This window comes from Egibacter rhizosphaerae (assembly GCF_004322855.1).
Lineage (GTDB): Bacteria > Actinomycetota > Nitriliruptoria > Euzebyales > Egibacteraceae > Egibacter > Egibacter rhizosphaerae.
This window is the reverse complement of sequence record NZ_CP036402.1, coordinates 1,939,622-1,995,258: the sequence shown is the minus strand read 5'-3', so window position 1 is coordinate 1,995,258 and position 55,637 is coordinate 1,939,622. Positions and strand designations below refer to the sequence as shown.

Genomic DNA, 55,637 nt, shown 5'->3' with positions numbered 1-55,637 from the left:
GCGCTGGACAACGACGGTCGGCGGGCCTGCTTCTCGAACCACGGCTGGTGGGTGGACGCCTGCGCGCCCGGCGTGGACCGGCACAGCACGTTCCTGGAGTGGGACGGGCCCATGGCCCCCTATCCCGATCACCCCCCGGAGCCCTGCAAGGGCGAGATGGTCGTGGAGCCCCCGAAAGGCGACGTCGAGTTCACGGGAGGGGCGCGGTGGGACGGCACGTCGTTCGCGGCCCCCCAGGTCGCCGCGGTGCTCGCGGGGCTGATCAGCGAGGGCCGCAGCGGTCCTGAGGCGGTCGCGGACCTCCTCCACGACCCGTCGGCCCAGCGTCTGAAGGGTCTGGGCACGGTGGTGATCCCGGCTCGCGTCTGACCACTCGACGCAGAGCGTGTGTCACCGAACCGTGCTGGCGCCCCACTCCTCGGGATCCAGGTCGCGTACGCGTTGTGCGAAGCTCCACGAGTGCCCCTCGGGGTCCAGGCAGTTGTAGCGCCGGTTCTTCGGGAGTCCTGCTCGCACTTCGCGCGCCGCCCGCCCGTCGCCGGCGCACGTTGACGGAGGCGGCCTCCTTGGACCGGGGCGTACTAGCCTTCCGTCATGTCCACGCCCGCGTCGACATCGACGAGTGACCTCGCCGACGCCCTGGCTGCTCGGTTGCAGCGCGAACCCGACGTGCTCGTCGCCTACCTCTTCGGCTCGTGGGCGCGCGGTGAGGGGGGAGCCGTCTCGGACGTCGATGTGGCGGTGCTCCTCGGCGCCTCCCCGACCCTGGCGCGGTACGCCGCGCTCACCGCCGCCGTCGGCGAGGTCACCGGAAGCGAGCGCGCCGACGTCGTGGTCCTCGACGACGCGCCGATTCCCCTGGCCTATCGAGTGCTCCGCGACGGACGGCTGTTGTTCAGCCGCGACGAAGGCGCGCGCGTGAGGCACTGGGTGCGAACGGTGGACCGCTACCTCGACATGGCGCCGCTGCGGGCCGTGCTGCAGGAGGGGACGCGGCGACGGCTGAAGGAGGGTCGATTTGGTCGACCCTGAGGTCGTCACCCGCCGTCTGCGCGAGCTCGACCGCCGCCTGGCGCAGCTCGAACGGCTTCGCGAGCACGGCCGCGACACCTACGTGGCGGACGAGGCGGTGCAGGCGCAGGGCGAACGCCACCTGCAGGTGGCGATCCAGTGCGCGATCGATGTCGCGCTGCACGTGGCCGCGGAGCGTTCTGCTGCGACGCCGGAGGATTACGCGGACGCGTTCAGGGTCCTGGGCGAGGCGGGGGTGATCGACCGGGTGCTCGCGGGGCGCCTGGCCGAGGCCGCCGGGTTGCGCAACGTCCTCGTTCATGCGTACCTCACCGTGGATCCGGAGCGGGTCTGGGAGCACCTGGGCGGGTTGCAGGATCTGCGGGAGCTCGCCTCCGCGATCCTGGTCCTGCTCGAGGACGGCCCTCCGCGAGGGTGAGGTCGCGCCCGCGGGGTCAGTAGTGGTACGGGAACGCGGCCCAGTCGGGGTCCCGTCGCTCGAGGAAGGCGTCGCGACCCTCGGTGGCCTCGTCCGTGCCGTACAGCAGTCGGGTGGCCTCGCCGGCGAACAGCTGCTGGCCCACGAGCCCGTCGTCGAGCGCGTTCATCGCGAACTTGAACAGGCGCTGCGCGGTCGGTGACTTGCGGCACACCTTGTGCGCCCACTCGAGCGCGACCCGCTCCAGGTCGGCGTGCGGCACGACCGCGTTGACCATCCCCATCGCGTGCGCCTGCTCGGCCGAGTACTCGTCCCCGAGCAGGAACACCTCCCGTGCGCGCTTCTGGCCGATCATTCGGGCGAGGTAGGCCGACCCGAAGCCGCCGTCCACGCTGGCCACGTCGAGGTCGGTCTGCTTGAAGCGGGCGTGCTCGGCCGAGGCGAGCGTGAGGTCGCAGACCACGTGCAGGCTGTGGCCTCCCCCGGCGGCCCACCCGGGGACGACGGCGATGACGGTCTTCGGCATGAATCGGATCAGGCGCTGCACCTCGAGGATGTGCAGCCGGCCGGTGCGCGCCGCGTCGATGCCCTCGGCGGTCTCGCCGTCCGCGTAGCGGTAGCCGTCGGCGCCGCGGATGCGCTGATCGCCGCCGGAGCAGAACGCCCAGCCGCCGTCGCGGGGCGAGGGACCGTTGCCGGTCAGCAGCACGCAGCCCACGTCGGGTGACTGTCGGGCGTGGTCCAGGACCCGGTACAGCTCGTCGACGGTCCCGGGCCGGAAGGCGTTGCGGACCTCCGGGCGGGCGAACGCGACGCGGACCGCGCCGACGTCCCGGGCGCGGTGATAGGTGAGGTCGACGAGATCGAACCCGTCGACCTCCTCCCAGGCGGAGGCGTCGAAGAGCTCGGACACGCTCGGGTCGGGCACGGCGGGCCTTCCGATCGGCTGGCTCGGTGGCGGCCGCGGAGCGTCGGGCGGTCGACGCTGTCGCAGGCCGGCGCAAGCGTGCCATCGATCGGCGGGGCCTCGCGATCCGGGGTTCGCCGCCGGCCGGTTCCCCCGTGGTTGCCGGCGCGCCGTTACGTCTCGGCGGGTTCCGTGGCCCCGATGACGTGGGTGATCGGGATGTCCAGGTTGCGGCGGAGCTTGCTGACGAGGTCGAGACCCAGCCACTTGGAGACACTGGCCGGCAACGTCGACAGCAGGATCTCGTCGTAGATCGGACCGTCCCGCTCGATCGTGTCCAGGACCGCGTCGAACGGGCGGATGTCGCCGATCTCGCTCGTGGCCTCGGCGCCCATCTCGTGCAGTCGAGCGAGCATGTGCTCGACCCGCTGGGCCGCCTCGCCCTCGTTCTGCACTTCGGTGTACGCGCCGCTGCGGGGCTCGTGCGCCGCCGGCGCCAGGACGTGGAACCGGCACGGACCCGCGGTCATGCGCTCACGGACCTCGCGCCACAGCTCGGCGCGGCCCAGGGTGAGGTTCGCGACGATCAGGTATTGCCGCATGGTGCACCACCCCCTTCCGGAAGCGAGCGTACGGGTGAGCCGGTCCGCACGGAAGGGCACGTTTCGCCATTGTCGGTCAAGCGCGGGGCGCGTGCGTGGCCGCGAGGCGCTCGCGTGCGGCGGTCGGCAGGCGCCAGGCAGCGGCGACCGCGTCCTCCAGCGCTTCCCAGCCGCCGGGATCGTCGGGGTCGCCGGCGATGGCGCGAGCGATGGGATCGAGCCGCGCCGGCAGGTCCGGGTCGGGAAGGGGGATGCGGGCCAGCACCACGTTGTCGAAGTGCATCGTGCGGATGGCACGGTTGTACGCGGCGACGTGGACGAACCAGCTCGCGAGGTGGCTGAGCAGTAGGCCAGCGAGACCCCACGGCGGCAGGGTCCCGGTGCGGGGGAGCAGCAGGTTGACGGTGTCCAGGCATGGCCACGGCTCGGTCAGCACGGTGCCGATGAGGCACGCGTGGTCCGAGGGGCGGGTGCGGTGCGCCACGATGTTCTGGAACGCCGCCTGCGGGGGGTCGGCGCGCCGTACCCGGTCGGGCGGGCACGCCGCGAGGTCGAGCCGGCGGGTGGGGGCTGTCGGCCGCAAGGGGGCGAGGTCGCGGCCGGCGACGAGCGGTTCCGTGCCCGCGGCCGGCTGTGGTGGCAGGTGTCGCCCCCCTTGCGGGTGCGGTCCGTGGGGAGCGGTTGCGTCGCCGGTCGAAGACGGTGCGCCCGGCTCGAGGGCCCACGCCTGGGAGCCGGCGCCGCGGACGGTGCGCACGAGCTCGCCGAGCGGCAGGTCGGCGCGCCGGGCGAGGTGGGCGAGGAGCCGTTCGTCGTCGGCGTCGACCCCGGTGGGCAGGGTGCCGATCCGTCGCACGATGGCAGCGGGCACCGCGCGGCGCGGACGCCCGAGGCGCCCCAGTGAGACGGTCTCGCCCGGTCGACCGTCCGGGCGGGTCACGAGCACGACCTGTTCGAGCCGCACGTTGGTCCAGGCCCGCGTGACGTCCAGGACGTCGACGACCGACGGCTCCAGCCAGTCCCGCAACGGTGCCCACGTGTGCGCGTAGGTCAGCGACTTCGGCAGCACGAAGCCGACCCGCCCTCCGGACCGCGTGAGTTCGTGGGCGCGCACGAGGAACGCGGCTGCGGTGTTGCCGGCGCGCCGGGCGGGTGGGTAGCGTCGGGCGAGCCAGCGGCGCGAGGCGGGAGCGAGCGCCCCACCGTGCGGCGGGTTGCCGATGACGGCGTCGGCGGGGGCGGCGGTGATCTCGTCGCCCAGGGCATCCCCCACGGTGACGAGGTCGGCGACGTCGGCGGGACCGGGACGGTCCTCGCGGTCGAGCCACAGGGCCGCGCGAGCGAGCGCCGCGGCGGTCGGGTCGCGCTCGATGCCGTGCAGGCTGGCGGCCCCGCCGTGCTCGCGGAGCCGTCGTGCGGCCGCGAGGAGGAAGCGCCCCGACCCGCATGCGGGATCGAGCACGCGCACCGGCGCGCCGGCTGGCGACCCGCCGACGCTCGTTCCGGGGGTGGACAGGAACGGCTCCAGGGTGCGCTCGAGGACCGCGTCGACGAGCCCGGCGGGCGTGTACCAGGCTCCGGCGGCACGCCGAGCCCCGTCCCGGGCGCTCGTCGACGGCGCGGCGCGGTCGGGGCCCTCGAGCAGCAGGGTGTGCAGCTCGCCCAGCGGGCCGGCGATCAGCGTGGCGGGGTCGGTGTCGAGGGCCGTGCCGAGCAGCCCGGCGTCGATGTCGCGGGCCACGCGCTCCAGGGTCGACCCGTGCAGTCCGACGGGACCGGATGGGAACCCGAGCGCGGCCGCGCAATCCTGTCCCGCTTGGCGCTCGACGACCGCGCCGAGCACCGCGCCGACGACGCGGTCGCTGGGGGCGTCGCAGGTGCGTGCGATGTGCTCGACCCCGTCGAGAGCGGCGTCGAGGGGCGCCTGCGGCGGGGAGGTGGCTGACACTGCCGCGCAGCGTAGCGGGACGCCCGCGCCCCGCGGGCGAGGCGCTCGAGGGTTAGGCGACGCGGCGGATCGTGGTCGGCGGCTGGCTGCGGATCGAGTCGTACTGGACGTCCTGGCCCGTCCGCGGGGCGTGCATCATCTCGCCGTCGCCGGTGTAGATGCCGATGTGGTTCGCGCTGCCGCCCGTGCCCTCCCAGTACAAGAGGTCGCCGGGCTGAGCCTGCGACAGGTCGGGGACCTCCTGGCCGGCCCGGGACTGGTCCTTCGACACACGGGGCAGGTCGACACCGATGTCGGCGAAGGCCTGTTGCGTGAAGCCACTGCAGTCCAAGCCGACGTTCGGGTTCGTGCCGCCCCACTTGTACGGCACCCCGAGGTACTGCTCGGCGGCCGCGATGACGGGGTGTCCGCCCCCGCCGCGGGCCCCGGCGCCGCTGGTACCGGTCAACGCATGAGCGGCGTCGATCTGCGGCGCGCCTGCGGCGACCTCAGCGGGTGGGACCGGCGGCAGGCCCAGCATCTGCCCCAGGGTCGCCCCGGCGACGCTGTTCTGGATCGGGAGGTCGCTGGTGCCGGTCCTGGCGGCGGCCTGCGTCAGGGCGTCGGCGAACCCGTCACGGCCGTCACCGTCGGCGCGCTGGACGTCGGCAGCCGGGGATGGCGCCTGCGGCGAAAGGGCCTGCACCGTGGGCATGGAGTCTCCTGCTTGGTCTCACGTCGGCCCGCCCCGGTCGGTCGGAGGCGGCCCCGGTCAGGCCCGCCCCGTCGGCAGCGCCGGATCCGGATGAAGGAGTCGCGCAGGATTCCGTGCTGTCCGCGAGTCGTCCGTGGCGGAGGTCGCCTGTGTCGACGGAGGGGACGGACGAGCGCGGGGTTCTTAGGACACGGGGCGGTCGCCGTAGAGGTAGCGCGGGCCAGGGCCGAGGCGGCTCGCCGCGTCGCCGGGGTTGCGCAGCCCGCACCGGGCGAGGGAGAGGCACCCGCAACCGATGCAGCCGTCGAGTTCGTCGCGCAGGCCCTGGAGCAGCCGGATCCGCTCGTCGAGGAGTGCGCGCCAGTCAGCCGAGAGCCGTGCCCAGTCCTCCTGTGTCGGTCCGCGGTCGTCGGGCAGTGTCGCGAGCGCTCGACCGATCTCCTCGAGGGTGAGGCCCACCTGCTGCGCCGCTTGGATGAACGCGATGCGCCGCAACACGATGCGCTCGAAGCGGCGCTGCCCGCCCGACGTTCGGCTCGCCGAGATCAGCCCGCGCGACTCGTAGAACCGTACGGCCGACACGGTGATGCCGGCTCGCTCGGCCACGGTTCCGATCGACAGCGTCCCTTCGGCCATCGCGCGTTTAGCCCCTCGCGTGCGTCCCTCGGCGACCTCGAACTTGACCTAAAGCAAAGTTTAGGTCCTACGGTCTCGCGACGCGAGACGACAACTGGCGTCTCCACGGAGACGGAACCGGTTGGACGAGGAGGTCACCGTGCATTGGCCGCAGATGGGGGTCGAGGCGTTCGCCCACGCCGAGCATCGTCGGCTCTTGCTGGAGGCGCGCACGTTCCGGGAGGTCAGCCAGGCCGGAGCGGCAGCCAGAGCCGCCTCACCACGTCACGTTCGGGCGCGCCTCCCGGCGGTGCGGCGCACCGTCGGGAGGTGGCTCGTTGGGCTGGGCTGGCGCCTGGCAGGATCCGCATCGAGTACGCACCCTCCCGCGGCACCGACGCGCTCGGTGGAAGCGGCGGCTAGCGGTTGCGGGCGCGGGGCATCTTCATGCCGCCGGGCAGGGGCCCCTTCGGGATCGGGATGTCGCTCGACGGCAGCGACGTCAGCCGCTTGTTCACCGCCGCGACCTCGCGCTTCTTGAGCGCGCGCTTCTTCTTCATGAGGTGCTGACGGAGCTTTTCGATCGGCACCCGGCCGTCGCCCTCCCCGACGAGCACGGTGTGGATGGGCGTGTCGCCCACCACCCGCTTGGCCTTGCGCTCCTCCTGCTTGAGCAGGGTCCTGGTGCGCGCCGGCGCGCCTTCTCCCACCAGGACGACTCCACACCGGCCGACCACGCGATGCACGAGGTCCTGCTTCCGGCTGAACGCCACTCCGGCCGTGACGAGCCACTGGCCGCGCATCGACTCGAGGACGCTCGCGGCCGCGCCGGGTCGCCCGCGCATCGCGGCGAACTGCGCCTTGGAGGCGCGCTGCCCGAAGATGACCACAGCGAGCAGCAGCGCCAGCGGGACGGAGATCGCGGTGAGGAGCGGGAACCAGCCGACGAGCAGGTCGACCGCCACCAGCACGGCGAGCGTCGCGAGCGGGATGCCCAGCAAGAGGGGCAGGAGCTTGCGGTCCGCGTGCTTGGTCGCGACGAACGCCGCGCGGACCGTGCGCATGCGCGCGCGGATCGTGTCGGTGACAGCCATGCCCGAATGCTAGCGATCGCGGGTTGGTCCGTGGCGGTTACTCGCCCCCCTCCCGCGAAGGGCGTGGACGCAGCACCCCGAGGGCCCCGAGCCCGAGCGCGAGGAGTCCCAGCGCGGACAGTGGGACCCCGAGGGTCCGGGCCGGATCGTAGAGGCCTCCCGCGACGAGGAGGCCGATACCGGCGGTCGAGGCCGCCAGCCCGACGGCGGTGCGCACCCGTCCCCGCCGCGGAATCGGCTTGCCGGAGCGCTCAAAGCGTGCGAAGACCGCCACGAGGCCGGCCAGCGCCGCGGCGAGCAGGGCCCACCAGAGAGGGCGCATCGCCCACCAGGTGGCGTCGATCTCCGAACCCGCCGGCCACAGGCCGGTCGGGTAGGTGAGGGCGATGACGAGGACGAGTGCGGTCATGTGCCAGAGGTAGACCGTCATCGCCAACGACCCCCCGATGACGACGCGCGCCCACACCGCCGGGCGTTGCAGCCATCGTTCGGCGGGGCGGCGCAGCGCGAGGACGAGGCCCACCTGCGCCACCCCGAGCGCCGTGAGCGCCACGGTGGGTGGGGAGTTGTTCGAGCGCTCGTCCTCGATGCCGGTGCCGACCAGCGAGAGCGGGTAGTCCGCCAGTTGCGTGAGCGCTACGAGAGCCGCGAGCCCGGCACCGAGCAGGGTGAGCGCTGCCGGCACGCGCGTGGGCAGGCGCTCGGCGTACCAGAGGTACCCCAGCTGGTGGATCCCGGCCCAGACGAACACGAAGTTGGCCCAGCCGAGCAGGGGCACGCCGAAGAGATGGACGATGTCGACGAGGGCCGCCGCGACCGCGAAGGCGACCACCGCCCATGCTCCGAGCCGTTCGTGCAGCGCCCACGTCGTGGGGACGATCGCGCAGACCAGCAGGTAGGCCGCGAGGAACCACGCGGGGATGAACGCCACCTGCGTCCCGAGTTGCAGCAGGTCGCCGGGAACGCCGAGGGTCCCCAGGATCGCTGCCAGGGGTACCCAGAGGACGAGGAGCGGAAGGACCGGCCGTAGGAGCCGCCGGGCCCGCACCCGGATCCACTGCGCCCAGGGCTGGCCCCGCTGGCGGGCGGACCGCCACGCCGCCGCGTTCGCGTAGCCGCCCACGAAGAAGAACAGCGGCATCACCTGGAAGATCCAGGTCAGCCACTGCGTCCAGGGCTCCATGGCGAGCAGCGAGCCCGCCTCCCACCCGTCGTCGATGAGCACCACCGCGACGAGCCAGTGGCCCAGCACGACGATGCAGATCGCGAGCACACGGAGGAAGTCGGCGTAGCGGTTGCGGTCGAGCGGGGTCAGCTCGGCGATCCGTGCGGCCGTCAGGCGCTCCGCTGGATCCTGCGTCGTCCCCGCCTCGTCGGGGTACGAGGGCTCGGTCACGGAGCGGCAGCGTCGTGAGGGGCGGCCGGGCGGTCAAGCAGCACGTGCGCCGCGGGTGGTCGGCCGCGGCCGGGCGAGTGGGTGCGCTCGGCCCGGTTCACGTGGATGCCGGCGTGGCCCCGCGCTGGGCGAGCTGCAGCGAGATCAAGTGTCGCCGCAACCTGTCCTCGGCCGGCCGCGGGATCCCTCGGAAGGCCAGGCCGTAGCCGCGGAGTGGGGCGTCGCCGGTCTCGCGGTCCTCCCGCACGACCTCCGCCGACAGCTCGATCTCCCCCTCCTCGGTCGAGACCACGAGCGTCACGTGATCCCCGCACACCAACGTGGCGCCGTCGGGACGGCGGATCCGGGCGCCGGTCTCGCTCAGGTCGGCCAGCTGCGCGGGGAGGGGGTCGCCCTCGGCCCGGTCGGCGGGGAGCAGCCTGGCCCACACGGTGACGGGCACCCGCACCGCGTCGCGGCGCTGCACGATCTCGGGGCCGCGGGGCAGGGCGAGTGCCCAGGTGGGCACCGGTTCCTCCTCCGCCGCGATGAGTTCCGCGTCGGCACAGCAGAGCCCGCGTTCGTTCGCCCACGTGATCTCGACGACGTCGCCGGGGCCGGCTCGGGCGGCGCCGCTGCCCGCTCGTCGCGGCGCGGACACCACGAGCGCCATGGTGCCGTCGGCCAGCCGAGCCGTGTCCTCCACCCGCGAGCGAGCGGGGCCGTCCCACTCGTCGCGCGCGAGCTCGACGCGTTCGTTGATCTCCGGGTAGATCTGGTTTGCCGTCATCGTCGTCCCGCCAGGTTCTTCGGGCATGCGGGGAACGCACGCGGGCGGTCACGATGGGTGATCACCATCTCGCCCCTCGTTGCGTCGGCGAGTGTCGGCCCAGGTGTAGCAAGGGTCGAGGGCCGATCGGACACTTCGGCGGCGTGAGGTTCTTGACGGACTCACGCATACTTGGCGTAGGGCTGTCAAGCCGGGGCCGAAGCCGCCGGTCCACGGCGAGCGGGGGACGCGATGACGGCCGTAAGGAGCGCCATCATGGCTGTGGAACTAGTGCACTGGCCGGCCGAGGCCGAGCATCTCGACAAGTTGCGGGCCGAGGGCACCCCACGACTGCTGCTCGTCGAGGACGACGCCATCCCCCCCGAGGTGACCGACTGCCTCGAGGACTGGGTTCGGATCCCGGCCATGGAGCGGGACATCCTGGCCCGTACCGCGACGCTGACCTCCCGAGCGGTGCGCGGGGAGGTCTCGTTGCGTCCGGAGCTCGACAGCGCGGGAATCCTGCGGTACCGCGGGGACTGGGTCAGTCTCGGCCCGGTCGACACGGCGATCGCCCGGGCACTGATCGAGCGGTTCGGGGAGCTGGTCGAACGCGACGATCTGGTCGCGCGCGCCTGGCCCGGGGCCTCGGATGCACGGAACAACCTTGACGTCCAGATCATGCGTCTGCGCCGGCGCCTCGCCCCGCTCGGGCTGCGGATCCGGACGGTGCGAAGCCACGGGTACGTGCTCGGCACGGCGAGCCAGCCCACCTTCCGCGATCGAGCCGGCAGGGCGGACAGCGTTCAGTGATGCGCGGTGCCCCCTGGGGTGGCACCGGCCTGCTCGGCGCCCGCGACGGTGAGTCGCACCCTGCCGCGTCCGGCCCGCCTGACCCGTCCGACCCGCCTGGCCCGTCCGACCCGCCTGGCCCGTCCGACCCGCCTGGCCCGTCCGACCCGCCTGAATGGGCCGGCGAGGCCTCGGCCGTGAGAGCCGCAGTGCGTGCGTAGACTCGGGGTGCGCGACGCGGCGGGACGACGTCAGGGGCAGCGACCGTGGAGTTCAACGAGACCGTGATGGCAGCGCTCGCGGGCGGTGCGGCGCTGTGCGCGCTGGCCGCGCTGGCCATCGCGGTCGTCTCGCTGATGCGCGCGCGGCGTGTGCAACGCGCCTACGCGGTGTTCAGCCAGGGGCGCAGCGAGGACGTGCTCACCCTCCTGCGGCGCCACATCGACGAGGTCACGGCGTTGCGGGGCGAGGTCGTGGGCATCGAGGACCGCGTCGACGGGTTGCGCCGGCTGCTCTCGGGCTGCGTGAGCCGCGTCGCCACGGTGCGCTACGACGCGTTCGACGAGGTCGGTGGCCAACTGTCGTTCTCGAGCGCGATGATCGACGAGCGCGGTGACGGCGTCGTGTTCACCGCGATCCACGGCCGCAACGACTCCCGGTCGTACGCGAAACCGATCCGGGCCGGCGAGAGCCAGTTCCACCTGAGCGACGAGGAGCGCCAGGTGCTGCGTGTCGCGCTCGAGACCGGTCCGGTCGCCCCCGTGTCGTCCTCGAGCCAAGGAGACGCGCGATGACCAGCACCCGCGAGCCGTCGCGTCCGCGGGAGGAGCGCCCGGCGGGGCCCCGAGTCGCGTTCCTCGGCCCCGAGGGCACGTTCGCCAGCGAGGCCGCGCGCCTGGCCGCCCCCGACGCGGCGCGCGACGCGCTCTCGTCGATCGGGGAGATTCTCGACGCCGTTCGCGCGGAGACCGCCGACCTCGGCGTGGTCCCCCTCGAGAACTCGATCGAGGGGTCGGTGAACCTCACGCTCGACGAGCTCGCCTTCGGGGAACCGGGTGCGATGATCCGCGGCGAGGTCACGCTGCCGGTCACGATGAACCTGCTCACTCGCCCCGGCAGCCAGCTGTCGGACATCAAGGCCGTGCGCAGCCAGCCGCACGCGCTGGCGCAATGCCGGGAATGGCTGGAGACGCACCTGCCCGCAGCCCAGCACGATGCCTCCACCAGCACCGCGGAGGCCGCGCGCGAAGCCGCCGAGAGCGACGGAGCGGTCGCCGCCCTGGGCACGCAGCTCGCGGCGGAGCTCTACGGGCTCGGGGTGCTCGCCCGGGACGTGCACGACTATCCCGGCAACACCACGAGGTTCGTCCTGCTCTCCCGGTCCATGCACCCGGCCACCGGCGCGGACAAGACGTCCCTGGTCGTGTTCTTCGGGGAGGACCGCCCCGGCCTCCTCCTGCGGATCCTCGAGGAGTTCGCGCTCCGCGGGATCAACCTCACCAAGATCGAGTCGCGGCCGACCAAGCAGCAACTCGGCGAGTACTGCATCTTCATCGACTGCGCGGGCCACGTGAGCGACGCGCGGGTCGGTGAGGCGCTGCGCAGTGTCCACCGGCACGTCGCCAACCTGCGCGTGCTCGGCAGCTACCCCCGTGCCGATGCCGTGCGCGAGACGCCCCCCGTCACCGATACCGAGACGGCCTACGAGGACGCGCGACAGTGGTACGAGGGCCTGCTCAGTCAGGTCGGAGAGGCACGGGGCGGATCCATCGACGGCGGGTTCGCCGGTGGCGCCGGGGAGCGCCGGGACGGCTGATGCGCGCGTCGCACCGTGGGCTCCTCGTCGCGGTCGCCGTGGTGGCGGCCGTCGCGGCCGCGGGCATGGTGGCGCTGTGGCCCGATGGGGACCGGGAGCTCGAGGGAGTCGGTGCCGAGGACGCCGGCATCCAGGAGGAGGCCGCGCCCGAGGACGAGGCGGAGCTCCTGGACGCCCGGATCCTCGAGGTCACCGAGCGAGCCGACGAGTTCGACGACCCGACCCTCCTGCCGGGTGCGGCGATCGTCGACATCACCGCCGAGACCGAGGGCGGCGAGGTCGTCACGTTCGAGATGGGCGACGACACCGGCGACACGTTCGCCGAGGGGCAGCGGGTACGCCTCGCCGAGGTCGGGACCGCCGACGGGGAGACGTCCTACTACGTGGCCGACTTCCGGCGTGGCCCGCAGATGGCGCTGCTCGCCGGCTTGTTCGCCCTGGCGGTCATCGCGCTCGGCCGCTTCCAGGGCGTGCGGGCGCTGGTCGGCCTCGGGCTCTCGTTCCTGGTCATCATCGGCTTCATCGTGCCGGCGATCCTCGACGGCTCCGACCCCGTGTGGGTCGCGCTCTTCGGCGGTCTCGCGGTGATGATCATCACCCTCTATCTGTCCCACGGGGTGAGCGCGAAGACCAGCGCCGCGATCGTCGGCACCGCTGGCGCGTTGTTGCTGACCGTGGGTCTCGCCGCGGGCTTCATCGAGGCTGCGCAGCTCACCGGGTTCACCGACGAGGACGCCCGACTCGCGAACTACCAGGTGGGTGGGCTGTCCCTGCAGGGGTTGCTGCTCGCCGGGATCATCATCGGTGGGCTCGGAGTACTCGACGACGTCACGATGTCGCAATCGGCGACGGTCTTCGCGCTGCGACGCGCCGACCCGACCCTGGGCTACGGCGAGCTGTTCCGCTCCGCGCTCGCGGTCGGCCGCGACCACGTCGCGGCGACGGTCAACACGCTGTTCCTCGCGTACGCGGGCGCGGCGTTGCCGCTGCTGATCCTCTTCTCGACCGCGACCGACCCGGCGAGCCAGGTGCTCACCAGCGAGATCGTCGCGGTCGAGGTCGTGCGGACACTGGTCGGCTCGATCGGGTTGATCGCCGCCGTACCGTTCACGACCGCGCTGGCGGCCGCCGTGGCGCGTGAGGAAGCCGACGACCTCGCGGACGAGGGGTCCGAGCATGACGCCGAGGGGGCCGTGCTCGCGGCTCCCGAGGAGACCTCGCAGGCTGGCGGTGCGACCCCGGCACCGCGGTCCACCCCCCCACCGCCGGACGGCGCGGCGCGGGTCGGGCCGGCGGCCGGGTCGCTGACCGAGGACCTCGTGAACCCGGTCGACGAGACCGGCGAGGAGGACCTCTGGGTGCAGCGCCTGCGCGACGCGTACCAGATCGACGACACCGCCGGCGACGGGACCGAAGGGCCGCAGGATCCCGGCCGCGGCCCCGCCGGGACGTAGCCGTCGCATCGGGGGCCGCGTCGACCTCGTTCAGGTCGGTGCCGCGATGCCTCCTGCTAGCCTCAGGTCCATGATCGACATCCGGGCGTTGCGCGATGATCCCGACCGCGTCGCGGCCGCGTTGGCGCGCCGGGGCGTCACGCGCGAGCAGGTCGACGAGGTGCTCGCGCTCGACGTCCAGCGGCGCGCGCTCATCGCCGAGGGCGACCAGCTTCGTGCCGAGCAGAAGCAGAAGTCCCGCGAGATCGGCGCGGCCAGCGGCGACGACAAGCAGCACCTCATCGACGAGGTCAAGCGCGTGTCCGCGCGGCTCGACGAGCTCGAACCGCAGCAGACCGAAACCGAGCAGCGACTCGAGGCGTTGCTCGCCCGCGTGCCCAACCTCCCCGAGGACGAGGCGCCGGACGGGGAGGACGAGGAGGACGCGGTCGAGCTCGCGCGGTTCGGCACGATGCCGGACATCGACCAACCACGCGATCACGTCGAGCTCGGCGAGGCACTGGGGCTCATCGACCTGCCGCGCGCCGCGAAGGTGAGCGGCGCCCGCTTCTCGTACCTGATGCGCGACGCGGTGCTGCTCGAGTTCGCGCTCGTGCGCTACGCCATGGATCGCCTCATGCCCGAGGGCTTCGTGCCGGTGATCCCTCCGGTACTGACCCGCGAGGAGGCCCTGTACGGCACCGCCTTCCTGCCCGAGGGCGCCGAGCAGATCTACGAGATCGAGAAGGACGAGCTCTACCTGGTGGGCACGAGCGAGGTGCCGCTCGCGGGGCTGCACATGGACGAGATCCTCGACGACGGCGACCTGCCCGTGCGCTACTCGGGCTTCTCGACGTGCTTCCGCCGCGAGGCCGGCACGTACGGCAAGGACACCCGCGGCATGTTCCGAGTCCACCAGTTCGACAAGGTCGAGATGTTCAGCTTCTGTCGGCCGGAGGACTCGGCCGCCGAGCACGAGCGGCTGCGCGACCTGCAGGTCGATCTGCTCAGCGGTCTCGGGCTGCACGGGCGCGTCGTCGACATCCCGACCGGCGATCTGGGCGCCTCGGCGGCGCGCAAGTTCGACTGCGAGGTCTGGCTGCCGGGGCAGGGCCGGTACCGCGAACTGACCAGCGCCTCGAACTGCACCGACTATCAGGCCCGCCGACTGCGGGCGCGCTATCGCGACGCCGACGGCGAGAATCGCCTGTGCCACACCCTCAACGGCACGGCGATCGCCGTCGGACGCACGATCATCGCCCTGCTCGAGACCCACCAGCGGCCCGACGGACGGATCACGGTCCCCGAGGCGCTGCACGCCTACCTCGGTGCCGAGGTCATCGGATAGCACGATGCCGGTCGCGGGCGTCGATCTCGGGGGAACGAACATCGCAGCCGCCGTGGTCGACGACGCCCACCGGATCATGGGGCGCGCCCGCCGTCGGACCCCGACCGAGGGGCCGGAGTCGGTCGTGCGTGCGATCACGCGGTTGGTGGGGGATCTCGACCCGGCGCCCGAGGCTGTGGGCGTAGGGGTGCCGGGTCCGATCCGCGAGGGGGTCGTGCAGACGGCGCCGAACCTGAGCGGCTGGCAGGGTCGCGTCCCGGTGCAAGCACAACTGGAGGCCGCGCTCGGTCTCCCCGTCGTCGTCGACAACGACGCGAACGTCGGAGCCCTCGGCGAGTGGCTCGCCGGTGCGGGCCGCGGCGCGCGATTCCTGCTCGGCGTATGGCTCGGGACCGGGATCGGGGCGGGCCTCGTGCTCGACGGTCGGCCGTACACCGGGGCGTTCGGGGGTGCTGGCGAGATCGGGCACGTGGTCGTCCAGCGGGGCGGAGACCTGTGCGGCTGCGGTCGCCGCGGCTGCCTGGAGGCCTACGCGGGGCGTGCGGCGATGGAGCGGATCGTGGTCGGCCACATCGAGGCGGGGCGCGAGACCGTGCTGCCCGAACTGCAGGCGCAGAAGGGCAAGCGGCGGATGACCAGCGGCGTCTGGGCGGAGGCCCTCGAGCGTGGCGATGCCGTGGCGGTGGAGGTGTTCGACGACGCGATCGACGCCCTCGGCGTTGCGCTCGGGGGAGCGGTCAACCTGCTCGATCTCGACGCGATCGTCGTCGGTGGCGGGGTCGCCGAGAAGCTGGGCCCGCCGCTGGCCGAGCGGCTCGAGCGTGCGATGCAGGAGTGGCTGCTCGTGCCCGACGTCGATCGTCGGGTGGTCGTCGCCGAGCTCGGCGACGACGCGGGTGTCATCGGGGCGGCGGCGCTGGCCCGGGAGCGCGTCCTGACGGCCTGAGTGGTGCCGGGCTGAGCGCCCCGGGGCGCGCCGTGACGGTCTGGGTCGTGTCGGGCTGAGCGGCCCGGCCGTCCCGCCCGGTCGGTCGGTCACGATCCTGCCGAGCCGTCGTGTCTGCCGAGCCGTGGTGCGGTTACCCGCGCCCGCGCGGGTAACCGCACCACGGCTCGGCAGGGGCGGTTGTGGGGTGCGCCCGGCGACCGCTCGGTGTGCGGTCACCCGCGCGGGCGCGGGTAACCGCACCACGCCGTTGGCCGCGCAACCCGGGCGCGGGTAACTGCACCGTGAGCGTCGTGAGGGGAGTCGGAAGCCGGAAAATTCCCCCGAAAGGGGGAGCCCGGAATCCGCCCACCTGCGGAGGCACGAGGCCTGCGCTGTGCGATGCTGTGACTCGGCGGTCGGCGCTGGTCGGGAGAGGGTCGACCGCCGCGACCGGAACCGTGTCCGTGGGGGTCGCGGTCCCGGTCCTGCCCGACGCGGCGTTCGCTCCACGAGCGGGCGCCGCGTCGGCGGTCCCGGCCCCGTGGATGCCGGGACACCTCAGTCCGCGACCTCGACGAACGTGCTCACGCGCCCCGGAGGGGCGAGGACGAACGCGACCGCATCCATGGTGCCGAGCCCCACGCGTCGGGCGGCCACCGCCTCGAGCCCTGCTTCCCGACCGGCGGCCCGCACGAGGTGGTGCACCGGCGTGAGCCAGACGGCCCGCCCCGCGTCGGTGAACCGCTCCGCGAGCCGCGCGATCGTTCCCCGGTAGAGCGGGTCGATCACCTTCGGGCTCGCCACCCGCATCCCGTACGGTGGGTTCGCGATCGCGCAGTCCACCGCTTCGATGTCGTCGAGCGTGGTGGCGTCGCCCCCCGCGATCCGTACGACCCCGGCGAGATCGGCCGCGGCGAGGTTGCGCTGCGCATCGGCCACGTGCCGCCCGTACTTCTCGACCCCACGGATGTCCAGCGGCCGTGCCCCTGTGTCCACGGACACGCGCGCGGCCTCGAGGCGCTCCTCGACCTCGACGGCGATGCGCGTGTCGTCGAGGTCGAGGGGCGCGAGGCGTGGGAGCACTCTCGGGCCCACGGGCCGTCGGAGCGCGGCCAGCGCCGCTTCGATCGGGATGGTGCCGCCACCGGCCAAGGGATCGAGCAGGCGTTCGTCGACCCGCCACCGAGCGAGCGCCACGAGCCCGGCCGCGACCGTCGGCTTGAGGGACGCGTGGTGGTGCGCACGGATCCACGTGCGTCGGTGCAGGCTGCGTCCGGCGAGGTCGTAGCCGACGCGCAGCCGCCGATCGTGGAGCTCGGCGCGAATCTCGACGGTCGGGTCGTCGAGGTCGACCGGCAGGCGCTGTCCGGTCCGCTCGCGGAAGGCGTCGATGATCCCGGCGCCCGCCTCACGCCCGATGTCGGGCGAGCGGAAGCCGTGCTCCCCGTGCCGTTCGGGGCGCACACCGAAGGTCGCGTAGGGCAGGCGGTCCCAGTCCAAGCTGCGCACGGCCTCGCGGATCTCGGTGACCTCGTCGACCTCGGCGGTTCCCAGCAGCAGGACCACGCGCGTGACCGTGCGAGCCGCCCGCAGGGTCATGCGCAGGGTGGCGAGGTCGACCGTCCCGTACACCGCACCGCGTTCCCACTCCAACCCGGCGGTCGTTCCGCCGGGTTGGTCCGGGGGCCGCGGCGTCGTCGTCGGGGGTGGCCGCCATCCCAGTGCGGCCAGCTCCGTGGCCGCCTCGCGCTCGAGGCCGCCCGCGCAGCGTGCCCACACGTGCGCGTCCGGCCCACCCCGCAGATGCACGGCGCGTGCGGCGGCGACCACGACGGGCTCGCCGCCGGCGTCCAGGGACATGGCGGGCCGCTCCTCGGGGGTAGTGGGGCTCGTCGGGGTCCCTCGGGATGCCTCGGACCGAGCACGGACTCTACGATCCGGCGGCGCGCCCGGCCGCGCGTCCACACACCCGACCAGTGGAGCACCCATGCGCTGCATCGTCATGCTCGAACCGCAGGAAGGTCTGTCGTACGCCGATCAGCTCGCCGTTGCGCAACACGCGGAACGCAAGGGCTTCGAGGGCGTGTTCCGCAGCGATCACTACGGCTCCACGACGGGCACGGAGGCCAGGGCCGCCACGGACGCGTGGACCGCGATCGCCGGGCTCGGCCGGGAAACTGACCGGATCCGCCTCGGCACCCTCGTGACACCCGCGACCTTCCGCCGCGTCGGGGTGCTCGCGAAGGCGGTAGCGACGGCAGCGGAGATGGCCGGCACGACGCCCGACGGCGTCCCCCGCATCGAGCTGGGCATGGGTACGGGATGGCTCGAGCAGGAGCACCGTGCGCACGGGCTGCCGTTCGGGGACTTGGACGAGCGGTACCGGCGCCTGACCGAACAGCTCGAGGTGCTGCAGGGGTTCTGGTCCCGACAGGCGCAGCCGTTCTCCTTCGACGGCGAGTTCGTGCGGGTGGAGGAGGCCGTGTTCCGCCCCATCCCGGAACCGCGGCCGCGCCTGATCATCGGAGGCAAGGGGCCGACCCGCACCCCGCGGCTCGCCGCCCGCTACGCCGACGAGCTGAACCTCATCCTGCCGACCAGCGACGACATCCGCGCGCGGCGCGAGACGCTCGACGCTGCGTGCGGTGACCTGGACCGTGATCCGGGGGAGGTGGGGCTGTCGGCGATGCTGCCCGTGCTGGTTGGCGCCCACCGCGAAGAGCTGCACGAGCGTGCTCGCCGGTTCGCCGAGCTCGTCGGCAGCGAGCGCGAGATCGACGAGCTGCTGGAGCGGATGGGTCGCGTCGGGGTGGTCGGGACCCCCGAGGAGGCCGCGGACCGGCTCGGCCGGGCTCGCGAGGCCGGGCTCGACCGGGTGATGCTGCAGGACTTCCTCCCCGACGACCTCGAGATGCTCGACCTCGTCGCCGACGAGGTCGTGCCGCGGGTCGCGGGGACCGCGAGCGCGTGACCCGTGGCGCCTGATCCGTGAGCGCCGTGCCGGCCCGGTGCCGTCGGGTCGTCGACTCGGGCCGGCAGCGGGGGCCTGCAGCTCGAAGCGTCAGGGGCAGGCCCCCTCGTCGATCTCGCTGCCGCCCTCGGGGTCGTCCGGGTCAAGGTCGATGCACACGGTGTGCTCGCCCTCGGTGAGCTCGACCTGGTCGACTCGGCCGTCGGTCTCGGCGACCTCGAACTCCGTGCCGGGCATGAAGTCGCCGAGCTCCGTCGTGAGCTCGTCCCACAGACTCGGGTCGTCGACGGCGCGCTCCAGGAGCGCCGCCTCCGCATCGGCGGTCTGCACCAACCGTTCCGCGTCGGTCAGCAACACCTCGACGTCGGTCTCCGCCTGCTCATCGGGCCCGTCGGTGCCGTCCGTCGGGTCGGTGCCGTCGGTCGCGTCCTCGGTGCCGTCGGTCGCGTCCTCGGTCACGCCGCCGTCCGAGGCGCGCCCGTCCGGGTCCGCCTCGGCATCGCCGGACGCGTCGTGCTCCTCGCCCTCGACCCCGTCGTCCGCGCCCTCGACCCCGTCCTCCGCGCCGGCTCCCGGCGCGAACGGGAAGCCCTGGAACAGGCCGCCCAGGTCGAACGGGGTCGCCTCGTCCGGTGCGGTGACCGCGGAGCCGTCGGCATCGACGTCGACGTGCAGCACGAGCGAGTCGCCCCCCGTGTCTCGGAGCCGCTCGACGTCCTCGGGCTGCGCCTCACCGGCGTCCACAAACGCCTCGCCGATGTCGGAGAGCCCCTCGCCGATGGGCGCGCGCACGGACGTCACGGCGTCGTTCTCGACCCCCACGTCGATCGAGACCTCGGTCTCGGCCACCTCGTCCGGGACGTCGTCGGTCAGCGACCCGTCGGTCGGACCGCCCGGCGATCCGGGCAGTGCCGGCAAGCCTGGGAGGCCCGAGAGCCCACCCGCGCCGGGCAGGGTTCCGAACGCCCGGTCGGTGAAGGCGGCGAGCTCGGCGACCGTGGCGCTGACCCGCAGGACGTGCGTGCCGTCGTCGGAGTCGAGGTGCTCCACGATGAGATTCTCCCGGTAGAAGGTCTCGAAGAGGTCCCCGAGCTCCTCGCGCTCCGCCTCCTCCGAGGTCCCCGTCCGCTCGAGCGTGTCGAGCGCGCCGTCGAGCCGGAGCCACCGACCCTCGGCGACGGCACCGGCCACGTCGGGGCCCAGGAACATCTCGAGCTCGGCGGTCAGATCGTCCGGCGCGGCCGCGCCGAGCCCGAGGGCGTCGAGGGCACGGTCGGTGTCGACGCGTGCGAACACCTCGCCGTCGACGGCCCGCGCCGCGAACGCCGGAGAGCCGTCCAGGCGGAGCTCGAGCTCGCTGTCGTGCTCTCGCAGCCGGGCGGCCGGCCCGTCGCCGACATCCCCGTTCGCGCCGGCGATGTACAGCTCGCTGTCCAGGATGAGCCCTTCCAGACGTTCGGCCTCCCCCTCGAGCGTGTCCGGATCGGCGGCGAGGTCGAGTTGCCCGTCGATCCGGAACGTCATCGCGAGATGCTCCCCGTCGAGCGTTGCGGCGAGCGCATCGGCGAGGGCGCCGCGCGGATCCTCCTCGTACGGGCTGTCGGGTTCGCATCCGGCGAGCAGGGCGAGCAGGACGACCACGAGGCCCGCACTGAGAAGGCCCGCGAGACGGGTGTGCCGGTTCATGTTCGCGACGGTACCAACACGGCGCTCGTCGGGGGCGAGTCCTCAGGGAGCCCGACGGCGTCTCCACCTTCCGGAGGAGCGTCGACGACGCGCGTCCCCCCGGCGGCCGAGGTCAGAACGGTCCCATCAGGAGAGGCGGTACGGCGGCTCGGCGGCGATCGTGTGCTCCGGTTGTCCGGCGATCCCCGACGAGAAGGAGTCCCGCGTGTCAGCGATCGCGATCGTCGATCTGGAGAAGCACTACGGCAACGTACGGGCGGTGGACGGGCTCTCGTTCACCGTGCCCCACGGACGGGTCACCGGGTTCCTCGGCCCGAACGGTGCGGGCAAGACGACGACCATGCGGACCCTGCTAGGCCTCACGACACCCGATGCGGGCAGTGCCCGGATCGAGGGCCGCCCGTACCAGGAGCTCGACGACCCGTCGGGCACGGTCGGCGCGGTCCTCGACGCCGGCGGGTTCCACGACGGCCGGTCCGGACGGGCGCATCTGCGCGCGGTGGCGACGGCGGCCGGCATCCCGAGGCAGCGGGTGGACGAGGTCCTGACGCACGTCGGCCTCGACGCACCCGGCGTCGCGAAGCGGCGCGTGCGCGGCTACTCGCTCGGGATGCGCCAGCGCCTCGGGATCGCGACCGCGCTGCTCGGGAAGCCGCGGATCCTCGTGCTCGACGAGCCCGCCAACGGCCTCGATCCGGCGGGGATGCGCTGGCTGCGCGACGAGCTGCGCGGCTTCGCGGCCCGCGGCGGCGCGGTGCTCGTGTCGAGCCACCTGCTCGCCGAGATCGTGCAGGTCGCCGACGACGTCGCGGTGGTCGGCCACGGTCGGCTGCTCGCCCACGCGCCGATCGACGACCTCGTCGCCGACGGCGCATCCCTCGAGGACGTCTACCTCGACCTGACGCAGAGCACGGAGGTGCCCCGATGACACGGCTCGTACACGCGGAACTGATCAAGCTCACGTCCGTTCGCACCCCCTGGGTGCTGGCGGTCGCGATGGTGACGCTCGCGGTCATGCCCGCCCTCGCGTTCGCCGCGGTGCCCGAGGCGCGGGCCGAACTCGGTACCGCCGCGATGCAGCTGGAGATCCTGCGCGGCGGTGACCCGTGGATGTTCGCGGCGATCCTCGGCGTGCTGCTCCTGGCCGGCGAGCATCGCCAATCGACGATCATCCCGGCGGCCCTCGTGGCACCACGGCGGTGGCCGCTCGTGCCGGCGAAGGTCGTCGTCGCGATGCTCGGCGGCGTCGCGCTGGTGGCGATCAGCGCCGTGAGCGCCGCCGGGCTGCTCGCGGCAACCCTGGCGATCGCCGGGGAGCCGTTCGCGCTGAGCGCCGCCGAGACGGCCGGCGTGCTGGGGCGCTCGGCCCTCTTCGCGGCGCTCATGGGCGTGGTGGGGCTCGGTCTTGGAGAGGTCCTGCGCAGCCAGATCGCAGGCATCGTCGCGCTGCTCGTGATCGCGCTCCTGGTCGGTCCGGCGATGTTCGCCCTCAACCCGTTCGACCTCGGTTGGTGGCTGCCCACCGGCCTCGAGATCGCGCTCGTGTCCACCGAGGGTGGCATGGTGAGCATGGGCGGTCCCGGCGCGCTGGGCGAGGCGCCCTTCGGCGCACTGGGCGCGGGGCTCGTGCTCACGTCCTACGCTTCGGTGGCGGCGGTCGCCGCGGCGATCTCGCTGGTCCGCCGCGAACTGGGCTGAGCCGCCGACCGGAGGCAACGAGGGAGTCCGACGCGATGCAGCGGTTGCGCCGTGCACTCGCGCGCGTGGGGATCCGAACGCCCTTCGCGCGCGACGTGCTTCTCGCCGTCCTGATCGGGCTGCTGAGCGTCGCCATGTTCGCGGGCAACCATGTGGTCTCGGCGGCCGTGGGGATGCCGATCGAGCGGACGCCGCTGACGATGGCGGTGGAGCTCGGCGGCGTCCTCCTCGCCTCCGGGTCGCTCGCGTGGAGGCGACGGGCACCGCTGGCCGTCGCGTTGGCCGCGACATTCGGGTACGTCACCACGGTCGTGGGGCCGGCCGAAGAGGGCAGCCAGAACCTCGCGGTCTGGATCGCGCTGTACAGCCTCGGGGCCTACGCCGGGCGCCGGACCGCCCTGCTCGGCGGGATCGCGTCGGCCTCGATCTCCGCGCTGAGCTTTGTGATCATCCCCCGCGAGCTGCCCGGACAGATCACGATCAGCGCCGGTCAGCTGGTCGTCGCAGAGTCGGTCGCCAACGCCGTCAGCATCGGGATCGCGATCCTGATCGGCGCCTACGTGCAGACCCGGCGCGCCTACCGCGCCGAACTCGTCGAGCGTGCCGAGCGACTCGAGCGCGAGCGGGAGCTCGAGGCCGACCGCGCGGTCGCCAGCGAGCGCGGTCGCATCGCCCGTGAGCTGCACGACGTCGTCGCGCACCACCTGTCGGGGATGGTCGTGCAGGCCGGCGCCGCCGAGCGGCTCGTGGACCGGGATCCGGAGCAGGCGCGCGAGATGCTCGGGCAGATCCGCGCGGACGGGAAGTCCACCCTCGAGAGCATGCGGCAGCTGATCGGCATCCTCCGTGAGGAGGCCGACACGGACGGGACCGCGCCCCAGCCAGGGCTCGACGCGCTCGACACGGTCGTCGCGCAGGTCCGCGCGGCAGGGGTGCGTGTCACGGTCGACCTCGAGGGGGAGGCGCGGGACCTGCGTCCGGAGCTCGACCTGGCGGCGTTCCGGGTTGCGCAGGAAGGACTCACCAACGTACGCAAGCACTCGCCGGGGGCGAACGCCACGGTCACCGTGCGCTACCAGCCCCGCGACCTCGTGATCGAGATTGCCAACTCGCCCTCGGACCCCGACCAGGGGGCGCCGCTCGAGGAGGAACCCTCCAGCGGCGTCGGCCTCGTGGGGATGCGCGAACGCGTGACGATGCTGGGCGGTGACCTGTCCGCAGGGCCCCGCAGCGATGGCGGGTGGAGGGTCCGCGCGCGGCTCCCGTTCGAGCCGGCCCACGGTGGGCCCTCCGGGGACGCGGCCCTCGGACGACGGACGGGGGATGGTTCGGACCCCTCCGAGGATGATTCGGACCCCTCTACAGAGGGCCCGCACCGCTCGGCTGACGGTCCGGACCCCTCGGCTGACGGCCCGGACCCCGCGAACCCCTCGACCCGACGGCCGGGGACGGAATCCGAGGAGATCGAGCGATGACCGACCCGATCCGTACCGTGCTCGTGGATGACCAGTACGTCGTCCGCGCAGGGTTCCGCGCCATCCTCGAGTCGGCGGACCCCGACGGCGGCGATCCGATCGAGGTCGTGGGCGAGGCCGGCGACGGCGACCACGGGGTCCGCACCGCTCGCCGCGAGCAGGCCGACGTCGTGCTCATGGACATTCGCATGCCGGGCACCGACGGGTTGGAGGCCACCCGTCGGCTGGCCGGACCCGACGTCGAGGACCCGATCAACGTGCTCGTCGTCACCACGTTCGACCTCGACGAGTATGTGTTCCAGGCGCTGCGCGCGGGAGCGGCCGGATTCCTGCTCAAGGACCTCGAGCCCGAGGCCCTTGTCCAGGCGGTGCGCGTGGTCGCCCGCGGCGAAGGGCTCGTCGCCCCCGCGGTCACCCGGCGGCTGATCGAGGAGTTCGCGCGTTCAGCGGCCCCGCCGAGCGAGAACCCGCCCGGCCTCGAGAAGCTCACCGAGCGGGAGCACGAGATCGTCGCGCTCGTCGCCCAGGGGTTGTCGAACCACGAGATCGCCGATCACCTGTTCCTCGGCGCGGCGACCGTGAAGACGCACGTCGGCAACGTGCTGCTCAAGCTCGGGCTCCGGGACCGCGTGCAGGCGGTCGTGTACGCCTACGAGCACGGGATCGTCACGCCCGGCGGGGTGGACCCGCGCCGTTAGGGGCGGCGCACCCTCCGCTGAGCGTCGGCGGAGCCGCGGTGCGGTCATGGCTGGCGGGGGCGGAGGGATTCGAACCCTCGAGGCGCAGGACGCCTGCTCGCTTTCCAGGCGAGCCCCTTCGGCCGCTCGGGCACGCCCCCAGTGTTGCCGGCCCAGCGCGCGAACGATCGGCTCGCTCCGCCACGGTGGCCCGGCACGGCTCTCCAGCTTCGCGCATCTGCCGGCGACGCGCAGCCCGTTCGCGACCGGCAACCGGCCACCCGCACGTCGTGAGCGCCATCACGTTCTGTGAACCAGACCGCCAAGGCGAGCGAGGAGATCGGTCAGCGAGTGTCGACCATCCGACACGTCGGAAGCGGTGCCCGCCGAGTTGCCATGGGGGCCTAAGTAGTCCGCAACGCGGGTACTGTGCCGTACTGGCGGCCCGTGCCGACTTCCGCCGATGGCTCGTGAGGAGTGTCCGTGGAGCGTGACGCAGGCTCCGTCGACCGTCGCGGCGACCTCGAGGCCGACGCGGAGGCCGGCCGTCGCCTCGACCGGCTCGTGACCTGGGTGGCGTCCCGGTTGATGCCGGTCCGTCGCGACGAGGCCGACGAGGCCGTGGCGGGGGTGCTGCAGCAGCTGCGGCACTTCTTCGACGTCGACACGGTGTTCCTGCGCCGCAACGATCACGAGCGAGGCGCCTCGGTGCTCGTCGACGAATGGCCTCGGCGCCCGTCGCCGCCCCATCCCGATCCGCTCGGTGAGGTTGCGTTCGACGCGGACCCGGTGTTCCTCGCCAGCCGCGACCTGCGGGACGCGTTCGTGCTCCGGCCGAGGTCGAGCAACGACGAGTACCAGGAGCGCATCCGGCGTGGGTCGGGTGTCCCGTTCGTTTCCATGGCGATGGTGCCGCTGATGGGAAGGGAGACCGATGGCGTGCTCGGTCTCGTCTCGTTCGCCGATCGTGCCTGGTCGGCCGAGGAGACCGGCGCGCTGCAGGCGATCGCGTCGATGCTCTTGCAACTCTGGGGGCGGCTCGCGGCCGAGGACGAGCTCCACCACCAGGCCACCCACGACGCGCTGACGGGGCTGGGCAACCGTCGCGCCCTCTTCGAGGAGCTCGACCGGCGGCGTGCCGCACCGGGACGACAGGTGGCCGTCGTGTTCGTCGACCTCGACAACCACAAGGACGTCAACGACGTCCTGGGGCACGAGGTGGGGGATCGGCTCCTGATCACGATCGGGGAACGCGTGCGCAGCATGATCCGGGAAGAGGACTTCCCCGCTCGCATCGGCGGTGACGAGTTCGTCGTGCTGCTGGACGGCGTCGCCGACGAGGGTGAGGCGCAGGCTGCCGCGGAACGGATGGTCGCGCTGATCGCCCAGCCGGTGACGATCCAGGGGCACGAGCTGCGACGCACCGTCAGCGCCGGCGTCGTGCTGGCTCGCAATCCCGAGACCAGCGCCGACGAGCTGGTCGGTCAGGCGGACACGGCGCTGTACCGGGCGAAGGAGCTGGGCTCCAACCAGGCCGTGGTGTTCGACGAGTCGCTCCGGGTCGCCGCCCAGGAGCGCTTCAGCACCGAGGCGTTGTTGCGTCGAGGTCTGCGTGAGGGGACGTTCGAGCTGTACTACCAGCCCGAGCTCGACCTCGCCTCGGGACGACTGCTCGCGGTGGAGGCGCTGCTGCGCTGGCACCACCCGTACCGCGGGCTGCTCGGCGCTGACGCGTTCATCGAGGTGGCCGAGTCGAGCCGGATCGTCCTCGAGCTCGGCGAATGGGTCCTCGAGGAGGCTGCTCGCCAGGCCGCCGAGTGGGCGGAGCGCTTCCCCGAACTCAAGATCGACATGCGTGTGAACGTGTCGCCGTTGCAGTTGCGCAACCCGGGCCTGACGCGTGTCGTGGCCTCCTGCCTCGAGGGTCGGCCGCTCGAGGGGCGCCTGACGCTGGAGATCACCGAGCACGCGGTCATGCACGACGTCGAACAGGCCCGCCACGTGCTCGCCGAGCTGCGAGGGCTGGGTGTGACGGTCGCCCTCGACGACTTCGGCACGGGGTACAGCTCGCTCGCCCAACTGCGACGACTGCCGCTGGACTTCCTGAAGATCGACCGGGCGTTCGTGACCAGCCTCGGCACGGTCCCCACCGACCGTGCCGTGCTCGACGCGATCATGCGTCTCGGGGCGGCGTACGACCTCGAGCTGATCGCCGAGGGGGTCGAGTCCCGCGCACACATCGAGCACCTGCTCGCGGTGGGGTGCCGACGGGCCCAGGGGTACGGGTTGGCTCGGCCGCTGCCGGCGCAGGCGCTCGAGCCGACCCTCGTGGCAGGCGGGGTGGACGCCCGGTCCTTCGCCCCGTCGGCCTGACCGCCCCGTCGGCCTGACCGTCCGATCGCGCGACCGTCCGACCAGGGGGTCCGGTCGCCGGGCGGTCGACGGGGACCGTCAGGGAGTCGTGCCCGCCAGCCAGCGGATCGCCTGATCGAGGGTTTCGACGGGTACCACCGTGGTGCCCGGCAGCGCCAGGTCCTCCACCTCGTGGGCTTGGGACGCCGGCAGCAACAGCACGTCGGCGCCGGCTCGGTTCGCAGCCCCCGCCTTCGCGGGTACTCCCCCGACCCGGGTGGTCGAACCGTCGCCGCGAATGCCACCGGTGCCGGCGACGTGACGGCCTTGGGCCAGGTCCTGACCGGATGCGTGCGCGTAGGTCGTCAAGGCGACCATCATTCCGTGCGATCGCCCGAGGGACAGTTCCCGAAACCAGTCGCCCGGCAGGAGTTCGGCGACCTCGAACGAGATCCCGGCTTGCAGGTCGGCTGGCGCGCGATCGACCATGTTGATGGTGGCGTAGGGCAGATCCGGCCCTGGAGCGGTGAACTGCCGACCGTCGCGCAGCTGGAAGGTGACCTGCTCGCTCACGGTTCGGGCGCGGGTGCTCTGGGGTGTTTCGCCCGTCGGCAGCCCCGCGGTCGCCTCCCAGCCGGTCGCGGCTTGCTGCCACGCCGCCCGGTCGGTCAGGGAGATGCCGTTGACCGAGGTGAGCTCGGCGCTCGCGGGGTAGCCCTCCAGGAGCGGGTCGCGGACCTCGACGAGCAACCCGAGATCCACCGCGTGGCCCGCGTGGCGCAGACCCACCGCGGCGGCGGCGGGCTCGGCCACGCCCGGTCTCCGGGTCACCGATCCGCTCCGGAGGTCGGCCGCGCGCTCCTCGTTGTCGATGAATCGGTCGTAGAGCATCTCGCCCACGAGCTGGGGGCGGCCGACCGCCAGCCACGTCCATTCACCCGGCGGATCCACGGAGATGCCGTTGACCTCGAGTCGGCCGTCGAGACGCCACGCGGTGCCCGGGGGGTCATCGGACACGACGTGCAGCCACGGCACGGGGATGGCGAGAACCGCAACCAGCAGCACCGCCAGGGCGCTCAGATAGCGCCGGGGCCTGGCCAGCAGCCACCGCGTGAGCCGCCGGCACCTCCCGCGAGTACGTGGGTGCTCGGCGTCGCGTCGTCGTGCGGAACGGACCCTGGTCACTGGGGACCTCCGTGCCGATTCCACCCTGTTGTCATTCCCAAACCTGAACAGTGTACCAGCGCGTACTGTCCTTTCGACCAGTGCATGGTCTCCCGTCGGCGGATGATGGGGACGATTCAGCGATCTCTCTCGAGATGCGACCGAAGGAGGGGTGACCGATGCCCTCGCCGGATGCCCGTCGACGTGTTCAGGCGCGGCTCGATGAGCTGCACGAGCGTTGCCGAGCCGAGCCACCCGGTGCCGTGCAGCGCTACTACGCGTCCGGACGGGGTTACTACCCCCCGAACGAGGCGGGAGTCGAGAGCGAGCACTTCGCGATCGCGGGCGTCACCATCGACGGGGACGTCCACGAGGTGGGCGACGCCGAGCACGTCTTCCCGCTGCAGTCCCTCTCGAAGGTGTTCAGCTACGCGCTGGCCCTCGCCGACCGCGGGCGCGAGCACGTCCTCGCCCGTGTCGGGGTCGAACCCAGCGGCGACGCCTTCAACTCCCTGCGCTTCGACGAGCGACACAAGCGCCCGTTCAACCCGATGGTGAACGCGGGCGCGCTCGTCACCAGCGAACTCGTCGCGGGCGACGACGCGGACGAGCGGCTGGCCCGCATCCTCGCGGTGCTCCGCGCCTGCGCCGGGAACGAGGCGCTGGCGGTCGACCCCGAGACCTTCGCGGGTGAGCTCGCGACGGCGGACCACAACCGCGGTACCGCCTACCTGATGCGCAGCCTCGGCATGCTGCACGGCGACGCGGAGGAGGTCCTGCGCCTCTACCTTCAGCAGTGCTCGGTGGGAGTCACCGCTCGCGACCTCGCGGTGCTCGCCGCAACGCTCGCGGACGGCGGGGTCAATCCGCTCACCGGGGATCAGGTCCTGCCGCGCAGGCTGGTGCGGGACGTGCTCAGCGTCATGTACTCCTGTGGGATGTACGACTTCGCCGGCAGCTGGAGCTTCGATGTGGGGCTGCCCGCCAAGAGCGGCGTGAGCGGTGGGATCTTCGCCGTGATCCCGGGGAAGTTCGGCATCGGCGTGTTCTCGCCGGGCCTCGACGCATACGGCAACAGCGTGCGCGGTATCGATGTGTGCAGCGAGCTCTCGGACCGGTTGGGGTTGCACGTGTTCGCCACCGAGCAGGAGGACGCCGTCCTCGCCCGTGCGGCGGCCGCCTCGTAGGACGGCCCGGGGGCCTCACCCTGCGTTTCGACACCCCCTGACCGGGGACAACCGGTGCCGTCCCACGCCGGATACGACATCGAGGGGCTCGATGCAGACCGAACAGTTCTTCGACCGCGTGCAGAACCTCCTGGGTTTCCACGACCGGATCGAGGTGGTGAACGCGACCCGATCGACCCTGCGGGTGCTCGGCCAGCGGCTGTCGGGGGGTGAGGCCGAGGACCTCGCCGGCCGCCTCACCGCGGAGCTCGGGGGCTACCTGAGGGAGCGTGCCGGCGGGCAGCCCGAGCCCTTCGGCATCGAGGTGTTCATGCAGCGGGTAGCCGGTGAACAGGGCCTCGACGTCGATGAGGCGGTCGCGCGCGAGCGAGCGGAGGCCGTCGTTCAGACGCTCAAGGAGACCGTGGGCGACGACGAGCTCGAGGCGGCGGCCGCGCAGCTGCCCGACGAGTACGTCAAGTTCTTCGCCGAGGCCGGTCGGAACTAGCGTCACGAGCGTCGCCGATGACCTTCCCGCTGCTGCTCGCCCTGATCGGCGGGTTGGCGGTCGCCCTCGGGCTCGTGTCGCGCCCGCTGCGGGACGTGCCCCTGACCGAACCGTTGCTCGCCCTGCTCCTCGGCGCGCTGGTCGGTCCCGGTGTGCTCGGCTGGGTCTCTTTGGAGCCCGCGGTCGGCGAGGAGGCCCTGCGGATCAGCGCGGAATTGGCCGTCGCCATGGCGGTGATGTCCGTGGCGCTCAGGTTCTCCCCCGGCGAGATGCGCTCCCGGCTCGGCGCGCTCACCGTGCTGCTGCTGGTGGGGATGGCCGCCATGGCGCTGCTCTCGTCGGTCGCTGCAGGGGCGATCCTCGGGTTGGCGACCCCCGCCGCGGTGCTGCTCGGTGTAATCGTCACTCCCACCGATCCGGTGCTGGCGGCCAACGTCGTGGAGGGCGAGCCCGCCGAGCGGCAGCTCCCGCAGCGCGTCCGGTTGCTCCTGTCGGTCGAATCGGGCGCGAACGACGGACTGGCCGCCCCGATGGTGATGCTGGCCGGCGCCGGCTCCGGTGCCCTGGTCGCGGGGGTGGGCCAGGCGGCCGCGAGTCTTGTCGTATCGGCCGCCGTCGGGGTGGCCGCCGGGTGGATCGCCGGCCGCGGCCTGCTCTGGTCCGAGCGACATCGTGACCTCGAGGAGTCGGCGTTCCTCGCGTTGACGCTCGCGTTGACGCTCGCGGTGCTCGGAGCGGCGACCCTGGCGGGTGGCGTCGGGGTGCTCGCGGTGTTCGTCGCTGGCCTGGTCTACAGCGCGCAGGTGGACCGCAGCGACCGCCGTGAGGAATGGCAGGTCCAGGAGGCGATCAACCGTTACATGGTGTTGCCCGTGTTCGTCCTGTTGGGCGTGACCGCGCCCTGGGAGGCTTGGGCGGAGCTCGGCTGGGCGGGGCTCGGCTTCGTGGCCGCGGTGCTGGCCCTGCGTCGTCTCCCGGTGCTCCTGGCGCTGACTCGAGTCCTGGGGGTGCGGGTCTCCGAGGCAGCGTTCATGGGCTGGTTCGGGCCCGTGGGGGCCGCCGCGCTGCTCTACCTTGCAGAGCAGCGCGACCTGGGCCAGGTGGACGACACCGTGTGGGCGGCCGGGACCCTCCTGGTCGCGATCAGCACGGTGGTGTTCGGGCTGACGGCGGCCCCCGGCCGTCGCCTGTTGGCTCGACGCTAGGACGCGAGCAGCTGCTTCATCTGGCGTTGGATGAGATGGGTCGATCGGCGCGGAGCGAGCCGGTTCAGGAGATTCATCAGACGCGCGTCACGGCCGACGTAGACGTGGAACCGGTTCTTCTCGATGCCGTCGACGATCGTCCTCGCGGCGTCGTCCGGTTCGGCCATCATGCGCCGGGACGCCTTCTCCGACGCGGCGGAGGCGGGCCGATCAACGCCCGAGTTGGTCGTGATGTCCGTCCGTACGGCCCCCGGGAACACGGTCGACACGCCGACGCTCGTCTCGAGCAGCTCCGCGTACAGCCCCTCCGTCATGAGCTTCACCGCCGCCTTGCTCGCCCCGTAGATCGTCTGCCCCGGCACGGGTAGGAAGCCCCCCATGCTCGACACGTTCGCGATGTGGGCCTCCGGCCGCGCGAGCAGGTGCGGCAGGAAGGCCCGCACGGTGTGGAGCGTGCCGTAGAGGTTCACGCCCACGACCCGCTCGATGGCTCGGTCGTCGAGCTCGGCGAGCCGCACAAAGGGCTGGATGATGCCGGCGACGTTGACCAGCCCGTCCGCGTGATCGAAGATGTCGACCACCCGATCGGGCAGCGCATCGACGGCACCCCGATCGGTGATGTCGACCTGGAACGTGGCGAGCCGATCGCCGGCGGCAGCGAGTTCGGTGACCTCGTCCAGGCTGGCCTGGTCCACGTCGACCGCCGCCACGCGGGCCCCTCGCCGCAAGAACTCGAACACCACGTGCCGGCCGATCCCCTTCCCTGCTCCGACGACCACGATCGCCTTGCCTGAGACCTGCACGTCGCCCTCCTCCCTTCCTCGGGTGGTGGTGGTCCCGCACGCGGCCCCCGGTCGCGCGGCGACGCTCGCTCAGTGTCGCTGCGCCGCCATGTGGCGCGCTGCTCGGAGGCCGAAGACCGCGGCGGGACCGAGGGTCGAACCGGGGCCGGGGTAGGTGTTGCCCATCACCGATGCGGTGTTGTTCCCGGAGGCGTAGAGGCCCTCGATCGGGCTGCCGTCCTCGCGGATCACCCGGCCGTCCTCGTCCGTCAGCAGCCCGCCCTTCGTGCCGAGGTCGCCGGGCACGAGCTGGACCGCGGTGAACGGGGCCTTCGCGAGTGGGCCGAGGTTGGGGTTCGGGCGGACGAGCGGGTCGCCGTAGTAGCGGTCGTAGGCCGAGCTGCCCCGAGCGAAATCCTGATCGACGCCCGTGCGGGCGAAGCCGTTGAACCGGGCGACGGTCGCGCGCAGCCGCTCCGGCGGGAGTCCGATCGCCACAGCCAGGGCGTCCAGGGTGTCGGCCTTGTGGAGCAGCCCACCCTCGCGCAAGGCCTTGGTCGCACCGGGCTCGACGGCGAAGCTGCGCAGGTAGCGGCGGGTGTGGCGCGCGTCCGAGATCATCCAGAAGGGCCCACGGTCGGCCTGCGCGCGCTCGAGCATGCGATGGCCCACATCGATGTAGGAGGCGGACTCGTTCACGAAGCGCTCGCCTTGGCTGTCGACGATGATCGAGAACGGCATCGAGCGCTCGCCCACCAGGAACGCCGGGCTCTTGTCCGTTCCTGGGGCCGGGATCGAGGCGCCCCACCAAGCGTCGTCCATCAGGTCCACGGCGCCTCCGGCGCGCTGGCCGACCTCGATGGCGCTGCCCTGGTCTCCCGTGATCGCCGATGAGTAGCCGGGGACGCCGTGGTACTTCTCGCGCCAGTCCTCACGGTGGGCGAAGCCGCCGCCGGCCAGCACCACGCCCTTCCGCGTGCGCACCCGCAGCTCACGTTCCCCACGTCGGACGGCCGCGCCGACCACACGGCCCTCGTCGACGACCAGCTCCTCGACCGGCGAGGACAGCCACACCGGGGTGGCCTGCTTGAGGGCCACCTCCAGGAGCGCGCACACGAGGGCGGCACCTGCCCCCACGAGCTTCTTGCGCTGGGCCGCGCCGGCCACCGCGCGACCGACGAAGCGGGCGCCGCGGACGAAGCCGCCCGGGGTGGACCAGGCTCGCGACAGCAACCAGACGTCGTCGGTCTTCAGCGGGAACACGACCCCGTCCTGCGCCCGCGCGGTCTCCCACCACGTGCCGATGCGGTGGGTGTCGAACGGCTCGACCTCGATCGCGCGGCCGATCTTGCCGCCGGGACGCTCCGGATAGTAGTCGGGGTAGTCGGTCGCACGGGCGAAGCGGATGCCCCGGCGTTCGCAGAGGATCACGAAGTCGGCGACCGAGTCGACGAACGCCTCCTTGCGCTCGCGGGACCGAGGGGCTTCGAGGCGGTGTGGCGCCGTGTCATGGAGCTGACACTCGAGACCTCCGCGTTCGTGGAGGCTGCCGTGGAAGCGCGAGCGCAGCTCCGCGACAGCCCGCACACCCGGCGGCTCCTCGCGCTCCTGCGCGATCCGCTCGCCAGCGCGCAGTCCGCGGGGCTCATCGATCCCGAACTGCGGGTCGAGGACCTGGCCCTGGCCCAGCGCATGGCCTACGGCGTGATCGTGACCGACTCCGACCCTGCCGCGGCCAGGCGCTCGGTCCAGCGCGCCCTCGCGCTGATCGACCCCGCGCTCTCGTGGTCGGACCCCACGTGAGGGCCACAACCAGGCGACCCCGCGCGCCCCGCCCGGCCCGCGCGACCCGCCCGGCCCGCGCGACCCGCCCGGCCCGCGCGACCCGCCCGATCCCGCGTCGCGAGTCCGGTCACCAGTCGTCGCCGGGTCGCTCGTGGCAGGCGATCGGCGCGGACAGGTCAACCGACCGGCTGGGGCCCGCACGGAGCACCATGACGCCGCCGTCCTCGTCCTCGGTGCGCACGAGCCGCGGGCCGCGCCGCACGAAGGTGGGTCCGTGCCAGAGCTCCCAGCCCAGGGACTCGTAGAAGGCGGGACGCTCGGTCGACAGTCCCCCGATCTCGAAGTCGTGGTCAATCATCTGGCCGATCCGTCGCATCACGGTGGAGCCGAGCCCCCGACCCTGGACGGGCGCTGCCGTCGCCACGCCCTCCACGTAGCCGCAGCGCCACTCGTGCCCGTCGATCTCGAGCGTGCGCGGTACCAGGGCGGCATGGCAGAGCAGCTCCTCCCCATCGCGCGCCACCACGTGCTGGCCGCCGAGGCAGTGCTCCCAGTCGTGATCGGAGAACTCGCCGTCGAAGGCGTCGTCGAGGAGGCGCCGCAACGTCGGCACCCACGCTGACGGGAGCTCGCCGCTCTCGTGCATGTCGATGGTGGTCATGCGCGCACAGTCTCGTCGACGCTCCCCCGAATCGGTAGGGGAGCGTCGCGAGGGCGAGCCGTTGCTGGCGGCCGGGGCGATCCGGAGCCCGGGCACCGGCGCCGGGTCGTCAGGCCCACGCGAGCACGGCCACGAGCGCGAGGGAGACCGCGATCGACAGGCCGGTCGACGCGAGCCGCCGAGGTCGGGAACCGGCGACGGTGTCAAGGTCGGGCCACCGGGCCAGGGGGCTCGCGATCGCCGCAACGGTGACGACGGTGATGACGATCCAGGCCGCGGGCGTGAGGATCTGCCAGCTGCCGAGCGCCCGCAGGAGCGCGAGCCCGGCGATCACACCCGCGATGGTGCTGAGGGCCTCGGCGCGGTCGCGTGGTCGGGTGGCGCGCTCGCCCCGCGCCGCGGTGACGAGCGGCGGCCCGACCACCGCTGCGGTCAGCAGTACGGTGAAGGGCAGCCCGAGCAGCCCCGGCTCGCCCCGGGGCTCGGCCTCGACGCCGAGCAGTCGCAGGCCCACGTGGTCGACGCTCGTGGTCGTGCGGGCGAGCACGACCACCCCGTGCTCGCGCTGCCGGTCCGTCCCGACGAAACTCGAGAACCCCCCGGTACCGCCGTTGTGCCACGTGACCGTCGCTTGGTCGTGGGCGGTGCGGTGCCAGCCGAGCCCGATCTCGGTGTCGTCGCCCGCGGCGCGGCGCGGCTCGAGCGCCGCCGTGCCCGGTGCCTCGCCCGCCAGCAGTGCGCGGACGAGCGTCGCGAGGTCCTCGGCGGTCGACCACACGCCCACGCCCGCGGGCGCGTACCCGGCCCCGAGCCACGGGTCGGCCGACAGTCCCGCGGCGGTGCGTCCGTGCGCGTGTCCGTCGGGCAGGGCGGGTGCTGTTCGGGCGACGACCGTGTCGTCCATGCCGAGCGGCTCGGTGAGCCGTGCTCGGAAGAGCTCGGGATACGAGGTGTCGAGGTGCGTGGCAAGCGCCTGGCCGAGCAGCCCGACGCCGAAGTTGGAGTAGGCGTACGCCTCCGACCCGTCGAGGTCCCGACCCTCGGCGGCGTCGATGAGCCGCTCGCGATCCCAGCCGGCGTACGGGTTGCCGCCCACCGACGCGAGGGTCGCGCGCGGCAGGTTGGCTGGCGGGAGCCGAGGCAGGCCCGCGTGGTGGGTCGCGAGATCCTCCAGGCTGATCGCCGCCAAGCCGGGATCGTCGGTGTCGAGGGCCTCGGCGACCGGGTCGGTGGGAGCAAGCTCGCCCACCTCGGCGAGGTCGGCGAGCAGTTGGCCGGTGAGCGCCTTCGCGACCGAGCCGATCTCGATCGGCGTGGCCGCCGACATCGCCTGCTGCCCGTCAGCGGCGCCCAGCACCGCGGCCGTCACGTCGTCGCCGCGCACCTCCGCCACCGCGAGGCCGTGGAGACCGTCGGCGTCCTCCGCGACCTCTCGGACGCGCGTCAGCAACTCGGCCTCCCCGGTCGCCTCGGCCTCCGGGGCCGGCCGCGCGGGGGCGAGCGGGGTCGCCGCGAGCCCCGCGAGGACCACGGCGACGCCCGCGACGCGCAGGCGGGGGCGGGCCGCCAGCGAGCGGATTCGGCTCACAGGCGGAACCGCAGCACGATCGTCGCCGCGATGTGGGTGAAGCCCCCGACGGCCGCGATCAGCGTGAACGGGCCGGGCGCGCCCTGCGCGAGCTCCCAGAAGAAGCCGACGACCGCGACCGCGACGACGGCGATGTAGGCGGTGGACGTCGCTCGTAGCTGGATCGTGGCGTGGCGCTCCTCGGTGTGATGGTCACGGCTCAGGATCTGCACGACCTCGAAGCGCTGGCCCAGCCAGAGGATCGCGGCGAAGGCGGTCATGATCCCCAGATTCCGTAGGCCGACGTCGAGCGCGTCGGCCGCGAGCCACGGGACGAGCAATCCGATCACGCCGAGGGCGAGGCTGAACAGCGGGACCCACACCGGGCGTCGGCGGCCCGGTGCCGCTGGGCGGTGCGATGGGCGGTCAGCCGTGGTCATCGAAGACCTCCTCCACGATTGCGCCGAAGTACCGCGCCACGGCGATGGCCAGTGGCAACGACGGCGTGTAGCGACCCTTCTCGATCGAGTTGATCGTGTTGCGCGAAACCCCCAGCTCATCGCCGAGCTGGGCCTGGGTGAGACCCTTCTCGATGCGCAGCTCCCGCACGCGGTTCCGCATGATGACAAGCGTACTTGTCACACACGCGCGTGACAAGCACGCTTGTCAAGCGGCGTCGGGTTGCTCGCCACCTCGGACGGCGCGTACGGCCGAAAGGGTGTCGAGCGGCTTGCGCCCACGTGCATAGCTCACCCTGGCGCGAGATCCTGCGCCAGGGTGATCAGGTCATCCGGCGGCAACCCGCGCCAGCCGGTGTCACCGGTGGACTACTCCTGATGGAGCGCGTCGAGCACGTCCAGCCGCGCTGCCCGCCGAGCGGGCAGCGCCCCGGCGACGACACCGGCGACGGCGGCGAGCACGAGGCCGATGGCGACCTGCGTCCAGGGGACGACGAGCCGGCTCACGCCCATGCCCTCGGCGGCCTCGACGAACGCCACCCCGAACACCAGCCCGAGGGCGAGGCCGAGCGCGGCCCCGAGCAGTGACACGATCCCGGCCTCGCCGCGGACCATCGCGCGGACCTGCCGACGACCCATGCCGACCGCGCGGAGCAGGCCGATCTCGCGGACCCGCTCGACGACGCTCAACGCGAGCGTGTTCGTGATCCCGAGCAGCGCGATGAGCACGCTCAGCGCGAGCAGCGCGACGACCACGGCGACGAGTTGTCCGAGTTGCTCGTCGAGCTGCTCCACGAGCCCCGCCCGGTCGAGCACGGTGACCTGCGGGTAGCCGTCGAGCGCCGCGGACACCGCCTCCACGCCGTCGGTGCCGGCCACGCCGTCCGCCAACGCGACGTAGACGCCCAGCGGCGCCTCGTCGCCGGCGTCGCCGTAGGTCTCCTGCGCGAGCAGCCACTGGACGTCGAGCCCGCTGCCGTCGACGACGGTGGCGACGGGCACGTCGGCCTCCCCGTCGGGCAGCCCCACCGCGATGGTGTCGCCCGCGGCGAGCTCGAGGTCGTCGGCCGCGGACTCGGCCACGAGGAGCCCTCCGTCGCGGAACGTCTCGAACTCCCCGTCCACCGCCTCGAGGTCGAAGACGGTGAGCAGTTCGTCCGCCTCCATCACCCCGACGAATCGGTCGTCGCCCGCGACCTCGAGGGACGCGGCCCGCATGGGAGCGACGAGCCGGGTCTCGTCGAGCGCCTCCACCTCGTCGAGCGCGGCGCTGGTCACGCCGGTGGCGGTGGTGGCCTGCAGGATCACGTCGGCGGCGAAGACCCGCTCGATCGCATCGGACGCGCTCGCGCGCAGGCTCTCGGCGAAGATCCCGACGAAGCCCACGAGGGCCAGGCCGATCATGAGCGCCGAGGCCGTGGCGGCCGTCCGGCGCGGACTGCGCATCGCGTTGAGCCGCGCGAGGGCGCCGTGCGGGCCCGTCGCGATGAGCGGCCAGCCGAGCCCGCCCGCGAGTGGACGCGCGATGAGGGACGACAGCGCGGCAGCACCGAGGATCATCGCCACGGCCCCGCCACCGGCGACCGCGATGCCGGCCTCGCCGACGATCCCCGCCGCGAGTCCGGCCGCGCCGGTGACCGAGAGCAGCCCACCCAACGCGACGCGCGGCCACCGTCGACCGCTCGAGCTCCCGACCGCGACCTCCTGGAGCGCGGCGACCGGCGGGACGCGCACCGCTCGGCGCGCGGGGACGAGCGCGGCCACCAGGGTGACGACGAGGCCCACCCCGATCGCCACGATCGCCGTTCGGGGCAGCACCACGAGCCCGCTGCCCGGCAGCTCGAGGCCGATCACCTCGAGCAGCTGCTGGAGACCCGCCGCCACGCCGAGGCCGGCCAGCGCGCCGAGCGCACCGCCGCCGAGCCCGAGGATCGCGGCCTCGCCCAGCACGGAGGCGAGCAGCTGACCGCGGCCGGCGCCGACCGCGCGGAGCAACGCGAGCTCGCGCAGGCGCTGGGCCAGCACGATCGAGAACGTGTTGAAGATCAGGAACGCCCCGACCAGCAACGAGACCCCGGCGAAGACGAGCAGCGCGTAGGAGAAGATCTGCGTGAACTCGGCGATCGCCTCCTGGTCCTCGGCGGCGACGTCCTCCGCCGTGCGCACCTCGTAGGCGTCGCCCACCGCCTCCTGCACCGCGGTGGTCAGCTCGTCGGGGCTCGTGCCGTCGGCCGCGTTCGCGTAGATGGCGGTGAGGTCGCCGCCGGTGCCGAGGCGCTCCGCCGCCGTCTCACGGTCGAGGACGACGACCGTTGCCCCCGCGAGGTTGTCGAGGTCGCCGAGGCCGAAGATCCCCACGAGCTCGACCGTCTCGGCCGGACCGTCGAGCACGACCTCGACCTCGTCGCCGACCTGCCAGCCCTGGCCCTCCGCGGCGGCCGCGTCGATGACGATCTCCCCGTCGCGCTCGGGCCAGCGGCCATCGCGCAGCTCCGCGGGGTCCAGGGACGGCTCGTCGAAGACGTTGTAGGCGAGCGTCGGGGGGCCGAACTCCCCGATGGCCTCGCCGTCGTCGCCGATGAGGATCGCCGAGCCCTCGATCTCGCCGTCGGCGATCGCGACCTCGTCGAGCGCGCGAACGTCCTCGAGGAGTTCCGGTGGCATCCCCTCGCGCTCGGCAGCGGGATCGTCGACACCCGGCGGGCCCGCCCCCTCGTCGGCCTCGCTGTCGACGCGCACCTGCACGTCGGCGGCCCCGGCGATCTGGGTGAAGAGGTCCTCGAACCCGTCCTCCAGGGTGTCGCCCAGCGTCATCGCCCCGGCGACGAACGCGGTTCCCAGCACGACCGCGAGACCGGTCATCACGAACCGCAGACGTGCTGCGGCGAGGCCCTTGATCGTCACGCGCCACACGGTGTCAGCCCCCCAGGCCGGGCTCGGTGGCGGGAGGTACGGGACCGTGCCCCTCCAGCGCGCGGATCCGGTCGAGGACGCCGTCGATCGTGGGCTCGTCGAGGCGGTCGGCGATGCGGCCGTCGGCGAGGAACCACACGCGGTCGGCGTGGGCTGCGGCCGCCGCATCGTGGGTCACGATGACGATGGTCTGGCCGAGGTCGTCGACGCTGCGGCGCAACAGCGCGAGCAGTTCCCCCCCGGAGGTGCGGTCGAGGTTGCCCGTCGGCTCGTCGCCGAACACGAGGGACGGTCGGGTGACGAGCGCCCTTGCCACCGCGACGCGTTGCTGCTGTCCTCCGGAGAGCTCGGCGGGCCGATGCCCCAGGCGGTCGCCGAGGCCGAGGGCCTCGATCACGGTCATGTACCACGCCGGCTCCGGGTCGCGTTTGCCGAGCCGCAGCGGCAGCAGGATGTTCTCCTCGGCGGTCAGGACCGGCACGAGGTTGAACGCCTGGAAGACGAAGCCGACCTGGTCGCGCCGCAGCCGCGTGAGCTGCTTGTCGTTGAGCCCCGAGAGGTCGGTGCCACCCACGTGCGCCGTTCCGCTCGTGGGACGGTCGAGGCCGGCGAGGCAGTGCAGCAGCGTCGACTTCCCCGAACCGCTCGGCCCCATGACGGCGACGAACGAGCCGGCGGGGATCTCGAGATCGATCGCGTCGACGGCCCGCACCGCCGCCTCGCCCGACCCGTAGACCTTGCTGAGCGCGACCGCCTCCGCCGCGGGGGGCTGGCCATCCGGCTCGGAGGATGCAGCGTAGTACGACATGTCAATACCTAACGTATAGATTTTGTCGAGTATCCCGTTACCCGACGAGGATGAGGGCGTTCCGTGCTTATCCGAGATGGTAGCGCGACCGATGTTCTCGCGAGGGTGGCCATGCCGCCACGAGGGATGGCCCTGATCCGACCCCGATGAAGGGCGGGTCGGATCGGTGGACCCACCTACGCCCCACGCCCGTCAGCGGGTCGCGGTGCCGCCGTGCGCGACGCGGCCGCCAACGATCGTCGCGCTGACCTCCAGCGAGTCGTCGAGCAGGACGAGGTCGGCGTCGTAGCCGGGCGCGACCTCGCCCTTGCGATCGCCCAGGCCGAGCGCGCGGGCGGGCGTGCGGCTGGTGACCGGCCATGCGTCGGCGAGCCGCGCGCCGGTCGCGGCGAGGAACGTGCGCAGTCCCTCGTCGACCATGCGGACGCTCCCGCTGATCGTGCCGTCGGCGAGTCGCACGGCGCCCTCCTGCACGAAGAGCTCGCGGCCGCCCCGCTCGTAGCGGCCCTCGGGCATGCCGGTGGCCTTACCGGCGTCGGTGACGAGCAGCATCCTGTCGGGGCCCTTCGCGCGCCAGACCAGCGCCAGCATCGCGGGATGCACGTGCACACCGTCGGCGATGACCTCACAGGTCAGCGAGTCGAGGGTGAGCGCGGCGCCGGCCGTGCCGGGCTCGCGGTGGTGCATGCCGCGCATGCCGTTGAACACGTGGGTCACGTGGCGCGCCCCGCGGTCGACCGCGGCGAGGAGATCGGCGTGGGTGGCGTCGGTGTGCCCGGCCGAGAGCACGATCCCGCGGTCGCGACACGCGTCCATGAACCACGCGTTCTCCGGCAGCTCGGGCGCGATCGTGACGAGGCGCAGGACGCCGGTCGCGAGCAGCGCCTCGGCCTCGCCGGGATCCGGTGCGCGAATGAGGTCCTCGCGGTGCGCGCCCTTGCGTCGGGTGCTGATGAAGGGCCCCTCGAGGTGCGCCCCGAGGATCGTCGCCCCGTCGGCGACAGCGCCGACGGCCTCCCCGATCGCCCGCAGTGCCGCGAGGGTCGTGGGCGGGTCGGCCGTCACCAACGTCGGCAGGAACGCGGTCACGCCGTGGCGAACGTAGTGGCCCGCCATCGCGTGGAGCGCCGCGGGGTCGCCGTCGATCGTGTCGTGGCCCACCGCGCCGTGCACGTGCAAGTCCACGAAGCCGGGCAGCAGCGACGCGCCGGAGGCGTCGAGCCGTTCGACGTCGTCGCGGTCGGGCGTGGCGCCGTGCCCGACCTCCGCGATGCGTCCGTCCTCGAGGCGCACCCACCCGGTGGGGGCGGGATCGTCGACCGTGACGAGGCGAGCGTTGGTGACGAGCAGCGATGGGGGCACGGCGTCTCCGGGGGCATGCGCGGTCAGCGCAGCGCGGGGATGCGGTCCAGGTAGGGAGCCTTGCGGGCGCGGTTCTGCTCGTCGCTGTCGTCGAGGTTCGCGCTGCGGATGAGCGGCGGCGTGTGCCCCTGCCCGTCGAGCGTCTCGACGACCATGCAGACGAGCGTCTGCGCGAGCGCGGTGCCGACCACGGTCGAGGTGGGCCCGTAGCGGGCGCCGCTGCCGGGGAGCTCGAGCTGCCCGTCGCCGGGATCGGCACGGTTGTCGAGCGCGACGTCGACGACATCCATCAGGCGCTGGCCGCTTCCGTGGCGCGAGGTGACCGAGGAGGAGTGCCCGAACGACGTGAGCGCCAGCGTGAGCAGACCGAGTTCGCGGCCGCGCAGCGCCGCCTCGACCGGGACGGCATTGCGTCCGGAGTTCGACACGACGAGCAGCGCGTCGCCGGGCCGCAGGTCGTGACCGTCGAGCACGACGCGGGCGTAGCCCGGCAACCGTTCCGCGCGGGTGCTCAGGCCCCCGCCCGCGTGCAGCATCAGGGTCTCGTCGAGGATCGGGTTCACGAACGCGGGGCCGCCGGCTCGGGCGAACAGCTCCTCGGCGACGATGTGCGAGTGCCCGGTGCCGAACACGTGGAGCACCCCGCCGTCGCGGACGCGGTCGGCGAGCTGCTCGGCACAGCTGCGCAGCGTCGTGTCCTGCTCCGCAGCGGCGGCGAGCAGGCGGTCGACGACGCCGGCGACGTAGGGGTGTGCGGACTCGGGGGACGGCATGCGCGGCTCCTGGGATGACGGACGGGCTCCTCGCCCGCGGGTCGCTCGCCGACGGCAGTGGACCAGTAGCCTAAGTGGTCTACACCTTTCGGTCAACCACCCGTCCTGCCCCCGCGGGCCGATATCACTGGCATGATGCGTCACACCGTCGTGACACCGAGTGCTGCTTGCGGTGAGGTTCGCGCCCGGGCTACTCTGATATTAGACCAGTGGTCCACAGGGTGGAGACGCGACGTTGACGGTGGCCGAGGGCTCGAAGCGGGAGCGGGTGCGCGCGTCGGTTCTGGACCTGATCGAGGGCCTGTCGTCGGGTGATGCGTTGCCGTCGGAGCGCGAGTTGGCCGCGGAGCTGGGGGTGGCCCGGATGACCCTCCGCCGGGTGCTCGACCAGCTGGAGGAGGAGGGTCGGGTCGCACGACGTCACGGCAAGGGCAGCTTCGTGGGGGACGGCAAGCTGGCGCACCCGAACGCGATGTCGTCGTTCTCGGAGGACACGAGCCGCCGTGGCTTGTGGCCCGGCAGCCGTGTGGTCGAGTTCGAGACGGTGCCGGCGGGTGCCCGGATCGGCCGGCGGCTCTGGGTCTCGCCCTCGGATCCGGTCGTGCGCGCGACGCGGTTGCGGCTGGCCGATGGCGAGCCGATGGCGATCGAGCGGCTGCACGTGCCGGCGGGGTTGGTGCCGGGTCTCGCGCGCGAGGACTTCGAGGCCCAGTCGTTCTACGCGCTGTTGCGGGAACGGTACGGCATCCGGGTGCAGCACGGCTTGCGCACCGCGGAGCCGACGGTCACCAACGAGGGGGAGTCGGCGCTGCTGGGCGTGCCGCTGCACTCCCCGGCGTTCCTCTTCGAGCGGGTCACGCGCGATGCCGACCATCGCGTGGTCGAGTTCGTCGCCTCGGTGTATCGCGGTGATCGCTATCGGATCGTGAGCCGGCTCCACCCGGATGACGCGGCAGCGGGCGAGGGCGAGATCGGCCACCCGGCGGTCGAGGAGACCACCCGCGAGCTGCTCGACGGCGGCCCCGAACGGCTCGGCGAGCCGACGGGATGACCCGCGTCCTCGCCTTCGACGGCGGCAAGAGCCACACCGCGCTCGCGGGCTACGTGGACGGGCGGGCGGTGGCGCGGGCCCGCGGGCCCGGTCTCGCGCACGTCGCCGAGCCCGGCGGTCCGCGGGCGGTCCGGGAGGCGCTGGAGGCCACGGTCGTCGCGGCCGGACTCGATGGCCAGCGGGTCGACGCGGCGTGTCTGGGGCTCACGGGGGTGCACGCGCCCAGCCAGCACGCCGCGACGGTGCTCAAGGTGCTCGCTGTGGCCACGGGCGCGGAATCCTGCGGGGTCGCCAGTGACGTGGTCACGACCTTCTGCGGGGCTGTGGGCTCGCAGCCGGGTGCCGTCGTCGCCGGTGGGACCGGCACGATCGCGCTCGCGATCGATGCCCGCGGTGCGACCGCGCGCGTCGACGGCTGGGGCTATCTGCTCGATGACGCGGGCAGCGGGTTCCGGATCGGCCAGCAGGGCCTACGCAGCGCGCTGCGTGCGACCGACGGCCGCGGCGGCTCGGAGCGGCTCGCGCAACTGGCCACGGCGCGCTACGGGGAGCCGGCGTCGCTCACGACCCTCGTGTACGGCAGTGAGCGGCCGGCCGAGACGATCGCAGCGTTCGCCGTCGACGTGGCGACCGCCGCACGTGAAGGCGATGAGGACGCGCAGCGCATCTGGTCGCGCGCCGGGGCCGCGCTCGCTGACGCGCTCGCCGCCGCGGCGCGCCGGGTGTCCCTCGATCCGCAGGCCCCGGTGTCGTGGAACGGCGGGCTGTTCGACGCCGGCGATCTGCTCGTCGAGCCCTTCCGGGGACGCCTCGCGGCCCTCCTGCCCGGCCAGCCGCTGCGGCCACCGCGCGGGAACGCGCTCGACGGCGCCTACCGCATCGCCGTCGCCGACGAACCCACCCTCCTCGATCCCCTCGTGCAGCGAACCCCGCCGCGCGCCAGCTCCCCGCCTTCCACGGGTTGAGGCGCTCGTGCAGCCCGCGGGTACGAGCTTCCCGCGAGCCGCCCCTTCGGGCCGTCGCCCATCGGGGCCGTGCGCTCAAGGAGCGAGGGGTAGCGGGGATCGCGCCCCGTCGGCGCCCCGAAGGCCGTGGGTCCCTGCGGCCGGGGGGCCAGAGGTCCCGCGCGGACTCCCTAAATGGCCCGCTGAAGTGGGGCGGTTCGGCACGGTGACGGGTGGGGTCGGGCGAGCATAGTTCTGGTTGACGTCACCACGCGGGGCGTTGCCACTGATCGGGGCGTCGAGGCCCCTGGTTGGAGAGAGGAAGAACGATGAGCGCCACCACTCACGAGCCCATGATCACTGTCGCCGACGTGCCGGCGGCCGAGCAGACGCCGCGGTCGCGCGCGTTCGCGCGGATCTTCGCGGTGACGCGGATCGCGACCGGCTGGATCTTTCTGTGGAGCTTCTTGGACAGCGCGTTCGGGTTGCGGTTCTCGACCGCGCCGGCTGAGGCGTGGGTCGCCGGCGGGAGTCCGGCGGCGGGCTGGTTGGAGCACGGCACCAGCGGTCCGTTCGCGCCGGCGTTTCAGGCGTTGGCGGGCACGGCGTTCGCGGACGTGATGTACATGGTGGCGATGTTGGGCATGGGGTTGGCGTTGATCCTGGGGATCGGGCTGCGCGTCAACGCGGTGCTGGGCGGCGTGGTGGTGGTGATGATGTGGGCGGGCAGCCTGCTGCCGGAGAGCAACCCGTTCATGACCTATCACCTGCTGTACGCGCTGCTGTTCGTGGCCTTCGCGGTGGGTGCGGCCGGGCACACCTGGGGTCTGGGTCGTCGGTGGGAGCAGCTGGCCATCGTGCAGAAGGCCCCCTGGCTCAAGTAGCGCGGAGGCCCCCTGCCACGCGGATCGCGGCGCAGCCCCCGGACCCCGGGCTGCGCCGCTCTCGTCTGTCGAGGGAGCGGCGACGAACGCGGCCATTGCGCGCACCGGGTGCGATGGGCACGATCATCCGATGAGGCTCGTGGCGGCCGCGTGCGGCTACGCCGACCAGGCGCACCTCGCCCGCGAGTGGCGGGAGCTGGCGGGCTGCACCGTCTGAACGTGGCTCACCGAGGAACTCACCGCAGGGGGTCGAACGGCGTGAGCTCGGGTGGGGCGATGCCGGTCGCGATCGACTCGGCGACGAGCTGGCCCGTGACCGGCCCCAGCAGCAGACCCCACATCCCGTGACCGGCGGCGACGAGCACCCGTGGCGAGCGCGTCGGTCCGATGAGCGGCAGCCCGTCGGGCGTGACCGGCCGCGCCCCGACCCACTCGTCGGAACGGGCGTCCAGGTCGAGGCCGGTGAGCATCGGTCGGGCGGCGTCGGCGATCGCGTTGACGCGTCGGTGGTCGAGCGGCGCGTCCGGCCGGCGAAACTCCATCATTCCGGACACGCGGAGCCGGTCGCGCATCGGCGTGCACACCACGCGCTGGGTCGGCAGGTGGATCGGCCCGCTCGGTGGCCGCTCGGCGGGGACGGAGAAGCTGTAGCCGCGGCCGGCCTGGATGGGCTGACGTACGCCGAAGGGCCGAGCGAGGTCCGTCGACCCGACGCCTCCGGCGAGGACGACGGCGTCGAACGGCTGGGTCTCGCCCCGATGGGTGGTGACGTCCAGGCTCGTGCGGCCCCGGTGCCGGATGCCGGTGACGTCCACACCCTCGCACAGCTCCCCGCCTCGCGCGGTGACTGCGTCCGCGAGGGCGTGCACGAACTCCGGGGTGTCGATCTGGAGCTGGCGGTGCAGCCGGATGGCGGCGCCGACCTCGTCCGAGAGCATCGGCTCGAGGGCGCGGGCCTCGTGGCCCTCGAGCAGTTCGAAGTCGATCTCCTGGCCGAGGGCCTGCTCGCGCGCGAACTTCGCGAGCACCTCCTCGCGCTCCTCGAGGTCACGAAAGCAGGCGAGGAACGGCTCGGCCTCGCGCGCGCCGACACGCACCCCGCCGGTCGCGAGCCGGTCGAAAGCGGCGAGTGCCTGGCGGTTGAGCGGGACGAGTGCGCGCACCCCCAACCGCCAGCGGCGCGGGCTCGTGTGCCGGGCGAACGCGGCGAGGAAGCGCCACAACCGTGGGTCGGCGGTGATCGGGATCGACACCGGCGACGAGGGATCGAGCACCGCACGCGCGCCGTAGCGCAGGATGCCCGGCTCGGGCAGCGGCGTCGAGAAGCTGGGGGTGAGCAGTCCGGCGTTGCCCCAGGACGGGCCGGCGGCGACGCTCCGCCGCTCGAGGACACTCACCCGGAGGCCCTGCTCCTGCAGGAACCACGCCGTCGACAGCCCGACCACGCCCGCGCCGATCACGCCGACGTGCTGGGGCTGGGGCCAACGATGTGCCGGGCCCGCTCCCGACATCTGCGGGTGTCCTCCTCGAGCGCTGTGGCCGCGATGCGCGGTGACACGGCGGCCCCACCCGGATGCGCGCGACGGTAGCCGGGGCCACACGGATCAGTGGACAACGTAGCAGAGGTCGGTGGTGGCGCTCGGCCGCCACCGGGCGCTACCCCCGCGGGTGTTGGCGACGCGTGTGGTAGGCGAGTGCCGCGGTGGCCAGGGAAGCGCCCCACACTGGCCAGAGCAACTCGGGTCCGAGCACCGCCCAACTGGTGCCCGCGAAGAAGTCGTCGAAGGCACCTGCGAGGTGCAGTCGCACGAACGAGAGCCCCGCCATCGTGACCAGCGCGGCGACGACGAACGCGGGAACGGTCGCCGCCGTGGGTGGCACGGTCTTGCCGCCGAGCCCCGGGATCCAGCGCGGCACCGTCTCGCCCCAGGATTGGTGCAGGCCGAGGGTCAGGCCTGCTCCGGCCACCGCGAGACTGGCGAGCGCCGCTCCCTGGAGCCACAGGCCGGTGGCCTGCCCTTCACGATGCACCTCGTCGGAGATCCCGAGCGGGAGCCCGAGCGCCCAGGCGTAGCGCGTGGCCGCGTACGCCAAGGGCACGGCGACGGCCACGGCGACCGCGCGGCGGCCCCAGCGCCGCGCGGTGGCTGCTGTGGCCTGGGGCACCGGGTGCGGCGAGCCGTCGGTGGCGCGACGTCGCACGGCCGCGGCTGCGAACGCGCTCAACAGTCCGCCGGTCAGCGCCAGCGCTTCGTAGGTCACCGGCCACGGCCAGACGATGGCCAGGGAGGCGCCTTGTGGCCAGTCGAAGGGCGCGCCGAGCAGCAGCAGCGGGGTGTACGCGACCGCGGCGAGCACCCGGATGCCGGGCACGATCAGCAGTGTCGCGGCGCTCGCCAACGCCAACAGCGCGACCACCGCCGTGGCCACGGGCCCCGGACGGCGCACGAGTCCGCCCGCGAGGGCGGCCAACAGGCTCACGGCCCCCACTGTCGCGACGGCCGCCGCCCCCAGCGGCGCGCTCAACCCTGCGAGCAGCGGGTCGAACGGACTGGCGGGATCGGCCACGAACGGGTAGCCGGTGGCACCCATCGCCCACGCCGTCCCCGCGACCAGGTTCAAGACCGACCACACGCCGACCGCGATGAGCAGCGCGGTCGTCCGCGTGATGGCGAACGCTGCCCCTTCCGTTCCCGCGCCGGGCTCTCTGTCCACGGCCCCCACGCCCGCCCCCGTCCATCGCTCGGCCACCCTGAGAACGCCAGCATGCCGCAGCGGCGTGCGAGGAACCCATCGGGGATTGCCCCCATCTACTCGGTGCCCTCAGCGGTACGAGCCGTGCCACGGCGTGCGCGTCGTCGGGCGAGCTGATCGGCGACGAACGCGCCGGCGGCGACCACCACGAGCGCGGTTGTGGCAGGGCTGTCGCCGGCGACTCCGGCGGCACGGATCGCACGGTTGGACCGGTAGGACAGCAGGGACCAATGGCTGGCAGCGGACAGGACCGAGCCGATGGAGCCGGCCGACCGATCGACACGATCGAGCAGATCGAGCCGATCGAGCCCACGGAGGCGGTCGACCCGATGGAGGCGATGGACAGCGCCGAGCCGTGCGAGGCGATGCTGAGCGTCGAGTCGCGAGACCACAGCGACCAGCGGCCACGGTCCTGGCAGGATTGCGTGCGGTCGGCCATGCGCCGCAGGCTGCCACACCATCCGACTGGAGACGAGCATGCGGAGTCGACCGATCGCCCTCGCAACGGCTGCCGGTGTCCTTGCCACGGGCGGCTATCTCGTGTACCGGCGGCCGTGGCCGGCGAGACGAGCGCGACGCGGATCATCCCCGAGCTGCAGCACCTCGCGGTGGGCGATCGCATCGACGACGCGACCGGCCCGTTCAGCTTCAAAGTCGCCCGGCTCGAGGAACCCCGGGTGCTGGTCTTCCGCGCGACGATCCATCCGGTCACTGGCCGCCCGCTCGACCCCGCCGACACCGACCCCGACTCCCGTGGGTACGCGCGAGCGTTCCTGGACTTCACGTGGGCGTTCGTCCTGGAACCGGTCGGGGAGGGCCGCGCCCGCCTGCTGGTCCGGGTGCGCTATCGCTGCCAGCGCAGCCCGTGGGTGTGGGCGATGCTGCACGGCTATGAGCTGGTCGACGCGGTCTTCGCCCCACGGATGTTCGCCGGGTTGAGGGCCCGCTGCGAGGGCCAGCCCATCCGAGCGTGAGCGGCGGTGATGTGCCTTGACCGGACGGGCTCACTCGAAGTGACCCGCGGGCTTGCGGAACTGCTCGATCATCGCGGCGTAGTCGCTGCCGCCGTGGCCGGCTGCGACGGCGCGGTCGGCGAGGTCCTTCACGAACCGCGGCAGCCCCGTGTCGATACCGAGGGATTCGTTCTCGTCGAGGAGGTGGCCCATAGCGGCCACGTGGATGTCGAGGCTCGCATCGACGGCGGGATACCTGCCGGTGTCCACTTGCTCGGCGATGCCCGGCAGCCAGTCGACGACGGTGCGCACCCCTGCGGAGGCCAGTGGGGCGAACGTCACGGCGTCCACGCCTGCGGCCTCGAGCAGTGCGGCACCGTGCAGGTAGGCGTTGAGGATTCCCCACATCAGACCGAGCGTCGCCGCGTCGTACAGCGACGCGAGGCCGTGGTCCTCGCCGAGGTACGTCGTGCCTGCCGCGAGGGGCTCGAGGATCCCCGCGTGCTGGTCGAACGCCCACCGGGGGCCGGCGTAGAGGATCGCGGCGCCCTCGCCCCCGATGTCGGACGGTGAGGCGGAGATCGCGCCGGCGAGGTAGGTCGCGCGGCTCCCCGTCGCCCACTCGGCGATCTGCCGTGCCTCCTCTGACGTGCTCGAGGTGAGGTTGACCACCACCCGCCCCTCGAGCACGCGAGCGTCGACGGAGCCGAGCACGTCGCGCACCGCGTCACCATCGGTGACGCAGACCACGACGAGCGGACTCGCCGCGACCGCCTCGGCCGCTGATTCGGCTGGCACGGCGCCGTCGGCGATGAGTTGCTCGGCCTTCGCGGGAGTGCGGTTCCACACCGTCGTCGGGTGTCCGCTGCGCAGGAACGCGTGGGCGAGCGCCCGGCCCATCAGGCCGAGGCCGAGGACGGTGACGGTGGTGTCGCTGGGAACGTGAGGTTGCATCATGGTCTCCTTGCACGTGGGTGAGTGGCTGACGGCGAGAAGTGTCAGCCTTCACACCGGTGTGAAGGTCAAGCGCGGGTACGCGCACGGGCTTTGTGGCGAGGGGAGGGCGGTCGTGCTGATCGGTGAGCTCAGCCGGCGGACCGGGGTGAACACCCACCAGCTGCGCTACTACGAGGGCCAGGGGCTGCTCCAGGCCGATCGTGGCGCGAACGGCTATCGCGAGTACGCCGACGACGCGGTCCTGCGGGTCCGCCAGATCCGGGGACTGCTCGCCGCCGGACTGTCGACTGCGGAGATCGCCTACCTGCTGCCGTGCGCGAGCGGCGAAGCACCCGAGCTCGAGCCCTGCGAGGAGCTGCTGGCAGTCCTGCGTTCCCGCCTGCAGGGACTCGACGAGCGCCTGGACGCGCTCACCCGTGCTCGCGACGAACTCGGCAACTACCTCGCGATCACCGAGCAGCGTCACGCGCGGACCCCCGCGACCTGCGAGGCCGCGCCGATGTGATGGTCAGCGTCCCCTCGGTGGTCGTCAGCGGGTGCGTGCTCGCCCGAGGACGTCCAGGGAGGTCGGGGCCGGGATGCGACCGGGTGGGAAGCGGAACCACTCGACCCCAGAGCGCTAACCGACCGACCCGGCGAGGTCCCCCCTGGTCGCGGGAGGGGTCTCCGCGTGTGAGCCCGCAACTCGTTAGGGTGGTTGATTGCGGAGTGAGGTGCTGGCTCGCGCGATCCTGCGCGGGGTTTCCCATCCCTCGGGGCCCATAGGTCAAGAGGGCGGGCTGGATGCTTCTCGCCATGGTGTTCCGTCGCCGCTTCGTCTAGCCGCGGCGTGACCCCTGGGAAAGGGGCGAGCACCATGATCGATTCGACCGCGCTGCGTCGCGCGTTCGGCGACTACGCCCGCACGATCCTCGGCGACTACTCGGTGGGTGAGGTCCTGTACCGGTTGACCGACCAGTGCGTCGAGGTGCTGGGGATCGATGGTGCCGGGGTGTCGCTCGGGGAGGGCGAGGCGTTGCAGTTCGTCGCGGCCACCGACGAGGACGTGGTCCGCGTCGAGGAAACGCAGGTCTCGGTGGGCGAGGGGCCTTGCTACGAGGCCTATACCACCGGCCGCGCCGTGTTCGTGGTCGACCTGCGCCACGAGGACCGCTGGCCCTCCTACCGCGCGGGGGCGACCGGGGTCGGCCTGGCCGCGGTCGCGGGGCTGCCCATGGCGGTGGCCGACGAGCGGGTCGGGGCGGTGAACCTGTACCGCAAGGCGCCGCACGAGTGGACCGACGAGGAAGCCGAGACCGGGCAGCTGCTGGCCGACATGGCCACCGGCTACATCCTCAACGCCCGCAAGCTCGACGAGCACCGCACCTTGGCTGAGCAGCTACAGCACGCGCTCGACAGCCGCGTGATCGTCGAACGCGCCAACGGGATGCTCGCCCAACGCCACGACCTGCCGGTTGCTGAGGCGTTCGAGCGGCTGCGCACCTACGCGCGCGCCCAACGCCGCCGCATCCACGAGGTCGCCGCCGAGATCGTCGCCGGCGAGCTCGATCTGTGACGCCGCCACGGCCCAACCTGAGAAGGTGACGGGCGCGGAGGGGGCGGCTAGCCTATTTGCCTGGCAGCGCCCCGACGCTGCCCACGTCCACCACCGACGGTGGGTGTCCGTTCGGCCTTGACCTCGCCGGCGCCTGTGGTGTCCAGAGTTCGTCGGGTGGCCGTTCTCGTCGGGAAGGCGGCGACCCCAAGAGGCATGGAGGGGCTGGCCATGGTGGATCAGGCTGAGCTGGTGCGGGTGTTCGCCGACTACGCGCGCACGCTCAGGGACGGCTACGAGGTTGGTGATGTGTTGTACCGGCTCACCGACCAGGTCGTGGCCGCGCTCGACATCGATGGCGCCGGTGTGTCGCTGGGCGAGCACGGAGAGCTGCAGTTCGTGAGCGCGTCGGACGCGCAGGTGGTGCGCATCGAGGACCACCAGACCGAAGTCGGTGACGGTCCCTGTCACGAGGCCTATGCCAGCGGGGACGTGGTCACCAGCGCCGATCTCACCGCGGAGACGCGGTGGCCCCGCTTCACCCCGGTGGCGTTGCAGCAGGGTTGGTGCGCGGTCGCGGGGGTCCCGCTGTATGCGGCGGGACGCCCCCTCGGCGCGCTCGACCTCTACCGCCGTGGCCCACAGGAATGGCCTGCCGACCGGGTCGAGGCCGCCGGGGTGCTGGCTGACATGGCCGCGTCCTACATCCTCAACGCCCAGACCATCGTCGAGCGCGACACCGTTCGCGAGCAGCTGCAACACGCGCTCGACAGCCGCGTGGTGATCGAACAGGCCAAGGGCAAGCTCGCCGAACGCCACGGCCTCGACGCTGCCACCGCCTTCGAGCGGCTCCGCGGCGCCGCCCGCAGCCGCCGCGAACGCATCCACGACGCCGCCCGCGCCGTCGTCAACGGCCACCTCGACTGCTAGCCGGCCGGGGCGCACCCGCGCGGTTCGGGCGCGCACGCGCACGCTCATGTCGGAGCTGCTCGTACTGCTCCGACCCTCTCAGCCCCTGTAAGGGCACTGTCACTGTCGGCGGAGCTGCTCGAGCATGTGGGACAGGGTGGCGTGGAAGCCGCGCAGATCCCCGGCGGATACGTCACCGAAGAGGCGTCCCGCGAGCTGTTCGTAGCCTTCTCGCCAGCGTGCCAGCAGCTTCTCGCCCTGGGGGGTGAGGGTAACGAGCATGGCGCGCCGATCCTCGGGGTGGGGTTCCCGCCGAACGAGCCCAGCGGCCTCGAGCGCGTCGACCAGTCCCGTGACGTTGCGCGGGGTGCACCGTAGCGCCTCGCTGAGCGCGCGCTGGGTCGAGGGCCCGGCGACGTGCAGGCGCCACAAGAGCTCGGCGCGGGCCTGGGTGAGCCCTTCGCCCTCCAGCTCATCGCCCATGTCGTCGGCGAGGCGGCCCGTGAGTTCGAAGACGCCTTCCAACAGGGCGCGCCGATCCGGGCCCGCTGGGTCACCATCGCCTTCGCCGTCACCTGCACCGCCGTCGCCCTTGCCATCGCGTGGCCCTGGCTCGCCGCCCGAGGGATCACGTTCGACTTCGCTGACACCGGCAACCTGGCCACTATCGCCGGCGTCGCGCGGCGACCGTTGCCTTCGCGCTGATCGGCGTGGGTCTCGGCGCGCTCCTCGAGGACCAGACCGTCACCGTCGTCGGTCTGCTCATCTACCTCTTCGTCGTCGAACCGGTGCTTACCGGGGTCGGCGCCATCCACAGCTGGACGGTCTACCTTCCCGGTCCTGCGCGCAGCGCGCTCACGGGCAGCACCCTGACCAACCGGGCCTACCTCGACGCCTGGGAAGGAGGACTCGCGTTGCTCGCCTACGCGCTGGTGCTCGTGGTCCTCGGCGTGATCCTCACCAAGCGCCGGGACGTCACCTGAGCGGTTGGTAGCGCGCGTAGATCAACCCGCTGTCGTCGAACGTCCGCTCCTCGACTAGGTCGAGATCAAGGCGCACGCCATCCGGGAAGAAGCGCTTGCCGCCGCCGACCGCGCTCGTGGTGATGAAGAGGTGGTACTCGTCCACCAGTCCGGCCGCAATCGCGTGGGCGGCGAGGGTCGGGCCGTCGATGGTGAGGTCGTGATCTACGTGGGCCTTGAGCCGACGGACCGCGTCGGGGTCGAAGGTCCGCTCGATCCTCGTCTTCGCGCTCGACACCGACTCCAGTGTCGTGGAGTAGACGATCTTGTCCGCAGCCTGCCAGTCGCGCGCGTACTGCAGCATGTGCGGCGGCAGGCCGGGCTCGGTGTGCGCGGTCTCCCAGAAGACCATCGTCTCGTACATCCGCCGGCCGTAGAGGAACGTGCCGACGTGGCGGAAGGTGTCGTTGATGAACGTGTGCACCTCCTGGTCTTCGGCGGGCCCGGTGCCGAGGTCGCCCTCAGCCGCCTCGACGTAGCCGTCGAGTGAGGTGATCATCGAGTAGATGAGCTTGGCCACGTGCGTCTCCTTCGCGTACGAGGGCGTCAGTCTCCCAGCGGTTCTGGAGGACTTTGACGTCCCGACGACACGGAACTCATCGATCAGCTGTCGAAGCCGCCCGTCGACCGTCAGATCTGGCCGTCCGGGCGCCGCCATCTGGTTCGACGATCAAACGCAACCAGCGTCCGGCAGGCAGCCGCAGGGCAGACGGTCCCGCTGGACGAGCTATAGCCGTTGGCTCGGGTGGAACTCGCCGAGAGCGCGGTTGAGGACCTTCACTGGCTCATCCGCACCCACAGCCTTCCCGAGAACACTCGCGCGCGGGTGCATCCCGGGCTCGTGCAACTTCCGCGGCGAGTTCGGCGCGCCCGTCGACGTCGACCTTGGCGTACACGCGGGTCAGGTACTTCTTGACCGTATTGACGGAGATGAACAGGCGCTCGCCGATCTCGGCGTTCGTGTGGCCTTGGGCGACGAGTCGCACGAGGTCGCGTTCGACGGGGGTCAGCGACGCCCAGCCGATCCGCGGGCGTAGCCGTTCGCCCCGTCCGCGGCGGGCGTAGGCGACCGCGTCGGCCAGCGACAGCGGGTCGCCCTCCTCCCAGCAGGTGGTCGCCTCCGTGTCATCCAGTGCGGCCCGTGCGGCGTGGCGGGCTCGATCGAAACGGTCTGCCTGAGCCGGGAAGCGGGCGATGCCCGACTCGGTGTGGAACCGCTCAGATGCGGCGAGCAGGCGCAGCGACCGCGCGGGCTCGCTCAGGGCGGTGGCCAGGTCGGCGATCGTCTCCAGCGCGGCGGCGGCCCCGACCCGGTCACCGTAGTCGTCGAGGGTCTCGAGGCCGTCATGGGCCAGCCCCCACGCGTCCTCGAGGTCCTCATCCTGCTTGGCGAGCGCCGCGAGGCCGAGCAGCGACCGGCCCAGCGGCAACGGCATGCGCGGGTCGGCGGACAGGGCGCGGCTGGCCTGCAGATGGGCTCGCGCGTCGTCGGAGCGGCCCTGGCCGTGTGCGAGCATGCCCAGCAGCCACTGGCCGATGGCCTCGTCCCAGCGGCTGCCGCTGCCACGGCCGATCCGCACGATCGCCTCCGCGGTGGCCCGAGCGGTGTCCAGATCGCCGGATGCGTAGGCCGCTAACGCGAGCCAGGGACGCAACCACGTCTCGAACTGGGATCCCTCCAGGGCTCGTGATCGCAGCATCTCCTGCGCCTTGGCCAGCCGTTGCTGCGCCTGACCGTGATCGCCCTGCAGGACGGCGGCCGCGGCAAGCCCGGTGAGCCCGATCGCCTCCCATCCGGGACGTCCGATCTGCCGGGCGAGCTCGACGGCCCGTCGGGCGTGCCGACGTGCCCGGTCGAGCTCCCCAGACCACACCGACCACAGCCCGAGGGCCGCGTGGACGGACGGCAGCTGGAAGACGAGTTCGCCCGCCTCGCAGACCCCAACGGCCTGCTCCAACAGGTCACATCCAACATCGTTCGTTCGGCCAACGAGCAGCGCCCCCGCAGCCATGACGAGCACGTAGGCGTGGGTCGCAGCATCGCCACCCCGCTCCGCGCGGCGACGTGCCTCCTCGACGTCGGCGTCGATCTGGTGGTTGGGCGACAGCCCCGACCACGCCCCCATCCAGGCTCGCAAGCTCAGCGCGGTGGCGAGTGCACCGCCTGCATCGGCGGCGCGTCCCGCGTCGACCGCGCGACTGGCCAACCGATAGGCGGTGGCCGGCTCCCAGCGGGTGGCGAGGGTCAGAGCCGCTGCCGCGAGCAACCCCCGTACGCGCTCGTCTTCGCGGATGCCCGGGGCATCGGCCGCGTCGCGCAGCCGTCGCTGCGCCTCTGAGGATAAGCCGTGCTCGAACCAGAAGCGCACGATCGGCTCGATGAGGTCCACCAGCGCTGGGAGATCTCCGGACGCCGCCGCCCAGTCCATCGCCGCGCGCAGATCATCCAGAGACACCGCCAGCCGCGCGATCCAGGGCTCGGGCTGGTCACCGTTGATGCCCGCCTGGGAGCGCCCCACCAGCCCCACGTAGAACGCCAGATGGCGGTCGCGCACCCGGTCGGGGTCGTCGAGCTCCGCCAGCCGCTGGCGGCATAAGCCCGGATGGTTTCCAGCAGCCGGTAGCGGGCCCGGCCACCACGCTCGACGACGGCCACCATCGACTGTTCGACCAGCCCGCCGACCAGATCAAACACCTCGTTGCCGTCGGTGCCCGCCCCGCCCACGACCGCCTCCGCGGCGTCGAGCTCGAACGAGCCGGCGAGCACCGACAACCGTGCCAACGCCAGCCGCTGCACGTCATAGCTCCACGCCAGTGACGCCTCCAGCGTCCGCTGCCGTGCCGGTG

General features: G+C 72.7%; 55 protein-coding genes and 1 tRNA gene (2 of these 56 running past the window's edge). 27 read left to right on the top strand and 29 right to left on the bottom strand.

Annotated elements, in window-relative coordinates; genetic code table 11:
* The 3 genes from ER308_RS09295 to hepT all read left to right on the top strand — a co-directional run.
* Positions 1–369 carry the 3' end of a S8 family peptidase gene (locus tag ER308_RS09295; RefSeq protein WP_165491943.1) on the top strand. 912 nt of this gene lie to the left of the window's left edge, so 369 of the gene's 1,281 nt are visible here — the last part of the coding sequence; the start codon falls outside the window, past its left edge; it ends in the stop codon at positions 367–369.
* Positions 370–594: 225 nt separating this feature from the next.
* The gene (gene mntA / locus ER308_RS09290) at positions 595–1,032 is read left to right on the top strand and encodes a type VII toxin-antitoxin system MntA family adenylyltransferase antitoxin (RefSeq protein WP_131154720.1); all 438 of its coding nucleotides are present in this window, start codon (positions 595–597) and stop codon (positions 1,030–1,032) included.
* On the top strand, positions 1,019–1,450 hold the full coding sequence (gene hepT / locus ER308_RS09285) for a type VII toxin-antitoxin system HepT family RNase toxin (protein WP_131154719.1): 432 nt from the start codon (positions 1,019–1,021) through the stop codon (positions 1,448–1,450). The genes mntA and hepT overlap by 14 nt, the downstream gene beginning before the upstream one ends.
* Positions 1,451–1,466: 16 nt before the next feature.
* On the opposite strand, the gene ER308_RS09280 is transcribed toward hepT, so the two are convergent.
* The 8 genes from ER308_RS09280 to ER308_RS09245 form a co-directional block, all read right to left on the bottom strand.
* Entirely contained in the window at positions 1,467–2,378 is a 912-nt protein-coding gene (locus ER308_RS09280; RefSeq protein WP_131154718.1) for a 1,4-dihydroxy-2-naphthoyl-CoA synthase, read from the bottom strand.
* Between the two features lie 152 nt (positions 2,379–2,530).
* Positions 2,531–2,959 carry a hypothetical protein gene (locus ER308_RS09275; RefSeq protein WP_131154717.1) on the bottom strand — a complete coding sequence of 143 codons (429 nt, stop codon included), beginning with the start codon at positions 2,957–2,959 and terminating at the stop codon, positions 2,531–2,533.
* Between the two features lie 76 nt (positions 2,960–3,035).
* Positions 3,036–4,907 carry an N-6 DNA methylase gene (locus ER308_RS09270; protein WP_131154716.1) on the bottom strand — a complete coding sequence of 624 codons (1,872 nt, stop codon included), beginning with the start codon at positions 4,905–4,907 and terminating at the stop codon, positions 3,036–3,038.
* A 52-nt stretch (positions 4,908–4,959) separates the two neighbouring features.
* Positions 4,960–5,601, bottom strand: coding sequence for a C40 family peptidase (locus tag ER308_RS09265; RefSeq protein ID WP_131154715.1), 642 nt, complete (start codon positions 5,599–5,601; stop codon positions 4,960–4,962).
* A 183-nt stretch (positions 5,602–5,784) separates the two neighbouring features.
* Complete coding sequence (gene soxR / locus ER308_RS09260; protein ID WP_131154714.1) at positions 5,785–6,237, bottom strand: redox-sensitive transcriptional activator SoxR; 453 nt, start codon at positions 6,235–6,237, stop codon at positions 5,785–5,787.
* 398 nt (positions 6,238–6,635) lie between these two features.
* On the bottom strand, positions 6,636–7,310 hold the full coding sequence (locus ER308_RS09255; protein ID WP_131154713.1) for a DUF4191 domain-containing protein: 675 nt from the start codon (positions 7,308–7,310) through the stop codon (positions 6,636–6,638).
* A 37-nt stretch (positions 7,311–7,347) separates the two neighbouring features.
* Positions 7,348–8,706, bottom strand: coding sequence for an acyltransferase family protein (locus ER308_RS09250; protein ID WP_131154712.1), 1,359 nt, complete (start codon positions 8,704–8,706; stop codon positions 7,348–7,350).
* A gap of 97 nt (positions 8,707–8,803) precedes the next feature.
* Positions 8,804–9,475, bottom strand: coding sequence for a flagellar brake protein (locus ER308_RS09245; RefSeq protein WP_165491942.1), 672 nt, complete (start codon positions 9,473–9,475; stop codon positions 8,804–8,806).
* A gap of 255 nt (positions 9,476–9,730) precedes the next feature.
* On the opposite strand from ER308_RS09245, the gene ER308_RS09240 reads away from it, so the two are divergent.
* The 6 genes from ER308_RS09240 to ER308_RS09210 all read left to right on the top strand — a co-directional run bounded on the left by ER308_RS09240 (position 9,731) and on the right by ER308_RS09210 (position 15,789).
* Entirely contained in the window at positions 9,731–10,267 is a 537-nt protein-coding gene (locus ER308_RS09240) for a helix-turn-helix domain-containing protein (protein ID WP_165491941.1), read from the top strand.
* A 266-nt stretch (positions 10,268–10,533) separates the two neighbouring features.
* Positions 10,534–11,040, top strand: a complete 507-nt coding sequence (locus ER308_RS09230; RefSeq protein WP_131154708.1) for a DUF4446 family protein — start codon at positions 10,534–10,536, stop codon at positions 11,038–11,040.
* Complete coding sequence (gene pheA, locus ER308_RS09225; protein WP_131154707.1) at positions 11,037–12,062, top strand: prephenate dehydratase; 1,026 nt, start codon at positions 11,037–11,039, stop codon at positions 12,060–12,062. Before ER308_RS09230 ends, pheA begins: the two co-directional genes overlap by 4 nt.
* A complete protein-coding gene (locus ER308_RS09220; protein ID WP_131154706.1) occupies positions 12,062–13,516 on the top strand; it encodes a YibE/F family protein in 1,455 nt (484 codons plus the stop codon). The genes pheA and ER308_RS09220 overlap by 1 nt, the downstream gene beginning before the upstream one ends.
* A 70-nt stretch (positions 13,517–13,586) precedes the next feature.
* Complete coding sequence (gene serS, locus ER308_RS09215) at positions 13,587–14,843, top strand: serine--tRNA ligase (protein ID WP_131154705.1); 1,257 nt, start codon at positions 13,587–13,589, stop codon at positions 14,841–14,843.
* 4 nt (positions 14,844–14,847) lie between these two features.
* A complete protein-coding gene (locus ER308_RS09210) occupies positions 14,848–15,789 on the top strand; it encodes an ROK family protein (RefSeq protein WP_131154704.1) in 942 nt (313 codons plus the stop codon).
* 540 nt (positions 15,790–16,329) lie between these two features.
* Here the strand turns inward: ER308_RS09210 and ER308_RS09205 are convergent.
* Positions 16,330–17,631, bottom strand: a complete 1,302-nt coding sequence (locus tag ER308_RS09205) for a THUMP domain-containing protein (protein ID WP_131154703.1) — start codon at positions 17,629–17,631, stop codon at positions 16,330–16,332.
* Positions 17,632–17,758: 127 nt separating this feature from the next.
* Here ER308_RS09205 and ER308_RS09200 point away from each other — a divergent pair, with 127 nt between their 5' ends.
* Entirely contained in the window at positions 17,759–18,742 is a 984-nt protein-coding gene (locus ER308_RS09200) for an LLM class flavin-dependent oxidoreductase (protein ID WP_131154702.1), read from the top strand.
* A 90-nt stretch (positions 18,743–18,832) separates the two neighbouring features.
* Here the strand turns inward: ER308_RS09200 and ER308_RS09195 are convergent, their stop codons facing one another.
* Complete coding sequence (locus ER308_RS09195; RefSeq protein WP_131154701.1) at positions 18,833–20,428, bottom strand: hypothetical protein; 1,596 nt, start codon at positions 20,426–20,428, stop codon at positions 18,833–18,835.
* Between the two features lie 205 nt (positions 20,429–20,633).
* Here ER308_RS09195 and ER308_RS09190 point away from each other — a divergent pair, with 205 nt between their 5' ends.
* Genes ER308_RS09190 through ER308_RS09175 form a run of 4 tightly spaced genes read left to right on the top strand, consistent with a single transcriptional unit; the run spans position 20,634 to position 24,299 of the window.
* A complete protein-coding gene (locus ER308_RS09190; RefSeq protein ID WP_205745985.1) occupies positions 20,634–21,356 on the top strand; it encodes an ABC transporter ATP-binding protein in 723 nt (240 codons plus the stop codon).
* Positions 21,353–22,126: a hypothetical protein gene (locus tag ER308_RS09185; protein ID WP_131154699.1), complete on the top strand. Its 774-nt coding sequence runs from the start codon at positions 21,353–21,355 to the stop codon at positions 22,124–22,126. The genes ER308_RS09190 and ER308_RS09185 overlap by 4 nt, the downstream gene beginning before the upstream one ends.
* Before the next feature lie 35 nt (positions 22,127–22,161).
* Entirely contained in the window at positions 22,162–23,601 is a 1,440-nt protein-coding gene (locus tag ER308_RS09180) for a sensor histidine kinase (RefSeq protein WP_131154698.1), read from the top strand.
* Positions 23,598–24,299 carry a response regulator gene (locus ER308_RS09175; RefSeq protein ID WP_131154697.1) on the top strand — a complete coding sequence of 234 codons (702 nt, stop codon included), beginning with the start codon at positions 23,598–23,600 and terminating at the stop codon, positions 24,297–24,299. Before ER308_RS09180 ends, ER308_RS09175 begins: the two co-directional genes overlap by 4 nt.
* Before the next feature lie 51 nt (positions 24,300–24,350).
* On the opposite strand, the gene ER308_RS09170 is transcribed toward ER308_RS09175, so the two are convergent.
* Positions 24,351–24,439 (bottom strand) — tRNA-Ser (locus ER308_RS09170).
* 322 nt (positions 24,440–24,761) lie between these two features.
* Between ER308_RS09170 and ER308_RS09165 the strand changes: the two genes are divergently transcribed.
* Positions 24,762–26,651 (top strand): putative bifunctional diguanylate cyclase/phosphodiesterase, encoded by a 1,890-nt coding sequence (locus ER308_RS09165; protein WP_131154696.1) that lies wholly within the window; start codon positions 24,762–24,764, stop codon positions 26,649–26,651.
* A gap of 78 nt (positions 26,652–26,729) precedes the next feature.
* Here ER308_RS09165 and ER308_RS09160 read toward each other — a convergent pair whose 3' ends face one another.
* Positions 26,730–27,695 (bottom strand): S16 family serine protease, encoded by a 966-nt coding sequence (locus tag ER308_RS09160; RefSeq protein WP_131154695.1) that lies wholly within the window; start codon positions 27,693–27,695, stop codon positions 26,730–26,732.
* Positions 27,696–27,973: 278 nt separating this feature from the next.
* On the opposite strand from ER308_RS09160, the gene glsA reads away from it, so the two are divergent.
* The 3 genes from glsA to ER308_RS09145 all read left to right on the top strand — a co-directional run bounded on the left by glsA (position 27,974) and on the right by ER308_RS09145 (position 30,673).
* Entirely contained in the window at positions 27,974–28,981 is a 1,008-nt protein-coding gene (gene glsA / locus ER308_RS09155) for a glutaminase A (RefSeq protein ID WP_131154694.1), read from the top strand.
* Positions 28,982–29,072: 91 nt separating this feature from the next.
* Complete coding sequence (locus tag ER308_RS09150) at positions 29,073–29,468, top strand: DUF2267 domain-containing protein (RefSeq protein WP_165491940.1); 396 nt, start codon at positions 29,073–29,075, stop codon at positions 29,466–29,468.
* Positions 29,469–29,485: 17 nt separating this feature from the next.
* Positions 29,486–30,673, top strand: coding sequence for a cation:proton antiporter domain-containing protein (locus ER308_RS09145; RefSeq protein ID WP_131154692.1), 1,188 nt, complete (start codon positions 29,486–29,488; stop codon positions 30,671–30,673).
* Here the strand turns inward: ER308_RS09145 and ER308_RS09140 are convergent.
* Both ER308_RS09140 and ER308_RS09135 read right to left on the bottom strand, forming a co-directional pair.
* The gene (locus ER308_RS09140) at positions 30,670–31,476 is read right to left on the bottom strand and encodes an SDR family NAD(P)-dependent oxidoreductase (RefSeq protein ID WP_131154691.1); all 807 of its coding nucleotides are present in this window, start codon (positions 31,474–31,476) and stop codon (positions 30,670–30,672) included. The two genes, ER308_RS09145 and ER308_RS09140, sit on opposite strands and share 4 nt — an antisense overlap.
* A 69-nt stretch (positions 31,477–31,545) precedes the next feature.
* Positions 31,546–33,042, bottom strand: coding sequence for an FAD-binding protein (locus ER308_RS09135; protein ID WP_205745984.1), 1,497 nt, complete (start codon positions 33,040–33,042; stop codon positions 31,546–31,548).
* On the opposite strand from ER308_RS09135, the gene ER308_RS22045 reads away from it, so the two are divergent.
* Positions 33,007–33,258, top strand: a complete 252-nt coding sequence (locus ER308_RS22045; protein WP_205745983.1) for a hypothetical protein — start codon at positions 33,007–33,009, stop codon at positions 33,256–33,258. The genes ER308_RS09135 and ER308_RS22045 overlap by 36 nt on opposite strands.
* A 109-nt stretch (positions 33,259–33,367) precedes the next feature.
* Here the strand turns inward: ER308_RS22045 and ER308_RS09125 are convergent, their stop codons facing one another.
* The 8 genes from ER308_RS09125 to ER308_RS09090 all read right to left on the bottom strand — a co-directional run bounded on the left by ER308_RS09125 (position 33,368) and on the right by ER308_RS09090 (position 41,782).
* Positions 33,368–33,901 carry a GNAT family N-acetyltransferase gene (locus ER308_RS09125; RefSeq protein ID WP_131154690.1) on the bottom strand — a complete coding sequence of 178 codons (534 nt, stop codon included), beginning with the start codon at positions 33,899–33,901 and terminating at the stop codon, positions 33,368–33,370.
* 109 nt (positions 33,902–34,010) lie between these two features.
* The gene (locus tag ER308_RS09120; protein WP_165491939.1) at positions 34,011–35,489 is read right to left on the bottom strand and encodes a serine hydrolase domain-containing protein; all 1,479 of its coding nucleotides are present in this window, start codon (positions 35,487–35,489) and stop codon (positions 34,011–34,013) included.
* Positions 35,486–35,908 (bottom strand): hypothetical protein, encoded by a 423-nt coding sequence (locus ER308_RS09115; RefSeq protein WP_131154688.1) that lies wholly within the window; start codon positions 35,906–35,908, stop codon positions 35,486–35,488. Before ER308_RS09115 ends, ER308_RS09120 begins: the two co-directional genes overlap by 4 nt.
* Positions 35,895–36,089 carry a helix-turn-helix transcriptional regulator gene (locus ER308_RS09110; RefSeq protein ID WP_131154687.1) on the bottom strand — a complete coding sequence of 65 codons (195 nt, stop codon included), beginning with the start codon at positions 36,087–36,089 and terminating at the stop codon, positions 35,895–35,897. Before ER308_RS09110 ends, ER308_RS09115 begins: the two co-directional genes overlap by 14 nt.
* A gap of 206 nt (positions 36,090–36,295) precedes the next feature.
* The gene (locus ER308_RS09105) at positions 36,296–38,830 is read right to left on the bottom strand and encodes an ABC transporter permease (protein ID WP_165491938.1); all 2,535 of its coding nucleotides are present in this window, start codon (positions 38,828–38,830) and stop codon (positions 36,296–36,298) included.
* Positions 38,831–38,843: 13 nt separating this feature from the next.
* Complete coding sequence (locus ER308_RS09100; RefSeq protein WP_131154685.1) at positions 38,844–39,647, bottom strand: ABC transporter ATP-binding protein; 804 nt, start codon at positions 39,645–39,647, stop codon at positions 38,844–38,846.
* Positions 39,648–39,839: 192 nt separating this feature from the next.
* A complete protein-coding gene (gene nagA, locus ER308_RS09095; RefSeq protein ID WP_165491937.1) occupies positions 39,840–41,009 on the bottom strand; it encodes an N-acetylglucosamine-6-phosphate deacetylase in 1,170 nt (389 codons plus the stop codon).
* Positions 41,010–41,032: 23 nt separating this feature from the next.
* Positions 41,033–41,782, bottom strand: a complete 750-nt coding sequence (locus ER308_RS09090; protein WP_131154683.1) for a sugar isomerase domain-containing protein — start codon at positions 41,780–41,782, stop codon at positions 41,033–41,035.
* A gap of 241 nt (positions 41,783–42,023) precedes the next feature.
* Here ER308_RS09090 and ER308_RS09085 point away from each other — a divergent pair, with 241 nt between their 5' ends.
* The 3 genes from ER308_RS09085 to ER308_RS09075 all read left to right on the top strand — a co-directional run bounded on the left by ER308_RS09085 (position 42,024) and on the right by ER308_RS09075 (position 44,661).
* Positions 42,024–42,833, top strand: a complete 810-nt coding sequence (locus tag ER308_RS09085) for a GntR family transcriptional regulator (RefSeq protein WP_131156968.1) — start codon at positions 42,024–42,026, stop codon at positions 42,831–42,833.
* Positions 42,830–43,798 carry an N-acetylglucosamine kinase gene (locus ER308_RS09080; RefSeq protein WP_131154682.1) on the top strand — a complete coding sequence of 323 codons (969 nt, stop codon included), beginning with the start codon at positions 42,830–42,832 and terminating at the stop codon, positions 43,796–43,798. The genes ER308_RS09085 and ER308_RS09080 overlap by 4 nt, the downstream gene beginning before the upstream one ends.
* Positions 43,799–44,106: 308 nt before the next feature.
* Complete coding sequence (locus ER308_RS09075) at positions 44,107–44,661, top strand: hypothetical protein (protein ID WP_131154681.1); 555 nt, start codon at positions 44,107–44,109, stop codon at positions 44,659–44,661.
* Positions 44,662–44,897: 236 nt separating this feature from the next.
* Here the strand turns inward: ER308_RS09075 and ER308_RS09065 are convergent, their stop codons facing one another.
* Entirely contained in the window at positions 44,898–46,172 is a 1,275-nt protein-coding gene (locus ER308_RS09065; protein WP_131154680.1) for an NAD(P)/FAD-dependent oxidoreductase, read from the bottom strand.
* 145 nt (positions 46,173–46,317) lie between these two features.
* Entirely contained in the window at positions 46,318–47,412 is a 1,095-nt protein-coding gene (locus tag ER308_RS09060) for a hypothetical protein (protein WP_131154679.1), read from the bottom strand.
* Positions 47,413–47,969: 557 nt separating this feature from the next.
* Here ER308_RS09060 and ER308_RS09050 point away from each other — a divergent pair.
* Positions 47,970–48,389: a hypothetical protein gene (locus ER308_RS09050; protein ID WP_131154678.1), complete on the top strand. Its 420-nt coding sequence runs from the start codon at positions 47,970–47,972 to the stop codon at positions 48,387–48,389.
* 30 nt (positions 48,390–48,419) lie between these two features.
* Here ER308_RS09050 and ER308_RS09045 read toward each other — a convergent pair whose 3' ends face one another.
* Entirely contained in the window at positions 48,420–49,322 is a 903-nt protein-coding gene (locus tag ER308_RS09045) for an NAD(P)-dependent oxidoreductase (protein ID WP_131156967.1), read from the bottom strand.
* Positions 49,323–49,437: 115 nt separating this feature from the next.
* Here ER308_RS09045 and ER308_RS09040 point away from each other — a divergent pair, with 115 nt between their 5' ends.
* The 3 genes from ER308_RS09040 to ER308_RS09030 all read left to right on the top strand — a co-directional run bounded on the left by ER308_RS09040 (position 49,438) and on the right by ER308_RS09030 (position 51,789).
* The gene (locus ER308_RS09040; protein WP_131156966.1) at positions 49,438–49,830 is read left to right on the top strand and encodes a MerR family transcriptional regulator; all 393 of its coding nucleotides are present in this window, start codon (positions 49,438–49,440) and stop codon (positions 49,828–49,830) included.
* Positions 49,831–50,181: 351 nt separating this feature from the next.
* The gene (locus ER308_RS09035) at positions 50,182–50,880 is read left to right on the top strand and encodes a GAF and ANTAR domain-containing protein (RefSeq protein WP_131154677.1); all 699 of its coding nucleotides are present in this window, start codon (positions 50,182–50,184) and stop codon (positions 50,878–50,880) included.
* A gap of 210 nt (positions 50,881–51,090) precedes the next feature.
* Entirely contained in the window at positions 51,091–51,789 is a 699-nt protein-coding gene (locus ER308_RS09030) for a GAF and ANTAR domain-containing protein (RefSeq protein WP_165491935.1), read from the top strand.
* A gap of 99 nt (positions 51,790–51,888) precedes the next feature.
* Here ER308_RS09030 and ER308_RS09025 read toward each other — a convergent pair whose 3' ends face one another.
* A complete protein-coding gene (locus ER308_RS09025) occupies positions 51,889–52,293 on the bottom strand; it encodes a MarR family winged helix-turn-helix transcriptional regulator (RefSeq protein WP_205745980.1) in 405 nt (134 codons plus the stop codon).
* Between the two features lie 185 nt (positions 52,294–52,478).
* On the opposite strand from ER308_RS09025, the gene ER308_RS09020 reads away from it, so the two are divergent.
* Positions 52,479–52,751, top strand: a complete 273-nt coding sequence (locus ER308_RS09020; RefSeq protein WP_131154675.1) for a hypothetical protein — start codon at positions 52,479–52,481, stop codon at positions 52,749–52,751.
* Here ER308_RS09020 and ER308_RS09015 read toward each other — a convergent pair.
* From ER308_RS09015 to ER308_RS22355, 3 genes are all read right to left on the bottom strand, one after another.
* Positions 52,744–53,310 (bottom strand): dihydrofolate reductase family protein, encoded by a 567-nt coding sequence (locus tag ER308_RS09015; RefSeq protein WP_131154674.1) that lies wholly within the window; start codon positions 53,308–53,310, stop codon positions 52,744–52,746. The two genes, ER308_RS09020 and ER308_RS09015, sit on opposite strands and share 8 nt — an antisense overlap.
* 265 nt (positions 53,311–53,575) lie before the next feature.
* Positions 53,576–54,802: a helix-turn-helix transcriptional regulator gene (locus tag ER308_RS22935; protein WP_338029795.1), complete on the bottom strand. Its 1,227-nt coding sequence runs from the start codon at positions 54,800–54,802 to the stop codon at positions 53,576–53,578.
* A gap of 233 nt (positions 54,803–55,035) precedes the next feature.
* Positions 55,036–55,637 carry the end of an ATP-binding protein gene (locus tag ER308_RS22355; RefSeq protein ID WP_131154672.1) on the bottom strand. Its footprint extends 745 nt past the window's final position, so only the last 602 of its 1,347 coding nucleotides appear in the window; the start codon falls outside the window, past its right edge — the gene reads right to left on this strand; its stop codon occupies positions 55,036–55,038.

What these genes read in the sequence shown, in the direction of transcription:
- mntA (WP_131154720.1), top strand. Translation starts at nt 595, where the DNA reads ATGTCCACGCCCGCGTCGACATCGACGAGTGACCTCGCCGACGCCCTG.
- ER308_RS09275 (WP_131154717.1), bottom strand. Translation starts at nt 2,959, where the DNA reads ATGCGGCAATACCTGATCGTCGCGAACCTCACCCTGGGCCGCGCCGAG.
- ER308_RS09265 (WP_131154715.1), bottom strand. Translation starts at nt 5,601, where the DNA reads ATGCCCACGGTGCAGGCCCTTTCGCCGCAGGCGCCATCCCCGGCTGCC.
- soxR (WP_131154714.1), bottom strand. Translation starts at nt 6,237, where the DNA reads ATGGCCGAAGGGACGCTGTCGATCGGAACCGTGGCCGAGCGAGCCGGC.
- ER308_RS09255 (WP_131154713.1), bottom strand. Translation starts at nt 7,310, where the DNA reads ATGGCTGTCACCGACACGATCCGCGCGCGCATGCGCACGGTCCGCGCG.
- ER308_RS09245 (WP_165491942.1), bottom strand. Translation starts at nt 9,475, where the DNA reads ATGACGGCAAACCAGATCTACCCGGAGATCAACGAACGCGTCGAGCTC.
- ER308_RS09240 (WP_165491941.1), top strand. Translation starts at nt 9,731, where the DNA reads ATGGCTGTGGAACTAGTGCACTGGCCGGCCGAGGCCGAGCATCTCGAC.
- ER308_RS09230 (WP_131154708.1), top strand. Translation starts at nt 10,534, where the DNA reads ATGGCAGCGCTCGCGGGCGGTGCGGCGCTGTGCGCGCTGGCCGCGCTG.
- pheA (WP_131154707.1), top strand. Translation starts at nt 11,037, where the DNA reads ATGACCAGCACCCGCGAGCCGTCGCGTCCGCGGGAGGAGCGCCCGGCG.
- ER308_RS09220 (WP_131154706.1), top strand. Translation starts at nt 12,062, where the DNA reads ATGCGCGCGTCGCACCGTGGGCTCCTCGTCGCGGTCGCCGTGGTGGCG.
- serS (WP_131154705.1), top strand. Translation starts at nt 13,587, where the DNA reads ATGATCGACATCCGGGCGTTGCGCGATGATCCCGACCGCGTCGCGGCC.
- ER308_RS09210 (WP_131154704.1), top strand. Translation starts at nt 14,848, where the DNA reads ATGCCGGTCGCGGGCGTCGATCTCGGGGGAACGAACATCGCAGCCGCC.
- ER308_RS09205 (WP_131154703.1), bottom strand. Translation starts at nt 17,631, where the DNA reads ATGTCCCTGGACGCCGGCGGCGAGCCCGTCGTGGTCGCCGCCGCACGC.
- ER308_RS09200 (WP_131154702.1), top strand. Translation starts at nt 17,759, where the DNA reads ATGCGCTGCATCGTCATGCTCGAACCGCAGGAAGGTCTGTCGTACGCC.
- ER308_RS09195 (WP_131154701.1), bottom strand. Translation starts at nt 20,428, where the DNA reads ATGAACCGGCACACCCGTCTCGCGGGCCTTCTCAGTGCGGGCCTCGTG.
- ER308_RS09185 (WP_131154699.1), top strand. Translation starts at nt 21,353, where the DNA reads ATGACACGGCTCGTACACGCGGAACTGATCAAGCTCACGTCCGTTCGC.
- ER308_RS09180 (WP_131154698.1), top strand. Translation starts at nt 22,162, where the DNA reads ATGCAGCGGTTGCGCCGTGCACTCGCGCGCGTGGGGATCCGAACGCCC.
- ER308_RS09175 (WP_131154697.1), top strand. Translation starts at nt 23,598, where the DNA reads ATGACCGACCCGATCCGTACCGTGCTCGTGGATGACCAGTACGTCGTC.
- glsA (WP_131154694.1), top strand. Translation starts at nt 27,974, where the DNA reads ATGCCCTCGCCGGATGCCCGTCGACGTGTTCAGGCGCGGCTCGATGAG.
- ER308_RS09150 (WP_165491940.1), top strand. Translation starts at nt 29,073, where the DNA reads ATGCAGACCGAACAGTTCTTCGACCGCGTGCAGAACCTCCTGGGTTTC.
- ER308_RS09145 (WP_131154692.1), top strand. Translation starts at nt 29,486, where the DNA reads ATGACCTTCCCGCTGCTGCTCGCCCTGATCGGCGGGTTGGCGGTCGCC.
- ER308_RS09125 (WP_131154690.1), bottom strand. Translation starts at nt 33,901, where the DNA reads ATGACCACCATCGACATGCACGAGAGCGGCGAGCTCCCGTCAGCGTGG.
- ER308_RS09115 (WP_131154688.1), bottom strand. Translation starts at nt 35,908, where the DNA reads ATGACCACGGCTGACCGCCCATCGCACCGCCCAGCGGCACCGGGCCGC.
- ER308_RS09110 (WP_131154687.1), bottom strand. Translation starts at nt 36,089, where the DNA reads ATGCGGAACCGCGTGCGGGAGCTGCGCATCGAGAAGGGTCTCACCCAG.
- ER308_RS09100 (WP_131154685.1), bottom strand. Translation starts at nt 39,647, where the DNA reads ATGTCGTACTACGCTGCATCCTCCGAGCCGGATGGCCAGCCCCCCGCG.
- ER308_RS09090 (WP_131154683.1), bottom strand. Translation starts at nt 41,782, where the DNA reads ATGCCGTCCCCCGAGTCCGCACACCCCTACGTCGCCGGCGTCGTCGAC.
- ER308_RS09080 (WP_131154682.1), top strand. Translation starts at nt 42,830, where the DNA reads ATGACCCGCGTCCTCGCCTTCGACGGCGGCAAGAGCCACACCGCGCTC.
- ER308_RS09075 (WP_131154681.1), top strand. Translation starts at nt 44,107, where the DNA reads ATGAGCGCCACCACTCACGAGCCCATGATCACTGTCGCCGACGTGCCG.
- ER308_RS09065 (WP_131154680.1), bottom strand. Translation starts at nt 46,172, where the DNA reads ATGTCGGGAGCGGGCCCGGCACATCGTTGGCCCCAGCCCCAGCACGTC.
- ER308_RS09045 (WP_131156967.1), bottom strand. Translation starts at nt 49,322, where the DNA reads ATGCAACCTCACGTTCCCAGCGACACCACCGTCACCGTCCTCGGCCTC.
- ER308_RS09035 (WP_131154677.1), top strand. Translation starts at nt 50,182, where the DNA reads ATGATCGATTCGACCGCGCTGCGTCGCGCGTTCGGCGACTACGCCCGC.
- ER308_RS09030 (WP_165491935.1), top strand. Translation starts at nt 51,091, where the DNA reads ATGGTGGATCAGGCTGAGCTGGTGCGGGTGTTCGCCGACTACGCGCGC.
- ER308_RS22935 (WP_338029795.1), bottom strand. Translation starts at nt 54,802, where the DNA reads ATGGCTGCGGGGGCGCTGCTCGTTGGCCGAACGAACGATGTTGGATGT.